This window comes from Klebsiella sp. AqSCr, from assembly GCF_008452795.1.
Taxonomy (GTDB): Bacteria; Pseudomonadota; Gammaproteobacteria; order Enterobacterales; family Enterobacteriaceae; genus Klebsiella; species Klebsiella pneumoniae.
Genome location: NZ_MJDM01000005.1, coordinates 3242916 through 3299809, shown reverse-complemented (window position 1 = coordinate 3299809; position 56894 = coordinate 3242916). Strand labels below are relative to the sequence as shown.

The 56894-nt window shown below is 59.4% G+C and carries 54 protein-coding genes and 1 riboswitch (2 of these 55 cut by a window edge); of the genes, 25 read left to right on the top strand and 29 right to left on the bottom strand.

What is annotated here, in order from left to right:
- Positions 1 to 1879: the 3' portion of a mechanosensitive channel protein gene (gene ybiO, locus BHE81_RS20165; protein ID WP_004142041.1), read on the top strand. Its footprint begins 317 nt before the window's first position; the window shows 1879 of its 2196 coding nt (coding positions 318-2196); the start codon falls outside the window, past its left edge; it ends in the stop codon at positions 1877 to 1879.
- A 2-nt stretch (positions 1880 to 1881) separates the two neighbouring features.
- Here the strand turns inward: ybiO and rlmF are convergent, their stop codons facing one another.
- Positions 1882 to 2796: a 23S rRNA (adenine(1618)-N(6))-methyltransferase RlmF gene (gene rlmF / locus BHE81_RS20160; protein WP_002895831.1), complete on the bottom strand. Its 915-nt coding sequence runs from the start codon at positions 2794 to 2796 to the stop codon at positions 1882 to 1884.
- A 96-nt stretch (positions 2797 to 2892) separates the two neighbouring features.
- Between rlmF and BHE81_RS20155 the strand changes: the two genes are divergently transcribed.
- From BHE81_RS20155 to ybiJ, 4 genes are all read left to right on the top strand, one after another.
- Positions 2893 to 3507, top strand: coding sequence for a flavin reductase family protein (locus BHE81_RS20155; protein ID WP_002895828.1), 615 nt, complete (start codon positions 2893 to 2895; stop codon positions 3505 to 3507).
- 139 nt (positions 3508 to 3646) lie between these two features.
- Positions 3647 to 3907 (top strand): YdgH/BhsA/McbA-like domain containing protein, encoded by a 261-nt coding sequence (locus tag BHE81_RS20150; protein WP_023302141.1) that lies wholly within the window; start codon positions 3647 to 3649, stop codon positions 3905 to 3907.
- Between the two features lie 20 nt (positions 3908 to 3927).
- Complete coding sequence (locus BHE81_RS20145; protein WP_002895824.1) at positions 3928 to 4194, top strand: DksA/TraR family C4-type zinc finger protein; 267 nt, start codon at positions 3928 to 3930, stop codon at positions 4192 to 4194.
- A gap of 285 nt (positions 4195 to 4479) precedes the next feature.
- Complete coding sequence (ybiJ, locus tag BHE81_RS20140; RefSeq protein WP_004176772.1) at positions 4480 to 4740, top strand: DUF1471 family protein YbiJ; 261 nt, start codon at positions 4480 to 4482, stop codon at positions 4738 to 4740.
- A gap of 109 nt (positions 4741 to 4849) precedes the next feature.
- Here the strand turns inward: ybiJ and ybiB are convergent, their stop codons facing one another.
- The 8 genes from ybiB to BHE81_RS28315 form a co-directional block, all read right to left on the bottom strand.
- On the bottom strand, positions 4850 to 5818 hold the full coding sequence (gene ybiB, locus BHE81_RS20135; RefSeq protein WP_004893276.1) for a DNA-binding protein YbiB: 969 nt from the start codon (positions 5816 to 5818) through the stop codon (positions 4850 to 4852).
- A gap of 29 nt (positions 5819 to 5847) precedes the next feature.
- Complete coding sequence (gene dinG, locus BHE81_RS20130; protein WP_004147693.1) at positions 5848 to 8004, bottom strand: ATP-dependent DNA helicase DinG; 2157 nt, start codon at positions 8002 to 8004, stop codon at positions 5848 to 5850.
- 187 nt (positions 8005 to 8191) lie between these two features.
- A complete protein-coding gene (gene rhlE, locus BHE81_RS20125; RefSeq protein WP_004151702.1) occupies positions 8192 to 9547 on the bottom strand; it encodes an ATP-dependent RNA helicase RhlE in 1356 nt (451 codons plus the stop codon).
- A 214-nt stretch (positions 9548 to 9761) separates the two neighbouring features.
- The gene (locus tag BHE81_RS20120; protein WP_002895757.1) at positions 9762 to 10754 is read right to left on the bottom strand and encodes a transketolase family protein; all 993 of its coding nucleotides are present in this window, start codon (positions 10752 to 10754) and stop codon (positions 9762 to 9764) included.
- The gene (locus tag BHE81_RS20115; RefSeq protein WP_002895753.1) at positions 10754 to 11599 is read right to left on the bottom strand and encodes a transketolase; all 846 of its coding nucleotides are present in this window, start codon (positions 11597 to 11599) and stop codon (positions 10754 to 10756) included. The genes BHE81_RS20120 and BHE81_RS20115 overlap by 1 nt, the downstream gene beginning before the upstream one ends.
- A 13-nt stretch (positions 11600 to 11612) precedes the next feature.
- Positions 11613 to 12362, bottom strand: a complete 750-nt coding sequence (locus BHE81_RS20110) for an SDR family NAD(P)-dependent oxidoreductase (RefSeq protein WP_002895750.1) — start codon at positions 12360 to 12362, stop codon at positions 11613 to 11615.
- A 50-nt stretch (positions 12363 to 12412) separates the two neighbouring features.
- Entirely contained in the window at positions 12413 to 13744 is a 1332-nt protein-coding gene (locus BHE81_RS20105; RefSeq protein ID WP_019705008.1) for an MFS transporter, read from the bottom strand.
- A gap of 287 nt (positions 13745 to 14031) precedes the next feature.
- On the bottom strand, positions 14032 to 14169 hold the full coding sequence (locus tag BHE81_RS28315; RefSeq protein ID WP_004142057.1) for a hypothetical protein: 138 nt from the start codon (positions 14167 to 14169) through the stop codon (positions 14032 to 14034).
- On the opposite strand from BHE81_RS28315, the gene BHE81_RS20100 reads away from it, so the two are divergent.
- From BHE81_RS20100 to BHE81_RS20075, 6 genes are all read left to right on the top strand, one after another.
- On the top strand, positions 14161 to 15084 hold the full coding sequence (locus BHE81_RS20100; protein WP_004179102.1) for a LysR substrate-binding domain-containing protein: 924 nt from the start codon (positions 14161 to 14163) through the stop codon (positions 15082 to 15084). The genes BHE81_RS28315 and BHE81_RS20100 overlap by 9 nt on opposite strands.
- 73 nt (positions 15085 to 15157) lie before the next feature.
- Positions 15158 to 15817, top strand: a complete 660-nt coding sequence (gene cecR, locus BHE81_RS20095) for a transcriptional regulator CecR (RefSeq protein WP_002895746.1) — start codon at positions 15158 to 15160, stop codon at positions 15815 to 15817.
- A complete protein-coding gene (gene hlyD, locus BHE81_RS20090; RefSeq protein WP_004183481.1) occupies positions 15817 to 16812 on the top strand; it encodes a secretion protein HlyD in 996 nt (331 codons plus the stop codon). Before cecR ends, hlyD begins: the two co-directional genes overlap by 1 nt.
- Positions 16805 to 18544, top strand: coding sequence for an ATP-binding cassette domain-containing protein (locus BHE81_RS20085; protein ID WP_002895741.1), 1740 nt, complete (start codon positions 16805 to 16807; stop codon positions 18542 to 18544). The genes hlyD and BHE81_RS20085 overlap by 8 nt, the downstream gene beginning before the upstream one ends.
- Entirely contained in the window at positions 18534 to 19667 is a 1134-nt protein-coding gene (locus tag BHE81_RS20080; RefSeq protein WP_002895739.1) for an ABC transporter permease, read from the top strand. The genes BHE81_RS20085 and BHE81_RS20080 overlap by 11 nt, the downstream gene beginning before the upstream one ends.
- A gap of 129 nt (positions 19668 to 19796) precedes the next feature.
- On the top strand, positions 19797 to 20903 hold the full coding sequence (locus BHE81_RS20075) for an ABC transporter permease (protein WP_004142068.1): 1107 nt from the start codon (positions 19797 to 19799) through the stop codon (positions 20901 to 20903).
- 60 nt (positions 20904 to 20963) lie between these two features.
- On the opposite strand, the gene BHE81_RS20070 is transcribed toward BHE81_RS20075, so the two are convergent.
- Positions 20964 to 21401: a YbhQ family protein gene (locus BHE81_RS20070; protein ID WP_004176793.1), complete on the bottom strand. Its 438-nt coding sequence runs from the start codon at positions 21399 to 21401 to the stop codon at positions 20964 to 20966.
- Between the two features lie 131 nt (positions 21402 to 21532).
- Here BHE81_RS20070 and BHE81_RS20065 point away from each other — a divergent pair, with 131 nt between their 5' ends.
- From BHE81_RS20065 to BHE81_RS20055, 3 genes are read left to right on the top strand one after another with little or no spacing between them, the layout of a single operon-like run.
- On the top strand, positions 21533 to 22294 hold the full coding sequence (locus tag BHE81_RS20065; protein ID WP_004179098.1) for an endonuclease/exonuclease/phosphatase family protein: 762 nt from the start codon (positions 21533 to 21535) through the stop codon (positions 22292 to 22294).
- Positions 22291 to 23535, top strand: a complete 1245-nt coding sequence (gene clsB, locus BHE81_RS20060; RefSeq protein ID WP_023302142.1) for a cardiolipin synthase ClsB — start codon at positions 22291 to 22293, stop codon at positions 23533 to 23535. The genes BHE81_RS20065 and clsB overlap by 4 nt, the downstream gene beginning before the upstream one ends.
- Positions 23532 to 24497, top strand: a complete 966-nt coding sequence (locus tag BHE81_RS20055; protein WP_002895728.1) for a lysylphosphatidylglycerol synthase domain-containing protein — start codon at positions 23532 to 23534, stop codon at positions 24495 to 24497. Before clsB ends, BHE81_RS20055 begins: the two co-directional genes overlap by 4 nt.
- A gap of 180 nt (positions 24498 to 24677) precedes the next feature.
- Here BHE81_RS20055 and BHE81_RS20050 read toward each other — a convergent pair whose 3' ends face one another.
- The 6 genes from BHE81_RS20050 to moaA form a co-directional block, all read right to left on the bottom strand.
- Complete coding sequence (locus tag BHE81_RS20050) at positions 24678 to 25382, bottom strand: Bax inhibitor-1 family protein (protein ID WP_004142079.1); 705 nt, start codon at positions 25380 to 25382, stop codon at positions 24678 to 24680.
- A 45-nt stretch (positions 25383 to 25427) separates the two neighbouring features.
- Complete coding sequence (moaE, locus tag BHE81_RS20045) at positions 25428 to 25880, bottom strand: molybdopterin synthase catalytic subunit MoaE (protein WP_002895674.1); 453 nt, start codon at positions 25878 to 25880, stop codon at positions 25428 to 25430.
- Between the two features lies 1 nt (position 25881).
- The gene (gene moaD, locus BHE81_RS20040) at positions 25882 to 26130 is read right to left on the bottom strand and encodes a molybdopterin synthase sulfur carrier subunit (RefSeq protein ID WP_023302143.1); all 249 of its coding nucleotides are present in this window, start codon (positions 26128 to 26130) and stop codon (positions 25882 to 25884) included.
- Positions 26123 to 26611 carry a cyclic pyranopterin monophosphate synthase MoaC gene (gene moaC / locus BHE81_RS20035; RefSeq protein ID WP_002895670.1) on the bottom strand — a complete coding sequence of 163 codons (489 nt, stop codon included), beginning with the start codon at positions 26609 to 26611 and terminating at the stop codon, positions 26123 to 26125. The genes moaD and moaC overlap by 8 nt, the downstream gene beginning before the upstream one ends.
- 3 nt (positions 26612 to 26614) lie before the next feature.
- Positions 26615 to 27127, bottom strand: coding sequence for a molybdenum cofactor biosynthesis protein B (moaB, locus tag BHE81_RS20030; protein WP_002895668.1), 513 nt, complete (start codon positions 27125 to 27127; stop codon positions 26615 to 26617).
- 23 nt (positions 27128 to 27150) lie between these two features.
- Positions 27151 to 28140, bottom strand: coding sequence for a GTP 3',8-cyclase MoaA (gene moaA, locus BHE81_RS20025; RefSeq protein WP_002895665.1), 990 nt, complete (start codon positions 28138 to 28140; stop codon positions 27151 to 27153).
- Positions 28128 to 28266, bottom strand: a riboswitch (molybdenum cofactor riboswitch). (Overlaps the previous gene by 13 nt.)
- 208 nt (positions 28267 to 28474) lie before the next feature.
- Between moaA and yvcK the strand changes: the two genes are divergently transcribed.
- The 4 genes from yvcK to pmrB all read left to right on the top strand — a co-directional run bounded on the left by yvcK (position 28475) and on the right by pmrB (position 32897).
- Entirely contained in the window at positions 28475 to 29380 is a 906-nt protein-coding gene (gene yvcK, locus BHE81_RS20015) for a uridine diphosphate-N-acetylglucosamine-binding protein YvcK (RefSeq protein WP_004142092.1), read from the top strand.
- A 104-nt stretch (positions 29381 to 29484) separates the two neighbouring features.
- On the top strand, positions 29485 to 31125 hold the full coding sequence (gene eptA, locus BHE81_RS20010; RefSeq protein WP_004176801.1) for a phosphoethanolamine transferase EptA: 1641 nt from the start codon (positions 29485 to 29487) through the stop codon (positions 31123 to 31125).
- On the top strand, positions 31125 to 31796 hold the full coding sequence (pmrA, locus tag BHE81_RS20005; RefSeq protein ID WP_023302144.1) for a two-component system response regulator PmrA: 672 nt from the start codon (positions 31125 to 31127) through the stop codon (positions 31794 to 31796). The genes eptA and pmrA overlap by 1 nt, the downstream gene beginning before the upstream one ends.
- Before the next feature lie 3 nt (positions 31797 to 31799).
- A complete protein-coding gene (gene pmrB, locus BHE81_RS20000) occupies positions 31800 to 32897 on the top strand; it encodes a two-component system sensor histidine kinase PmrB (protein WP_149888824.1) in 1098 nt (365 codons plus the stop codon).
- 248 nt (positions 32898 to 33145) lie between these two features.
- Here the strand turns inward: pmrB and uvrB are convergent, their stop codons facing one another.
- A complete protein-coding gene (gene uvrB, locus BHE81_RS19990; protein WP_002895655.1) occupies positions 33146 to 35167 on the bottom strand; it encodes an excinuclease ABC subunit UvrB in 2022 nt (673 codons plus the stop codon).
- 411 nt (positions 35168 to 35578) lie between these two features.
- Here uvrB and BHE81_RS19980 point away from each other — a divergent pair, with 411 nt between their 5' ends.
- Positions 35579 to 35791, top strand: coding sequence for a hypothetical protein (locus tag BHE81_RS19980; RefSeq protein ID WP_002895652.1), 213 nt, complete (start codon positions 35579 to 35581; stop codon positions 35789 to 35791).
- Positions 35792 to 35877: 86 nt separating this feature from the next.
- On the top strand, positions 35878 to 36600 hold the full coding sequence (locus BHE81_RS19975; RefSeq protein WP_004152853.1) for an ABC transporter ATP-binding protein: 723 nt from the start codon (positions 35878 to 35880) through the stop codon (positions 36598 to 36600).
- Here BHE81_RS19975 and bioD read toward each other — a convergent pair.
- The 4 genes from bioD to bioB are packed head-to-tail and all read right to left on the bottom strand — an operon-like array spanning position 36542 to position 40190.
- On the bottom strand, positions 36542 to 37264 hold the full coding sequence (bioD, locus tag BHE81_RS19970; protein WP_002895648.1) for a dethiobiotin synthase: 723 nt from the start codon (positions 37262 to 37264) through the stop codon (positions 36542 to 36544). The two genes, BHE81_RS19975 and bioD, sit on opposite strands and share 59 nt — an antisense overlap.
- Positions 37257 to 38012, bottom strand: coding sequence for a malonyl-ACP O-methyltransferase BioC (bioC, locus tag BHE81_RS19965; RefSeq protein WP_023302145.1), 756 nt, complete (start codon positions 38010 to 38012; stop codon positions 37257 to 37259). The genes bioD and bioC overlap by 8 nt, the downstream gene beginning before the upstream one ends.
- Positions 37996 to 39153 carry an 8-amino-7-oxononanoate synthase gene (bioF, locus tag BHE81_RS19960; RefSeq protein WP_004183475.1) on the bottom strand — a complete coding sequence of 386 codons (1158 nt, stop codon included), beginning with the start codon at positions 39151 to 39153 and terminating at the stop codon, positions 37996 to 37998. Before bioF ends, bioC begins: the two co-directional genes overlap by 17 nt.
- On the bottom strand, positions 39150 to 40190 hold the full coding sequence (gene bioB / locus BHE81_RS19955) for a biotin synthase BioB (protein ID WP_002895580.1): 1041 nt from the start codon (positions 40188 to 40190) through the stop codon (positions 39150 to 39152). The genes bioF and bioB overlap by 4 nt, the downstream gene beginning before the upstream one ends.
- 213 nt (positions 40191 to 40403) lie before the next feature.
- Here bioB and bioA point away from each other — a divergent pair, with 213 nt between their 5' ends.
- On the top strand, positions 40404 to 41693 hold the full coding sequence (bioA, locus tag BHE81_RS19950; RefSeq protein WP_004223758.1) for an adenosylmethionine--8-amino-7-oxononanoate transaminase: 1290 nt from the start codon (positions 40404 to 40406) through the stop codon (positions 41691 to 41693).
- 70 nt (positions 41694 to 41763) lie between these two features.
- Positions 41764 to 42240: a kinase inhibitor gene (locus tag BHE81_RS19945; protein ID WP_002895575.1), complete on the top strand. Its 477-nt coding sequence runs from the start codon at positions 41764 to 41766 to the stop codon at positions 42238 to 42240.
- 239 nt (positions 42241 to 42479) lie between these two features.
- On the opposite strand, the gene BHE81_RS19940 is transcribed toward BHE81_RS19945, so the two are convergent.
- The 6 genes from BHE81_RS19940 to hutI all read right to left on the bottom strand — a co-directional run bounded on the left by BHE81_RS19940 (position 42480) and on the right by hutI (position 50374).
- Positions 42480 to 43862, bottom strand: a complete 1383-nt coding sequence (locus BHE81_RS19940; RefSeq protein WP_004147672.1) for an amino acid permease — start codon at positions 43860 to 43862, stop codon at positions 42480 to 42482.
- Positions 43863 to 43960: 98 nt separating this feature from the next.
- On the bottom strand, positions 43961 to 45487 hold the full coding sequence (hutH, locus tag BHE81_RS19935) for a histidine ammonia-lyase (protein WP_004183472.1): 1527 nt from the start codon (positions 45485 to 45487) through the stop codon (positions 43961 to 43963).
- Positions 45484 to 47172 (bottom strand): urocanate hydratase, encoded by a 1689-nt coding sequence (hutU, locus tag BHE81_RS28835; protein ID WP_004151699.1) that lies wholly within the window; start codon positions 47170 to 47172, stop codon positions 45484 to 45486. The genes hutH and hutU overlap by 4 nt, the downstream gene beginning before the upstream one ends.
- A 142-nt stretch (positions 47173 to 47314) precedes the next feature.
- The gene (locus BHE81_RS19925; protein ID WP_002895358.1) at positions 47315 to 48040 is read right to left on the bottom strand and encodes a histidine utilization repressor; all 726 of its coding nucleotides are present in this window, start codon (positions 48038 to 48040) and stop codon (positions 47315 to 47317) included.
- A 61-nt stretch (positions 48041 to 48101) separates the two neighbouring features.
- Complete coding sequence (gene hutG / locus BHE81_RS19920; protein WP_023302146.1) at positions 48102 to 49058, bottom strand: formimidoylglutamase; 957 nt, start codon at positions 49056 to 49058, stop codon at positions 48102 to 48104.
- Positions 49055 to 50374, bottom strand: coding sequence for an imidazolonepropionase (gene hutI, locus BHE81_RS19915; RefSeq protein WP_072145324.1), 1320 nt, complete (start codon positions 50372 to 50374; stop codon positions 49055 to 49057). Before hutI ends, hutG begins: the two co-directional genes overlap by 4 nt.
- 154 nt (positions 50375 to 50528) lie before the next feature.
- On the opposite strand from hutI, the gene BHE81_RS19910 reads away from it, so the two are divergent.
- Positions 50529 to 51812, top strand: a complete 1284-nt coding sequence (locus BHE81_RS19910) for a putative acyl-CoA thioester hydrolase (RefSeq protein ID WP_004142122.1) — start codon at positions 50529 to 50531, stop codon at positions 51810 to 51812.
- A 273-nt stretch (positions 51813 to 52085) separates the two neighbouring features.
- Here BHE81_RS19910 and BHE81_RS19905 read toward each other — a convergent pair whose 3' ends face one another.
- Positions 52086 to 54773: a cation-transporting P-type ATPase gene (locus tag BHE81_RS19905; protein WP_023302148.1), complete on the bottom strand. Its 2688-nt coding sequence runs from the start codon at positions 54771 to 54773 to the stop codon at positions 52086 to 52088.
- 51 nt (positions 54774 to 54824) lie between these two features.
- A complete protein-coding gene (locus tag BHE81_RS19900) occupies positions 54825 to 55256 on the bottom strand; it encodes a universal stress protein (protein WP_110246612.1) in 432 nt (143 codons plus the stop codon).
- Between the two features lie 533 nt (positions 55257 to 55789).
- Between BHE81_RS19900 and BHE81_RS19895 the strand changes: the two genes are divergently transcribed.
- Both BHE81_RS19895 and BHE81_RS19890 read left to right on the top strand, forming a co-directional pair.
- The gene (locus BHE81_RS19895) at positions 55790 to 56875 is read left to right on the top strand and encodes an efflux RND transporter periplasmic adaptor subunit (RefSeq protein WP_004183463.1); all 1086 of its coding nucleotides are present in this window, start codon (positions 55790 to 55792) and stop codon (positions 56873 to 56875) included.
- Positions 56876 to 56894, top strand: the 5' portion of a protein-coding gene (locus BHE81_RS19890) for an efflux RND transporter permease subunit (protein WP_023342924.1). 3047 nt of this gene lie beyond the right edge of the window; only the first 19 of its 3066 coding nucleotides appear in the window; its start codon is at positions 56876 to 56878; its stop codon lies beyond the right edge, outside the window. It begins immediately after the preceding gene.

The following is a 56894-nucleotide window of genomic DNA, read 5'->3' as shown; positions in this document are numbered from 1 at the left end:
GCTCTCATCACGCTTTTCCCAGCTGTGGCGCAATATCACCGGCTCACCGCATAAGCCCTTTAATCCGCAAACCTTTACCAGCGCGGCCTGGCATTTTTTACTGCTGGCCGGGCTGGTGTTTGCCTTCTGGTGGCTGGTACGCCTCGCGGCGCTGCCGCTGTATCGCAAAATGGGCGAATGGGGACGGCATAAAAACCGCGATCGCGGTAACTGGCTCCAGCTGCCCCTGACCATCGCCGGGGCGTTTATCATCGACCTGCTGCTGCTGGCGCTAACCCTGTTTGTCGGTCAGCTGCTAAGCGATCGCCTGAATGGGAATAACCCTACCATCGCCTTCCAGCAGAGCCTTTTCCTCAACGCCTTCGCGCTGATCGAGTTTTTTAAAGCTATTCTGCGGCTCATTTTCTGCCCGCGCATTCCTGCCCTGCGGCCCTTTAACCTCAGCGACGAGGCCGCGTCATACTGGAGCCTGCGCCTGAGCGCGCTCAGCAGCCTGATTGGTTACGGTCTGATCGTCGCGGTGCCGATTATTTCCAATCAGGTGAATGTTCAGGTTGGCGCGCTGGCTAACGTCGTCATCATGCTGTGCATTACGCTGTGGGCGCTGTACCTGATTTTTCATAACAAAGCGGTGATTACTCAAGGGTTGATCCACCTGGCCGACCACTCACTCGCTTTCTTTAGCCTGTTTATCCGCGCCTTCGCGCTGGTCTGGCACTGGCTGGCCTGCGCCTACTTTGTGGTGCTTTTTTTCTTTTCCCTGTTCGACCCGGGCAACAGCCTGAAATTCATGATGGGCGCCACCCTGCAAAGCCTGGCGATTATCGGCGGCGCGGCGCTGGTGTCTGGCATCCTGTCGCGCTGGATAGCCAAAACCATCACCCTGTCGCCCGCCACTCAGCGCAACTACCCTGAACTGCAAAAGCGGCTAAATGGCTGGATCTCCGCCTCGCTGAAGGCGGCGCGCATTCTCACCGTCTGTGTCGCCATCATGCTGCTGTTGAGCGCCTGGGGCCTGTTTGACTTCCGGGAATGGCTGCACAACGATGCCGGGCAAAAAACGGTGGATGTGCTGATCCGCATCGCCCTGATCCTCTTCTTCTCCGCCATCGGCTGGACGGTTCTGGCCAGCCTGATTGAAAACCGGCTGGCATCGGATATTCATGGCCGTCCGCTGCCCAGCGCGCGGGCCCGGACGCTGCTGACGCTGTTTCGCAACGCGCTGGCGGTGGTGATCAGCACCATCACGGTGATGATCCTGCTCTCGGAAATTGGGGTAAACATTGCGCCGCTGCTGGCGGGCGCCGGGGCGTTAGGGCTGGCCATTTCGTTTGGTGCGCAAACCCTGGTCAAAGACATTATCACTGGCATATTTATCCAGTTTGAGAACGGGATGAACACCGGCGACCTGGTCACCATCGGTCCTTTGACCGGCACCGTGGAACGAATGTCGATTCGCTCCGTGGGGGTACGTCAGGATACCGGCGCCTATCACATAATTCCCTGGTCCTCGATCACCACCTTTGCCAACTTCGTGCGCGGCATTGGCTCGGTTGTGGCTAACTATGACGTTGACCGCCATGAGGATCTGGATAAAGCCAGCCAGGCGCTGAAGGCGGCGGTGGACGATCTGCTAGCCCAGGAGGAGATCCGCGGTCTGATCATTGGCGAACCGTCGTTCGCCGGGCTGGTGGGGCTGAGCAATACCGCCTTTACGCTACGCGTCAGCTTCACCACCCTGCCGCTGAAGCAGTGGACGGTGCGTTTTGCCCTCGACACTCAGGTGAAAAAGCACTTCGATCGCGCCGGGGTTCGCGCGCCGGTACAGACCTGGCAGCAGCTGCCGATGCCGGGCGCCGACAGCCCGGCCGCCGAGTAGCGTTAGAATGGACGACGGCGTTTGGCGTCGTCCATAAAGCTCCAGGCGATAAAGCGACTTTGCTTTTGCCCCTGGGCCATCTCCTTTTTCACCACTTTCACTGCGCCGACCTCGGTCAGCAGGCGGTAGAGCGGCGGCAGATTATCGCCGCGCGACACCAGCGAGGTAAACCATTTCACCTGGCGGGCGAAGGCCTGGCTTTCGCGGATCATCTGCGAGATAAAGGCTACTTCGCCCCCTTCGCACCACAGCTCCTGCTGCTGACCGCCAAAATTGAGGCCACTTTCGGCGCCAAGTCCGAGGTTGCGGCGCTTGCGCTCGCCCCCCGCCCGGGCGCTCTCTGCGGAGTCATGGAACGGCGGATTACACAGCGTGGCGTCGTAGGTCTCGTTTTTATGGATCACGCCGTGAAAGATAGCCTGGCTCTCTTTTTGCCGGCGCAGGCGGATCTGCCGGGTCAAGCCCGGGTTGCCATTGATAATCGCCTGCGCGCTGGCGAACGCCTGCGGGTTGATTTCACTGCCGGTAAAGCGCCAGCCATACTCGTGAGCGCCGATCAGGGGATAGATGAGGTTAGCGCCGGTGCCAATATCAAGGATCGTGGCATCCTTCGGCACCTCGCCGCTATCCCCGGCCAGCAGATCCGCCAGATGATGAATATAGTCGGCCCGCCCAGGCACTGGCGGACAGAGAAAGCCGTCAGGAATGTCCCAGTGTTTGACCGCGTAGAAATGCGCCAGCAGCGCTTTATTCAACGCCTTCACCGCCTGCGGATTGGCAAAATCAATGGTCTGCTCACCCAGCGGATTGAGCGTAATGTAGCCCTGCAGGTCAGGATGGGCCTGGCAGAGCGCGGGCAGGTCGTAGCGTTGATGGTGGCGGTTACGCGGGTGTAACCCCGGTTTCTGGGCTTTCATGACAATCTCCTTTGAACAGCCGCGTAAGATACCCGTTGACGGCGGCGCGGTAAATAAGGGAGTCTGGATATCTACATTATCCGTGACAGGTGCAGCATGTACTTTTATCAACCTTCGCAGGGCCACGGCCTGCCGCATGACCCGCTGAACGCGATAATCGGGCCTCGCCCGATAGGCTGGATCGCCTCGCAGGACGCCGAGGGCCAGCGTAATCTGGCGCCATACAGCTTTTTTAACTGCTTTAACTATCGGCCGCCGATCATTGGTTTCGCCAGCAGCGGCTGGAAAGACAGCGTGCGAAATATCGTCGAAACAAAGGAGTTCGTCTGGAACCTGGCGACGCGACCGCTGGCCATGGCGATGAATGAAACGTCAGCCTCGATTCCGCACCATGAGGACGAATTCGTGCGCGCCGGCCTCACCGCCGCCGCCAGCCGCCTGGTCAGCGCTCCCCGGGTCGCGGAGAGTCCGGTGAACTTTGAGTGCCGTCTGTCGCAGTGTATTCAACTCACCACCGCCGACGGCAACCCTGTCGATACGTGGCTGGTGCTCGGTGAAGTGGTCGCCGTGCATATCGATGAATCACTGCTGGACAACGGTATCTATCAAACCGCCCGGGCCCAGCCGATCCTGCGCGCCGGTGGCCCGAGCGCCTATTACGGTATTGATGACAGCCTGCGCTTTGACATGATCCGCCCTGACGCCCGCTAAATAATCTACCGGCCAGAGTAGCGCTACCCTGCGCCGGTAGCATGCAAAACGCACTGTTTTGCATTAAACATTCCCTGTCGCGCGGTCTGGAAAGACCTACACTTAAGCTATGTCCCATGCTGTTTATGAGGATATGCTGATGAAAATCACCTCGCTGCTGTTCGCCGCGGCGCTCACCGCTCATGCCACCGCGGCCTCTCCCCTGCCACCGCCACCCGTACTGCCCTTTGCCGGGCCGCTCCGCCCTGTCGGCACCGTCTCCGCCTTCGGCGCCAGCACCCTGGACGACCTGGCGGCCGCCCTCGCGGATAAGGCCCACCGTCATGGGGCGATAGCCTGGCGGATCAATGCCGCCAGCAGCGGTAACCGGCTGTACGGTTCAGCTATAATTTATCAATAACCTTTTACAGGAGGCAGACGATGGCATCAGGTTGGGCAGGCGACGGCGCCGTACAGGATCAGATCGACAGCACTATTGACGATGCGGTTGCTCGCGCCCGCCGCGAGCTTCCACGTGGCGAAAGCAACAAATTTTGTGATGAATGCGGAGAGCCGATTCCGGAGGCCCGGCGACAGGCCATCCCAGGGGTCAGATACTGCGTGAAGTGCCAGCAGGAGAAAGATTTACATAACAATACATTTTCAGGATATAATCGTCGCGGTTCCAAGGATAGCCAGCTACGCTGACTTTCCTTTACCGTTTATGACAGCCTTTCGCATTATCTTTTCGCGCACATTTTTTGGCGGAAAAAGTCGCAATATGTGCCCTTAAGCGCGCCGGTGTTCCTCGCTTCGCCGTCAGACGAAAAGAAGGAGAAATAATTTATTAATAATCAGTAAATTATTAATCATTCAAAAAATTCGATGAAGACTGTGAATTTCCTTCGATTTTATCTCCCGCAAAAAAGCGTGATACTTATCACATCGACGGAACATCGTCCCCTGAACAGAACAACCTGCGAGAGATTAACTATGAAAAACATCAAATATGCTGCCGCTGCCATCGCTCTGACCGCTCTTTCCTTCGGCGCCTTTGCCGCCGAACCGGTTACCCCCGCTCAGGCTGAAAGCATGAATAAGATCGGCGTGGTGTCTGCGCAAGGCGCAACCACTTTAGATGGTCTGGAAGCAAAACTGGCTGCTAAAGCCGAAGCCGCTGGCGCGACCGGCTACAGCATTACTTCCGCTAACACCAACAACAAACTGAGCGGTACTGCGGTTATCTATAAATAATCGCTGCACCCATCTGTAAGCCACTGAATTAACCCTGAAAAGACCTTTAATACCCTTGCCTTGCCCGTCCGAGCCACCGGACGGGCTTTTTTTTATCCTGCAGATCCGATCACCAGCAGTCGTTGACGCGGCTGAGGCCCTGCTCCAGCGAGGTGACTTCCCCGCAGGCCAGCAGACAGCAGGCAAGCTGGATCTTCAACGAGGTGGGCACCGGTTCGACGCCAGCGACGCAGCGTTCAATCCAGCGCGCGGTGACCTCAGGGTCTTTCGAGGTCGGCAGGACCACCGCCTCCGCTGCCATCTCAGTCTGGCGTTCGTACAGCACCCGCACGCCCTGCTCATCAATCAGGCTGATCTGCGGACAGCGCTGCGGGTTGGCGTACACTTCGCCCTCGGTACCATGCATCAGCAGCGCGCGGCCACCGGTCTCGCGAAAGAAGTTCGCCACCCGGGGAACATATTCCGGATGCGACACGCTGGAGAGGCGCAATGCCTCCCCTTCGCCAAACGGCGTGGCCAGCTTGGCCAGGGTATGGGCGCTGTTGCGTACGCCCATCCGCCAGCGCATCGCCAGCTGTTTCTCCAGCGGCGGACAGAAGGCCCCCACCGGGATATACACCGGTTCATGGCCCTCCAGCTGCGCCTGAGCCTGTCCGGCGTGCAGGGTGGCCGGAATGTCCAGCAGGGTAAAAATGGTTTCGGTCAGCACCCGGGTGGGATCGTGACTGACGCCGTGAACCACCACCGGAAATCCCAGCTTGTGCAGGAGCATCGCCAGCAGCGGCGTGAGGTTCGCCTGCTTGCGCGCGCCGTTGTAGCTGGGGATAACGATCGGCATCGGCTTGCCGGCCGGCGGGGTCAGGCGCAGCGTATGCTGCTGCATCGCGGCGTAAAAACCTTTCATCTCCGCTTCGCCTTCGCCTTTAATGCGCAGGGCGATTAATATTCCCCCCAGCTCCAGCTCCGGCACCTCGCCGTTCAGCATCCGCGCGTAGAGCGCACGAGCGGTCTCTTCATCGAGATCGCGGGCATGATTCTTACCGCGACCCACCTCTTTTATAATTTTGCTGTACTCCATGGCTCCCCCTGGTGCATCACGCGCCGGCGTCAGCGACGTTTGCGGCCCGTCTGTTTTGCTGTCTGTTTTGCTTTCCGTTTTACTATAACCTCCGGAACGCCCGGCTGCTCTATGGGAAAAACAGGTAACGCGTTCAGTAGACGCGCGCCGTAGTTTTTGGTCAACAGACGCTTATCGTAAATCACCACCTCTCCCCAGCAGTTATGGCTACGGATCAAACGCCCCACCTGCTGAATAAGATTAAAGGAGGCGCTGGGCAAACTCTGTACCTCGAAGGGATAACGATTGAGGCTTTTCAGCCATTCGCCTTCGGTGATCACTACCGGGCTGTCGATGGGCGGAAAAGCGATTTTATGGATATGCACCTGGCTTAGCAGATCGCCTTTTAAATCGAGACCTTCGGCAAAGGACTGCAGACCCACCAGCACGCTGCGCTCGCCGCTTTCCACCCGTTTGCGATGCAGCTCCACCAGCCGGTAGCGCGGCTGGTCGCCCTGCACCAACAGCATCAGGCGCAGATCGGTCACATGCTCGAGGAAGCGGTTCATCGCCCGCCCGCTGGCAAACAGCACCAGCATCCCGAGATGTTTTTTGCTCTCCACCTGCTGGCGAAAATATGCCGCCATCTCGGCAATGTGCTGCTCTTCGTTATCCATCAGCGGTTCATAACGCATTTGAGGAATAATAATTTTCCCCTGCTCCACGTGGTTGAACGGCGAATCCAGCGCCACGAAGCGGTCCCCCGCTTTCTCCTTCAGACCGCTCATCTCCTGCAGGCGCGAGAAGCTGTTTAGCGAGCGCAGCGTCGCTGACGTCACCACGATATGCGGCACGCTGCGCCACAGCAGCCGTTCAAGCTGATCGCTGACGCGGATCCCGACGCAGTGGAACCAGACGTGGATCTGGCCATCGCGCACCACCCGCGTCGCCCATTTGGTTACCGGCGCGCCTGAGGACTGCGCCAGCGACGCCAGGCGCCACAGCTTGCTTTGGCTTTCAAACATGCCAAGGGCGCGGTTCATCTGCAGCAGCACCCGATGCAGGCGCACCACGTCATGGCTGCCGGTCTTTTCGCTGAGATCGTTCAGGAACAGCTCCGCCAGGCCGCGCAGCAACTCGGTGAGCTTCGCCAGCCGCTGGCAGATCTCCATCACCTCCTGCGGCAGTTCGCCCATCGGGAAGCGATGCTCCGCTTCCTGACCGGCGGGCATATAGAGATTGAGAATATTATTCAACGAAGCAATCAGCTCGAAAAGCTCTTCGCAATGAGCGGTGAGCCGCTCCGGATTGGCCAGCGGCGGCGTGGTTTTCGGACGAAACTGCTCCATGCAGGTAGCCACCAGCTTGCAGAATAGATCCAGCTGCAGGCGAAACCAGGGGGCGGTGATCTCGGCGCTCATCTCCAGCGCGTCGCGGGCGACGTCCGGCAGATGATGGCCTTCATCGAGGACCAGCAGCAGGTTTTTCGGCTCCGGCAGCACCGCTTCGCTCTCCATCGCCGCCATAACCAGCGCATGGTTGGCCACCACCACTTCCGCCTCCTGAATTTCCCGCCGCGCCACAAAGAACGGGCACTCGCGATAGTAGTGGCAGTTGCGGTTCAGGCAGCTGGCCTTATCGGTGCTCAGCCGGCTCCATAGCCCATCGTCGATGGCTTTGTCGGTATGGTCGCGCAGGCCGTCCCAGCGGTAGCTGTCGAGATCCTGCTTCAGGGTCGCGCACAGCTTCTGCTCCGCCTGATTATTCGGGGTGAGATCGTCATCGAGAAAGGCCAGCAGATCCTGCTGCGACGGCTCGGTGCTGGCCAGCGCCGTCAGGTTGCGCGGACAGACGTAGCGTCCGCGGCCAAAGGCGGCGGTGAAGCGCAGGTCGGGAATGATTTTACGCAGCAGCGGCAGGTCCTTACTGTAGATTTGATCCTGCAGGGCGACGTTGGCGGTGCTGACCACCAGCGTTTTTTGTTCCTCGCGGGCGATGGCGATGCCCGGGATCAGATATGACAGCGTTTTGCCGACACCGGTCGGCGCTTCGATAGCCAGATGCCTGCCCTCTTCCCCGGCAAGGGTTTTCGCCACATCGGCGATCATCTGCCGCTGCGGGGGACGCGGAATAAAGTCCGGGATCTGTTCCTGAAGCGCCTTATACCAGGCGGCGATTTGCGCTTTCAGCGCAGCGGTCAAAGCCATGAGAAAACCTGAATACTGTATAAACAGCCACTATTGTGCCATTTTTGCCCGCCCGGAGGTATTGCTTTCTGCGGAGTGTGGAAGCCTGCTCGACAAATAGTGTAATGGAAAGAAAAAGGCCCGCCGCCGCGTAGCGGACAGACGGGCCTGAGCCGGGGCGCGTTATCGCGGCCCGGACATCAGCGTGTTATTCGCCAGCCGGTTTACGCGGGCGACGGCGGCGCGGCGGTTTGCCGTCCTGAGTGCGCGCTTTCGGCGCCTCGCCGTCCTGACGGCGCGGGGCATTATTCTGGCTGCGCGGCTGTCCGCTGCGTCCCTGACCCTGGCCGCCGCGTCCCTGACCTTGCCCACGACCGCCGCCGCGCTGCTGGCGACCGTTCTGGATAGGTTCGGCTTTAATGGACGGATCCGGCTCATAGCCGGCAATCGCGATGCGCGGGATCTCTTTTTTCAGCAGGCGCTCGATATCGCGCAGCAGCTTATGCTCATCCACGCACACCAGCGATAAGGCTTCGCCGGTGGCCGCCGCGCGACCGGTACGGCCGATACGGTGGACGTAATCTTCCGGTACGTTCGGCAGCTCGTAGTTCACCACGTGCGGCAGCTCTTCGATATCCAGACCGCGGGCGGCGATATCGGTCGCCACCAGCACGCGAATGCCGCCGGATTTAAAGTCGGCCAGCGCGCGGGTACGCGCTCCCTGGCTCTTGTTGCCATGGATCGCCGCGCTGCGGATGCCGTCTTTGTTGAGCTGTTCCGCGAGGTGGTTGGCGCCATGCTTGGTACGGGTAAACACCAGCACCTGCTGCCAGTTGCCTTCGCCGATAAGCTGCGACAGCAGTTCACGCTTGCGGTTCTTGTCAACGAAATGGACGTGCTGGGTGATCTGCTCGGACGCGGTGTTACGACGCGCCACTTCCACTTCCAGCGGGTTGTGCAGCAGTTTCTCGGCCAGGCCCTTGATCTCGTCGGAGAAGGTCGCCGAGAACAGCAAATTCTGTCGACGCGCCGGCAGTTTGGCCAGTACGCGACGGATGTCATGGATAAAGCCCATATCCAGCATGCGGTCCGCTTCGTCAAGCACGAGGATTTCTACTTTATCAAGACTGACGGCGTTCTGATGTTCAAGATCCAGCAGACGGCCCGGGGTGGCGACGAGGATGTCGACGCCGCCGCGCAGCTTCATCATCTGCGGGTTGATACTCACGCCGCCGAAGACCACCAGCGAGCGAATATTCAGGTATTTACTGTAATCGCGGACGTTCTCGCCCACCTGCGCCGCCAGCTCACGGGTCGGGGTCAGGATCAGCGCGCGCACCGGACGACGGCCCTTTGCGTGCGGCTCATTCTGGATCAGGCGCTGCAGCAGCGGCAGGGTAAAGCCCGCCGTTTTACCGGTGCCGGTCTGGGCGCTGGCCATCAGGTCACGGCCCTGCAGTACCGCCGGGATCGCCTGCTGCTGGATAGGGGTCGGCTCAACGTAGCCCTGCTCAGCGACAGCGCGCAGGATATCGGGATTCAGGCCAAGGGAATCAAAAGACATAACAACTCCGAACCGCCCCGGCCCGGTGAAGGGCGTAGTTTTCAGGGAGATTATTGCGATAAGAGATGGCAAAAACCACAATGCCATGAAGGGGCGCAGTCTAGCAGATTTTGTGACAGGCCGCATAAAATCTGCAAAAGAATGCCGCGCCTGGCTGGCGGGTATGAGAAGGCCGCTGAGCGCGCTCAGCGGCCAGTGGGTCATAGCAGCGCGGTTAACGCAGACGATACTTAATTTTTTCGACAATCTTCGCGGTGGAGATGCCGTAGCGATCGTGGAGGGTCGGCAGGGCGCCGGCTAACAGGAACGCGTCGGGCAGCCCCACGCTATCCAGCTCACAGCGTACGCCCTTACGCATCAGCAGCGCGGCCACCGCTTCCCCCAGGCCGCCGACCGCGGTGTGGTTCTCCGCAGTTACCACCAGGCGGCCCGGCTTCGACGCCTGTTCAATAATCGCTTTCTCATCCAGCGGTTTGATGGTCGGCACGTGCAGAACCGCCACGCCGATATTATCGGCCCGCAGCTTTTCAGCCGCCTCCAGCGCGCGCATGGTCATCAGCCCGGAGGAGATAATCAGCACATCGTTGCCGTCCTCCAGCAGCTTCGCCTTACCCAGTTCGAACTGATAGTCATATTTATCCAGCACCAGCGGCACCTTACCGCGCAGCAGACGCATATACACCGGCCCCTGGTGATCGGCAATGGCCGGTACCGCCTGCTCTATCTCCAGCGCATCGCAAGGATCGACGATAACCATCCCGGGGATACCGCGCATGATCGCCAGATCTTCGGTGGCCTGATGGCTGGGGCCATAGCCGGTCGTCAGGCCCGGCAGCGCCGCGCAGATCTTCACGTTCAGATGCTCTTCGGCGATGACCTGGTGAATAAAATCATAGGCGCGACGGGTTGCAAAGGCGGCATAGGTGGTGGCGAAAGGAATAAATCCCTCCTTCGCCATCCCCCCTGCCGCCGCCATCAGCAGCTGTTCGGCCATGCCCATCTGGAAAAAGCGATCCGGGAAGGCCTGGGCGAAAATATGCAGGTCGGTATATTTTGACAGGTCCGCGGTCATGCCGACGATTTCCGGGCGCTGCGCCGCCAGTTTTGACAGCGCGACGCCGAAGGGCGCAGGGACGGTCGCCTGGCCTTCATCGGCAATCGAGGCGATCATCGCCGACGTTTTTAAACGGGGTTGACTCTGGCTCATTACAGCACTCCTTCCGGTTTGTTAGCGTCCAGCACCGCGATCGCTTTTTGCCATTCGTCGGCATCGACGCGAATAAAATGGTTTTTATCGCGGGTTTCGAGGAACGGCACCCCTTTGCCCATCAGCGTGTCGCATAAAATGACCCGCGGCTGATTGCCGGAATAACTTTTCGCGTTGTCAAAGGCGGCCATCACCGCCGGCAGATCGTTACCGTCCACGCGCTGTACGTACCAGCCGAAGGCGGCCCATTTATCCTGCAGCGGCTCAAAGCCGAGGATTTTGCGTGAATCGCCGTCAGCCTGCTGTTTGTTGACATCGACAAGGTTAATCAGGTTGCTCAGGCCATAGTGAGCCGCCGACATCGCCGCCTCCCAGGTCGACCCTTCGTCCAGCTCCCCATCGGACATGGAGTTGTAGACCCAGGCCTTGCTCTGTTTCTGCCGCAGCCCGAGCGCCATGCCGACGGCGATAGACAGCCCCTGCCCCAGCGAGCCGCCGGACATCTCCATCCCCGGGGTGTAGGTCGCCATGCCGGACATCGGCAGGCGGCTGTCGTCGGAGCCGTAGGTTTCCAGTTCGGCTTCCGGGATAATGCCCGCCTCCAGCAGCGCGGCATAATAAGCGATAGCGTAATGGCCATGAGAGAGCAGGAAGCGATCGCGCCCCTCCCACTCGGGATCTTCCGGGCGATAGGTCATGGCATGGCTGAAGGCGGTGGCGAGCACATCGGCATAGCCCAGCGCCTGGCCGATATAGCCCTGCCCCTGCACTTCCCCCATTTGCAGGGCGTAACGGCGAATACGCCACGCCGCCGCGGCGACTTTTTGTGATTCGGTCATCTTCATCTGTTTGCCTCGCTTAGTGAATTAACATGCCGCCGTTAACGTCCAGGGTGATGCCGGTGGAGTAGGAGGAAAGATCGCTGCCGAGGAACAGCGCGGCGCGCGCGATGTCTATCGCGTCGCCAAGGCGGTTCATCGGAATGCCGGCAAGAATGTTGGCCGTCATGTCATCAGTCAGCTTGCCGGCGGTAATGTCGGTCTGAATCAGCCCCGGGGTGATGCAGTTAACGCGGACGTTATCCGGGCCAAGCTCGCGCGCCATCGCCCGCGCCAGACCCAGCACCCCGGCTTTTGCCGCGCTGTAGTGCGGTCCGCCAAAGATACCGCCGCCGCGCTGGGCGGAGACGGACGAGATGCAGACGATGCTGCCGGATTTTTGCGCCCGCATGGTGGGTATAACCGCCTGCGACATCAGCAGCGTACCGCGCAGGCTAACATCAAGCACCGCGTCATAGTTGGCGCGCTTGATATCCATCAGCTTCAGCGGCTGGGTAATCCCGGCGTTATTGACCAGTACATCAACCCGACCGTATTTCGCCAGGATCTGTTCGATGGCCGCCTGCACCTGCACTTCATCAGCGACGTTGGCTGCCAGGCCGAGATGGCCTTCGCCTAATGCCGCCGCGGCGGTTTTACTGGCTTCGCCATTGAGGTCGATAATGACCACTTTCGCGCCGTTTTCGGCGAATAATTTCGCAGTCGCGAAGCCCAAACCGCGTGCGGAGGCCGCGCCAGTAATAATGGCGACTTTATCTTTTAATAACATAGTTTCACTCCATGACATTACGTCATATTAATTAACAGGATATATTTCCGTTATTGTGGTTCATCGAGGAAAAGAATCACCACCAAACCAATGGCGGCGCAGATACCAAAATAGGTAAATACAGAATTAAAACTCCCGGTTTTATCAAGCAAGAAACCAGCCGCCATCGGCGCGACAAATCCACCGAGGTTGCCGCCGCTATTAATTATGGAAGAGGCGATTGGATAGGTTTTGCTATCCGAAACGGCCATACCGTACGCGGTAAAGGCTGGCCAGCCGATATTTAAACAAAAGCCGACAAAGAATAATCCAATACAAACTGCCAGGGTGCTGGCCGGGATATTCAGCATAATTAGCATCATGACCACCGTTGACACCGCAGTGAACATCATGGTGGGTTTACGCCGGCGGCCTAATAGCTTATCCGAAATCCATCCGCCGCCGATCGCGCCAATAAAGCCGCCGATGCACGGCATACTGGCCACGAAGCCCATACTCATTACATCGAAACCGCGCTCTTTCACTAAATACAGGGGGATCCAGGTTAATAATCCGTACAGCACGCTAACCATCATAAAATACGCCAGGCAGTCACCGAGAATATTTTTTGAGGTGAATAAGCCTTTCGCCGTATCAATTGGCGCCATTTTCTTTACCCGAATGATTTTATCCAGCCAGGTGAATCTTTCGGCAATTAAGATATTTTCGCGTACGCTATTATTATGACTTTCACGCCCGGCATTAATCTCTGCCAGTTCGCTTTGGGAAACAAATCCGCTCTCAGCAGGCTTGGATTTGACCAGCAGATACCACGCGATGGCCGCCACAATTCCGGGTATAGCAAAAGAGAAAAAGACCCACCGCCACCCCCAGGTCACCGCAATCCACACCGCCAGCGGCGGCACAATAATCGGCGCAAACATGGTCGCCGCGATGTAAACGCCGGTTGCCGTGGCTTTCTCTTTTGGTGGAAACCAGTTATTTATGGTGGAAGCCAGCCCCACCGGGCAAGGCCCTTCGCTCAGCCCCAGTCCCAGCCGCACCAGCTTCAGGCCAAACACGGAGCTCACCGTGCCCATCAGCCAGGTAAAGGCGGAGAAGCCGAAAATGGAGAGCGATACCAGCCCCCGGGTACCGCGTTTGGCGATGAAAAAGCCGGCCGGGATCTGGCTTACCGCATAGCCGAGGAAAAACATACTGGCGATGGCCCCGGCTTCAAAATTATTGATATGAAACTCATCAATGATGAAAGGCAGTACCGCGCCAATATTCGTTCGGTCGGCGTAATTGATGGCATACACCAGAAAAATCATCGTCAAAACCACGAAACGATATTTCGTTTTCCTGGCGTCAGTACAGACCAGCGTATCTATACGTGACATAGGGTTTCCTCGTTTTATACCTCATCCACTTCGCTGTAAGCTGCCGCTTCGGATCACCGCGTTTTACTATCCATACAGGAGCAAGAGATAAATGCTTTTCGCCAGCGAAACAGGTGGTTAGGTGTTTTATAATTGCGATGCAAGCACATCGCAGTTTGTTATCAGGCCTGTAAGAGGAATATAACAACCCCAAAATGAAACGGTATTCAAAAAACCTCAATTATGATTGAGAAAAATTGAGTTAGTGACTTCCCGCAAATTTTTAGCGTTTTCTGACCTGCGCGCTTTTAACAAGATAAATTGTTAAGCCCATCACAAATTAACGTTGTTTTTTCGCTTTTCCCTATGCTGTACATCCCGGCTGCGCCACGCTGTTCGCTATTTTCTTTTATTCGCGCCCCGCGCAGGATGCCGCCATGAGCCAACCGCTACCCAATAAAAATCTGCCGATGCCCTCTTTACGCAATATCCAGGCTTTTATTGAAGTCGCCGCTACCGGCAGCCTTAATCTGGCCGCAGAGAATCTCAATATTACCGCCTCGGCGGTCAGCCATCAGATAGCCAGCCTGGAGCACTTTCTGGGGAAAAAACTGTTCTCCCGCAGCAGCAAAGGCGTCACGTTAACGGCGGTGGGAGAAAAATATCTCAAAGAGGTCTCCGGGGCGCTGAATATGATTGGCCAGGCCACCAGCCAGGTGATCAACGATATCCATCAGGATTATTTACGCATTCATTCGGCGCCGAGCTTCGGCCTGCTATGGCTGATGCCCCGTCTGGATAAATTCCGCCAGGCGTGGCCGGCGTTAAAAATCAGCCTGACCTGTTCATACGAAAGCATCCAGTTCTCCCGGGATAATATTGATATCGATATTCGTCACGGGCTGTCACAGTGGCCGACGCTGCTGGTCAGAACCATTAAAAATGAGCGCGTCCTGCCCTACAGCGCAGCGTCTTATTTAGCCAGCCATCCTGTGCAGGCTGTGGAAGATCTGCTGGCCTGCGATCTGATTCACTCCGACAGCACCTTGATTAACTGGAGCAACTGGCTGTCGTGGCACAAGGTCCGCGGCTGGCATAAAAACTTCATTTTTAATTTCGACCGGTCATATATGAGCATCGAGGCGGCCAGAATGGGGATGGGCGTGATCCTCGAGAGCAATCTGCTGGCCGGCGGACACGTGCGCCAGGGGCAGCTGACGCCGGTATTTGCCGACGAGCGGAGCATGCCGGTCGGCGCGCACCACTTCGTCCTCCCCCACGCTAATGAACAGAAGGAGAAGGTCCAGCGCTTCTTCGCCTGGGTCGCCGGAGAGCTGAAAGAGGAAGGGTTCCATATTTGATCCCGGCTGGTGGACAAACCGCCAGTCGGCGCCTAAAGTTAATCAATCGATTGATTAATTTTTACCGAGCGCGATGACCAGTAAAGGCGAACAGGCAAAAAATCAGCTTATCGCGGCCGCTATCGCCCAGTTTGGCGAGTACGGCCAGCACGCCACCACCCGCGATATCGCCGCCCAGGCCGGGCAGAATATCGCCGCTATCACCTATTATTTTGGCTCGAAAGACGATCTGTATCTTGCCTGCGCCCAGTGGATCGCCGATTTTATCGGCGACAATTTTCGCCCGCAGGCCGAAGCGGCGGAGCACCTGCTTGCCGGGGAAGCGCCGGATCGCCAGGCGATCCGCGACCTCATCCTTAGCGCCTGCCACAACATGATCCTGCTGCTCACCCAGGACGATACGGTTAACTTAAGCAAATTCATTTCCCGTGAGCAGCTGGCGCCGACCGCCGCCTACCATCTGATCCACCAGCAGGTGATTGCCCCCCTGCACCATTATCTCACCCGGCTGATTGCCGCCTGGACCGGCTGCGAAGCCAGTGATACGCAAATGATCCTCCATACCCACGCCCTGCTGGGCGAGGTGCTCGCTTTCCGTCTCGGGCGTGAAACTATCCTGCTGCGCACCGGCTGGACGCAGTTTGACGCGCAAAAAACGGAACAGATTTTCGAAGTCATTACCTGTCATATCGATTTCATCCTGCATGGGTTATCGCAAAGGAGTTTGGGCTGATGAAAAAACCCGTCGTCGTCATTCTGCTGATCGTGATTCTTCTCGCCGCGCTGGGCGGCGGCTGGTGGTGGTACCAGAGCAGCCGGCAGCAGCCGCTGACCCTGTATGGCAATGTCGATATCCGCACCGTCAACATGAGCTTCCGCGTTGGCGGTAGGCTGGCCTCGCTGACCGTCGACGAAGGCGACAGCATCCGCGCCGGGCAAACTCTCGGCGAGCTTGACCGCACGCCGTATGAAAACGCCCTGCTGCAGGCGCAGGCCAACGTCTCCACCGCCCAGGCGCAGTATGACCTGATGATGGCCGGCTACCGCGCGGAAGAGATTGCCCAGGCCGCGGCGGCGGTGAAACAGGCGCAGGCCGCTTACGACTATGCGCAAAACTTCTATCAGCGCCAGCTCGGGCTGCGCGCCAGCAGCGCCATTTCCGCCAACGATCTGGAGAATGCCCGCTCCTCGCGCGATCAGGCGCAGGCAACGCTCAAATCGGCGCAGGATAAGCTGCGTCAGTATCGCGCCGGTAACCGCCCGCAGGAGATTGCCCAGGCCAAAGCCAGTCTGGAACAGGCGCAGGCGGCGCTGGCCCAGGCCAAACTGGACCTGCACGATACCGTGCTCACCGCCCCTTCTGACGGTACGCTGATGACCCGCGCCGTCGAGCCCGGCACTATGCTCAACGCCGGCGGTACCGTACTGACCCTGTCGTTAACGCATCCGGTGTGGGTCCGCGCCTATGTTGACGAGAAAAACCTCGGCCAGGCGCAGCCGGGACAAGAAGTGCTGCTCTATACCGACAGCCGGCCGGATAAGCCCTATCACGGCAAAATCGGTTTTGTCTCGCCGAGCGCTGAATTCACGCCGAAGACCGTCGAGACACCGGATCTGCGCACCGATCTGGTCTACCGTCTGCGCATTGTGGTGACTGATGCCGACGGCGCGCTGCGCCAGGGAATGCCGGTGACCATCTCCTTTAGCCACGGGAACGGACATGAGTGAGACCGTCATCGCCTTAAACGGCCTGAGCCGCCGTTTTCCCGGTATGGACAGGCCAGCGGTAGCGCCGCTCACCTGTACGATCCGCGCCGGCTACGTCACCGGGCTGGTGGGGCCCGACGGCGCGGGGAAAACCACCCTGATGCGAATGCTCGCCGGATTGCTCAAGCCTGATGAGGGTCGCGCCAGCGTGATAGGCTTCGACCCGCTAAAAGACGACAGCGCCCTGCACGCGGTGCTCGGCTATATGCCACAGAAGTTCGGCCTGTATGAAGATCTGACGGTGATGGAAAACCTGACCCTGTACGCCGACCTGCGCAGCGTCACCGGCGAGGCGCGGAAGAAAATTTTCGACCGCCTGCTGGAGTTCACCTCCCTTGGTCCATTCACCGAACGGCTGGCAGGCAAGCTTTCCGGCGGGATGAAGCAAAAGCTGGGCCTCGCCTGTACCCTGGTGGGCGATCCGAAAGTACTGCTGCTCGATGAGCCCGGCGTCGGCGTCGACCCTATCTCGCGCCGCGAGCTATGGCAGATGGTGCACGAGCTGGCCGGCGACGGCATGCTGATCCTGTGGAGCACCTCCTATCTCGATGAAGCCGAGCAGTGTCGCGACGTGCTGCTGATGAACGAAGGCAAACTACTCTACCAGGGTGAGCCGACGGCGCTGACGCAAACCATGGCCGGGCGCAGCTTTCTGGTTTCCAGCCCGCAGGAGAACAACCGCCGCCTGCTGCAGCGGGCGCTGAAGCTGCCGCAGGTTAGCGACGGGGTGATCCAGGGCAAATCGGTGCGTCTGATCCTGAAAAAGGACGCGCGCATTGAGGAAGTCCAGCAGCATGGCGACATGCCGCCGCTGCAGGTGGCCGACACCGCACCGCGCTTTGAAGATGCGTTTATCGACCTGCTCGGCGGCGCCGGGACCGCTGAATCGCCGTTGGGGGCAATTATCCATCGCGTTGACGGCAGCAAAGAGGAAACGGTCATTGAAGCCCAGTCGTTAACGAAAAAGTTTGGTGATTTCGCCGCTACCGACCATGTCGATTTCCAGGTTAAGCGCGGTGAAATTTTCGGCCTGCTCGGCCCCAACGGCGCCGGGAAATCCACCACCTTCAAAATGATGTGCGGCCTGCTGGTGCCCACCTCCGGCAAAGCGCTGGTGCTGGGAATGGATCTCAAGGTCAGCTCTGGCAAGGCGCGCCAGCATCTGGGCTATATGGCGCAAAAATTTTCGCTGTACGGCAACCTCAGCGTCGAGCAAAACCTGCGCTTTTTCTCCGGCGTCTATGGCCTGCGCGGCAGGGCGCAAAATGAAAAAATCGCCCGGATGAGCGATGCCTTTGGCCTGAAAAGTATCGCCCGCCACGCCGCCGACGAGCTGCCGCTCGGCTACAAGCAGCGGCTGGCGCTGGCCTGCTCCCTGATGCATGAACCCGATATTCTATTTCTCGATGAACCTACCTCCGGCGTCGACCCCCTCACCCGCCGCGAGTTCTGGCTACATATCAATAGCATGGTTGATAAAGGCGTGACGGTAATGGTCACCACCCACTTTATGGATGAGGCGGAATACTGCGACCGCATCGGGCTGGTCTATCACGGCAAGCTTATCGCCAGCGGGACCCCGGATGCGCTGAAGGCCCAGGCGGCGGACGACAGCCAGACGGACCCGACCATGGAGCAGGCGTTTATTACCCTGATTAACCGCTGGGACAAGGAGAATAGCCATGGGCAATAGCATTCTCTCCTGGCGGCGGGTCCGCGCCCTGTGCGTCAAAGAGACCCGGCAGATTGTGCGCGATCCCAGCAGTTGGCTGATCGCGGTGGTGATCCCCCTGCTGCTGCTGTTTATCTTCGGCTACGGCATTAACCTCGACTCCAGCAGGCTGCGGGTCGGCGTATTGCTTGAGCAGCAGAGCGAAGAGGCGCTGGATTTCGTCCATACCATGACCGGCTCGCCCTATATCGATGCCACCGTCAGCGACAGCCGCAGGCAGCTGATTGAGATGATGCAGGCCGGGCGCATCCGCGCCATGGTGGTCATTCCGGTGGATTTCGACCGCCAGATGGCCCGCCCCGGCGCCGACGCACCGCTGCAGCTCATCACCGACGGCAGCGAGCCCAATACCGCCAACTTCGCTCAGGGCTATGTGGAAGGTATTTGGCAAATCTGGCAGCAGCAGCGGGCGGAAGACCGCGGCGAAACCTTTGAACCGCTGATCGACGTGCAGATGCGCTACTGGTTTAACCCGGCGGCTATTAGCCAGCACTTTATTATCCCCGGGGCGATCACCATCATCATGACCGTGGTCGGCGCCATACTGACCTCGCTGGTGGTGGCCCGCGAATGGGAGCGCGGCACCATGGAGGCGCTGCTGTCGACGGAGATCACCCGCGCCGAACTGCTGCTGTGCAAGCTCATTCCCTACTATTTCCTCGGCATGCTGGCGATGCTGCTGTGTATGTTGGTGTCGGTATTTATTCTCGGCGTGCCCTATCGCGGCTCGCTGCCGATCCTGTTTGTCATCACCAGTCTGTTTTTGCTCAGCACCCTGGGGATGGGGCTGCTGATCTCAACCATTACCCGCAACCAGTTTAACGCCGCGCAGGTGGCGCTGAACGCCGCCTTTTTACCGTCGATTATGCTGTCCGGGTTTATTTTCCAGATAGACAGTATGCCGGCGGTGATCCGCGCGGTGACCTATGTGATCCCGGCGCGCTATTTCGTTAGTACTCTGCAAAGCCTGTTTCTGGCGGGCAATATTCCGGTGGTGCTGCTGGTTAACGTGCTGTTTTTGATTGCGTCGGCGGTGATGTTTATCGGTCTGACGTGGCTGAAAACCAAACGGCGTCTGGATTAGGTTTTGTCCGGTGGCGCTGCGCCGACCGGGCCTACGGTTTAACCAACATCGATTATACGGTTCGCCGATCCCGTAGGCCGGGCAAACGCAGTGCCGCCCGGCGTGGTTGAATGGGCCAAAGGAGCTATTATGTTTCACCGTTTATGGACATTAATCCGCAAAGAGCTGCAGTCGCTGCTGCGCGAGCCGCAGACACGGGCGATTTTAATCATGCCGGTGCTGATTCAGGTGCTGCTGTTTCCCTTTGCCGCGACGCTGGAGGTGACCAACGCCACCATCGCTATCTACAACGAGGACAGCGGTCGCCACGCGGTGGAACTCACTCAGCGCTTTGCCCGCGCCAAAGCCTTTACCCACGTCCTGCTGCTGCAAAGCCCGCAGGCGATCCAGCCGACCATCGATGAACAAAAAGCTCTGCTGGTGGTGCGCTTCCCGGCCGATTTCTCGCGCAATCTGGATAACTATCAAACCGCCCCGCTGCAGCTTCTGCTCGACGGACGCAACTCCAACAGCGCGCAAATCGCCGCCAACTATCTGCAACAGATTGTGAAAAACTATCAGCAGGAGCTGCTGGAGGGTAAAGCGAAGCCGAACAACAGCGAGCTGGTGGTGCGCAACTGGTACAACCCGAATCTCGACTATAAATGGTTCGTGGTGCCGTCGCTTATCGCCATGATCACTACCATCGGGGTGATGATCGTCACCTCGCTATCGGTGGCTCGCGAGCGCGAGCAGGGCACCCTTGACCAGCTGCTGGTCTCCCCCCTCGCCACCTGGCAAATTTTCGTCGGCAAGGCGGTGCCGGCGCTGATCGTCGCCACCCTGCAGGCAACTATCGTGCTGGCGATTGGTATCTGGGCCTATCAGATCCCGTTTGCCGGCTCGCTGCTGCTGTTCTATTTCACCATGGTGATTTACGGTCTATCGCTGGTGGGCTTTGGCTTATTGATTTCGTCGCTGTGCGCCACCCAGCAGCAGGCGTTTATCGGCGTGTTCGTCTTTATGATGCCGGCTATTCTCCTGTCGGGGTACGTCTCACCAGTGGAAAACATGCCGCAGTGGCTGCAGGATCTGACCTGGATAAATCCCATCCGCCACTTTACCGATATCACCAAGCAAATTTATCTGAAGGATGCGAGTCTGGAGATTGTGTGGGGAAGTTTGTGGCCGCTACTGGTCATAGCGGCCACCACCGGCTCAGCGGCGTATGCGATGTTCCGAAGGAAGATTGCGTAATACCCGTCATCGTTCAAACTACAACGGCGTTGGCTTTCCTTACTCACCCCAGTCGCATAGTTATCTATGCTTCTGGGGATTCGCTGCGTTGCCGCCTTGTTGTAGCCCGAACGCTTTAGGGTAACGGCTCTTATCTTTCGCCAGCAGCGAGACCACCGCCGGGCCTGCCAGTATCACCAGCCCGGCGAGGGCCAGCAGCAGGTTGTTGTGCAGCACGCGCGACAGCAGCCACAGCGCTATCATGGCCGCGCCGAAGTACCAGGTCGTGGTGAGCTCCTCAAGGAAGTCTCCCACATCGCGCCAGCGCGCCTCATGGTGACGCTGTAAAAACAGCATCGCCAGCAGCGTGACGCTGTAGAGGACGCACAGTCCCAATCCGACGCGCACCAGCGCGCCGCTCATCCAACCCATCACCAGTACTGCCACGACCAGTAGATGCAACATAATCTGCCAGCAACTAAGACCCGTTGCGACGCGTACACGTTGTTGCCACTTCATGGCTTCTCTCCTGAAGGATTTTTCTCTGCTACTCAGAGTACCGCACTTTACGGAAAATTCCGTAACACCGCATCTTTTTGTGACGTCTACTACACTATTTTATTCAGGAAAGTGACATTTACTGGAGAATTATGGCTGAGCCAACGGCGGGATTTTCGTTGAACGTGCTGACAATTAACACCCATAAAGGCTTTACGGCGTTTAATCGGCGTTTTATTTTGCCCGAACTGCGCGACGCCGTGCGCAGCGTTAGCGCGGATATTGTTTGCCTGCAGGAGGTGATGGGCGCTCATGAGGTACATCCGCTGCACATCGAAAACTGGCCGGATACGACCCATTATGAATTTCTCGCCGACACCATGTGGAGCGACTACGCCTACGGGCGCAATGCGGTTTATCCGGAAGGCCACCACGGCAACGCCGTGCTGTCGCGCTTTCCCATTGAATACTACGAAAATCGCGATATCTCGGTCGGCAACGGGGAGAAGCGCGGCCTGCTGTACTGCCGCATCGTGCCGCCGCGGAGCGGGATAACTATTCACGTGATTTGCGTCCATCTCGGTCTACGCGCCGACCAACGGCAGGCGCAGTTGACCATGCTGGCGGAGTGGGTCAATACCCTGCCCGCGGGCGAGCCGGTGGTGGTGGCTGGCGATTTTAACGACTGGCGTCAGCAGGCTAACCAGCCGTTAAAAGCCCAAGCCGGGCTGGAAGAGATCTTTACCCGCGCCCGCGGACGGCCGGCGCGCACCTTTCCGGTCAGTTTTCCGCTGCTGCGCCTCGACCGCATTTACGTCAAGAACGCCCACGCCAGTCGCCCGAAGGCGCTGGCCCTTAAACAATGGCGGCATCTGTCCGATCATGCACCCCTTAGCGTGGAGATACATTTGTGAAATGTCGTTGGCAGGAAGGCAACCGCATTACGCTACTGGAGAATGGCGACCAGTACTATCCGGCGCTGTTTGCGGCCATCGGTCGCGCCAGCCGGCGGGTGATCCTCGAATCCTTTATCTGGTTTGAAGATGAGGTAGGCCGGCGGCTGCACGCGGTCCTGCTCGAGGCTGCCCGCCGCGGCATCCAGGTGGAGGTGCTCCTCGACGGCTATGGTTCCCCGGATCTCAGCGATGAATTTGTCGGCGAGCTCACCGCCGCTGGTGTGATTTTCCGCTACTACGATCCGCGTCCTAAGCTGATGGGGATGCGCACCAATCTGTTCCGTCGCATGCACCGTAAAATCGTGGTAATCGACGACACCACCGCCTTTGTCGGCGGTATTAACTACTCCGCCGAACATATGAGCGACTACGGTCCGGAGGCGAAGCAGGATTATGCGGTGCAGGTCGAAGGGCCGGTGGTGCTCGACATCCTGCAGTTCGAGCTGGAAAACCTGCCCAACAGCGAAACCGCCCGCCGCTGGTGGCGACGTCCTCGCCACCAGCCGGAGATTAACCAGACCCCCGGCGAGGCGCAGGCGCTGTTCGTCTGGCGCGACAACCAGGATCACCGCGACGATATTGAACGCCACTACCTGAAGATGCTGACCAGCGCCCGCCGGGAAGTGATTATCGCTAACGCCTATTTTTTCCCCGGCTACCGCCTGCTGCATGCGATGCGCAATGCCGCGCGACGCGGAGTACGGGTTAAGCTGATCGTGCAGGGCGAACCGGATATTCCCATTGTGAAGTTTGGCGCCCATCTGCTCTATCACTATCTCGTTAAGGGCGGGGTGCAGATTTACGAATATCGCCGTCGCCCGCTGCATGGCAAGGTCGCTCTGGCAGACGACCACTGGGCCACCGTTGGGTCAAGCAACCTGGATCCGCTTAGCCTGTCGCTGAATCTGGAAGCCAATCTGATCATCCACGATCGGGTGTTTAACCAGACGCTGCGCGATAATCTCAACGGGCTTATCGCCCGGGATTGCCAGCGGATCGATAAAACGATGCTGCCGAAACGCAACTGGTGGCGGCTGGGCGTCAGCGTGATGGCTTTCCACTTTCTGCGCCACTTCCCGGCATGGGTCGGCTGGCTACCGGCTCATACCCCGCGGCTGGCCAGAGTCAGCCCGCCGGTCCAGCCGGAAATTGAAACTCAGGACCGCGTCGAGTCTCCAGCCAGGGATAATCCACTATGAGCAAATCACATCCCCGCTGGCGGATGGCGAAAAGAGTGCTGACCGTGCTCTTTTTTATCGCCGTCATCGTCCTGCTGGTGATCTACGCGCAAAAAGTCGACTGGCAGGACGTGTGGAAGGTGATCCGCGGCTACGATCGGCTGGCCTTGTTTAGCGCCATTGCGCTGGTTATCGTCAGCTACCTCATTTACGGCTGCTACGATCTGCTCGGTCGGGCCTATTGCGGGCACAAGCTGGCGAAACGCCAGGTCATGCTGGTGTCGTTTATCTGCTACGCCTTTAACCTGACACTCAGCACCTGGGTCGGCGGGATCGGTATGCGCTACCGGCTGTACTCGCGGCTGGGGCTGAACGGCAGCACCATCACCCGTATTTTTTCCTTAAGCATTACCACCAACTGGTTGGGCTATATTCTGCTGGGCGGGGTGATATTCACGGCAGATCTGGTGAAGCTGCCGCCGCACTGGTACATCAGCCAGACCACTCTGCGCATTATCGGCGGGGTGATGCTGATCCTTACGCTTTGCTATCTGTTCGGCTGCGCGTTCGCTAAACGCCGTCACCTGACGATTAAAGGCCAGCGGCTGGTGCTGCCCTCCTGGCGCTTCGCGCTGCTGCAGATGGGGCTCTCGGCGGCGAACTGGATGGCGATGGGGGCGATAATCTGGCTGCTGTTGGGCAGCGAGATTAACTATTTTCTGGTATTAGGGGTGCTGCTGGTGAGCAGTATCGCCGGGGTGATTATCCATATTCCGGCTGGGATCGGCGTGCTGGAGGCGGTGTTTATCGCCATGCTCTCCGGGGAAGATATTTCGAAGGGCGCGATCATTGCCGCCCTGCTCGCCTGGCGCGCGCTCTATTATTTCCTGCCATTGCTGCTGGCGACGGTGGCCTATCTGCTGCTGGAGAGCCGGGCGAAAAAGCTGCGGCAAAAGAACCAGCGCAAGCTGGCCCGCGAATGAAACGGCCTGGTCGCGCTGCGCTTGCGCGGGCCTACGGAGTGTGAGCCTGTGAGAGGATCCTGTAGGCCGGGTAAGGCGCAGCCGCCACCCGGCAAAATCAAGGGTACCGTGTCTGAAATCTCGCCCGGCGGCGCTGCGCTTGCCGGGCGTTCGGAGATGCAACCCCGTGATATAAAGAGGTTAGCGGCGGTTGCCCATAATACGCAGCAGCATCAGGAACAGGTTGATGAAGTCCAGATACAGCGTTAAGGCGCCGAGGATCGAGTATTTACGCAGCGTGGCGCTGTCGCGGGTATCAATCTGCTCGCCGATATTTTTCAGCTTCTGGGTGTCATACGCCGTCAGACCGACAAACAGCACCACCCCAATATAGGTCACGGCCCACATCAGCGCCTCGCTCTTCAGCCACAGGTTGACCAGCGACGCCAGCACGATGCCAATCAGCCCCATAAACAGCATGCTGCCGAAGCCGCTCAGATCGCGCTTCGTGGTGTAACCATACAGGCTCATCGCCCCAAACATCCCGCCGGTGACCACAAAGGTGCTGGCGATCGATGAATAGGTATAGGCGATAAAAATGCTCGATAGCGTCAGTCCGGTCAGCGCCGAATAGAGCATAAACAGCGTGGTGGCCATCCCGGCGCTCAGCCGCTGCACCATTCCCGACAGCACAAACACCAGCGCCAGCTGGGCAATAATCAGCCCGAAGAAAGTGATTTTGCTCGAAAAGACGAACATCATCACCGCCGGAGTATTCGCTGCAAACCACGCGATAAACGCCGTCAGCAGCAGGCCGACCGTCATCCAGCCGTACACCTGTGCCATGTAAGTCTGCAGGCCGGTACGGCCCTGCACTATTGAATCGGAACGCGGATATCTGTCCATGACTCTCTCCTGATTAACAAAGTTTCACCCTGTAAGCGTATCACACTACCAGCGCTCTGCCGCCTGGCGATCGCTGTCGCGGGCGTCGACCCAGCGTTCGCCATCCGGCGTCGCTTCACGCTTCCAGAACGGCGCGCGGGTTTTCAGGTAATCCATAATAAACTCGCCGGCGGCGAAGGCGCTGCCGCGGTGAGCGCTGGTGACGCCGACAAACACAATCTCTTCCCCCGGCCACATTTCGCCGATGCGATGGATAACCGTCACCCGGCCCAGCGGCCAGCGCTCGCGCGCCAGCTCGACAATTTCCGCCAGCGATTTTTCAGTCATCCCCGGATAGTGCTCGAGGGTCAGCGCCTTCACGCTGTCGCCGAGGTTGTGGTTACGCACTTTACCGGTGAAGGTGACCACCGCGCCGTCTTCATCGCGTTCCGCCAGCCAGGGATATTCCTCACTGACGCTAAAGCGCGCCGGGCTGACCACGATACGGGTTTGCGTCATGTCAGCCCCCCGTTACCGGTGGGAAGAACGCCACTTCGTCGCCGCTGGCCACTGGATGTTCGAAAGAGGTTAGCGTCTGGTTAACCGCCGCCAGAAGCTTGCCCTCCTCCAGGGCCAGCGCCCAGCGATCGCCGCAGGCGGCAAGCTGCTGACGAACCGCTTCGACAGTCGCCAGTTCGCTGGCATCAAGGGTCAGCGAATCGGTACCGACCAGCTCGCGCACCTGGGCAAAAAACAGAACCTTAATCATGGCATTCACCCACCTTAAAATCGCCGGACTTGCCGCCGCTTTTCGCCAGCAGGCGCACCGGGCCAATCACCATATCCTTCTGCACCGCTTTGCACATATCGTAAATGGTCAGCGCGGCAACCGAGGCGGCGGTCAATGCTTCCATCTCAACGCCGGTTTTACCGGTGAGTCGGCAGAGCGATTCAATGCGCACCCGGTTATGTTCCGGCTGCGCCTGCAGATTGACTTCCACTTTGCTGAGCATCAGCGGATGACACAGCGGGATCAGCTCCCAGGTGCGTTTGGCCGCCTGGATCCCGGCGATACGCGCGGTGGCAAACACGTCGCCTTTATGGTGGCTGCCGTCGATAATCATCGCCAGGGTCGTCGCCTGCATTTCGACATAAGCCTCGGCGCGCGCTTCGCGCACCGTTTCCGCTTTGCCGGAGACATCGACCATATGGGCTTCACCCGCGGCGTTAATATGGGTCAGTTGTGACATAGATTATTTCTTCAGGTGTGGAATGAAGTTACAGGGACGGGTGCGGGCATCAAGCTGCGGGGCGATGATGTTGTCCCACGCCGTACGGCAGGCTTTGGTTGAGCCCGGCATGGCGAAAATCAGCGTGCGGTTGGCGACGCCGGCCACGGCCCGGGACTGCAGCGTCGAGGTGCCGATCTCTTCGAACGACAGCATGCGGAACACTTCGCCAAAGCCTTCGACCTCACGATCAAACAGCGGCAGCAGCGCTTCCGGCGCCTGATCGCCGTCGGTAAAACCGGTGCCGCCGGTGATCAGCACCACCTGCACGTTATCGCTGGCTATCCACGCCGATACCTGAGCGCGGATGGCGTAGCGATTCTCTTTGACGATCGCCTTCTCGACGACTTGGTGCCCCGCCTCCTGCGCCGCCTCGCGCAGCCAGTGACCGGAAGTGTCGTCCTCTTCGCCGCGACGGCTGGAAACGGTAAGAATAGCAATACGGGTCGGAATAAACTCAGCGCTAGCCTGGCTCATCTGAATGCTCCTTTCGAAAAAGATTAACCGCCAATATAGGACAGGTTCTGCGTAATACCGGTGTTGCCCTGATGCAGGAAATGGGTCTGCTTTTTATGGGTTAAGGCTTCGGCGATCCGCGCCTCCAGCGCAGCCTGCTGCTGGTCTTCGGCCATCAGGTCGCGCAGGTCGACGCCGCCTTCGCCAAACAGGCACAGGTGCAATTTGCCAACGGACGAGACGCGCAGCCGATTGCAGGTGGCGCAGAAGTCTTTTTCATACGGCATGATGAGGCCGATCTCGCCGGCGTAGTCCGGGTGACAAAAGACCTGCGCCGGGCCATCGCTGCGCTGGCGGATCTGATGGATCCAGCCGCGGCGCAGCAGTTCATCGCGCAGCACCATGCCGGAGAGATGATGACGGCGGAACAGGTCGCTGCCTTCACCGGTTTCCATCAGCTCAATAAAGCGCAGCTGGATACGACGGGGTTGGATCCAGGCGAGGAAGGTATCGAGCTGGTGATGGTTAACATCACGCATCAGCACGGTATTCACCTTTACCTTGTCAAAGCCGGCGGCGAAGGCGGCGTCAATGCCGTCCATCACCTGGTGGAACTTGTCCTGGCCGGTGATGGCATGGAACTGGCGGGCGTCGAGGCTATCAACGCTGACGTTAATCGCCGTCAGGCCGGCATCGCGCCAGCGTTCGACATCGCGCGCCAGGCGGTAACCGTTGGTAGTGACCGCAATCTGACGGATCGCCGGGTTTTCACGCACGGCGGCAATGATCTCGGTGAAGTCGCGGCGCAGGGAGGGTTCCCCACCGGTGAGGCGAACTTTTTCGGTGCCCAGCGCGGAGAAAGCGCGCGTAACCCGGCGTACTTCGTCTACGCTGAGAAAGCCATTGTTATTGACGGCGCCGGGCTTGTAACCGTTCGGCAGGCAGTAGGTGCAACGGAAGTTGCACACATCGGTAATCGACAGACGCAGGTAATAAAACTTACGCGCGAATGCATCGGTAAGCTGTGAGGCCATATACACCTTTCCAAATACGGGAGACGCGGTCATTTCTTTCCACGCCCTGGCGACAACCGGCGGCGTCGCGGCCAAATCGCCATATCTTTTGACACAGGCGAAGAGGCTAGAGTGTTAACAGGTTATGTCGATAGTAGCGCGTTACAGGCAGTTTCGCCATTGGCGATTTCGCTATATAATCTTATATATATCGCTATCTTCGTGCATTTTCGCTACAGAATAGCCATAAATCATTTTTTTGCCTTGATGTCGGTCAGTTTGTCGGGCTCCTCCCATCGTCTTTTAGGGGTAGATCGGGTAGTGTGTGGCCGTTTATGTGAAATAAGGAATTTCTATGCGCAATCGTACATTCGCTGACCTCGATCGGGTGGTAGCGCTCGGCGGCGGGCATGGTTTGGGCCGGGTGATGTCCTCCCTCTCCTCGCTCGGCTCACGGCTGACCGGCATTGTCACCACCACCGATAACGGGGGTTCCACCGGGCGGATCCGTCGTTCGGAAGGTGGCATTGCCTGGGGCGATATGCGCAATTGCATCAATCAGTTAATTGCCGAGCCGAGCGTAGCGTCGGCGATGTTTGAGTATCGTTTTGGCGGTAACGGCGAGCTTTCCGGACATAACCTCGGAAATTTGATGTTAAAGGCGCTGGATCACCTGAGCGTGCGGCCGTTAGAGGCGATCAATTTGATCAGAAACCTGCTGAAAGTGGACGCTTTCCTGATCCCGATGTCAGAACAACCGGTGGATTTGATGGCGCTCGATCATGAAGGCCATGAAGTTTATGGCGAAGTGAATATTGATCAGCTTGATAATGTGCCGCAGGAGCTGATGCTCACCCCGCCGGTACCGGCCACCCGCGAGGCGGTGGAGGCTATTGCCGAAGCCGATTTGATCCTCATTGGGCCGGGCAGTTTTTACACCAGCCTGCTGCCGATCCTGTTGCTCGACGAGATGGCCCAGGCGTTGCGCCGCACCCCGGCGCCGATGGTTTTTATCGATAACCTCGGCAAAGAGCATAGCCCGGCCGCGAGGCTGTCGCTGGCGGAGCGCATCGCGATTATGGAGCGCTATGTAGGCAAACGGGTGGTGGATGCGGTGATCGCCGGTCCAAAAGCCGATATCAGCGGCATCGACGACCGGTTGGTGATCCAGACGCCGCTGGAGGCCAGCGACGTTCCCTATCGTCATGACCGGGCGCTGCTTCGCGGGGCGCTGGAGAAAGCGATCCAGCTGCCGGGCTGATCCTGCGCGCCGGAGGCGGCCCTCTTCGGCGCACCTTAAAATCTTAAGGTTGTCTTAAAATAGGGCTGGCACTATACCCTCATCTTTTTCTGTGGGTGTGCATTATGTCGTTATTGCCTCTGCGTCGGCCGGTGGTCAGCCGCACGACTTATCTGATTCTCTTTGCTTGCTATATCGGTATCTGTCTCAACCTGGCTTTTTATCGCCAGGTTTTCCCGTTACTGCCGGTAAATAGCCTGCATAACTGGCTGGTATTCCTCAGTATGCCGATCGTGGCCATTAGCGTGATGAATATCCTCACCACTCTCGCCTCGTTCCTGAAGCTGGACCGGCTGGTGATTAGCCTGTTCATTCTGCTCAGCGCCTCGGCGCAATACTTCATCTGGAACTTTGGCGTGGTGATCGACCGCAGCATGATCACCAATATCCTCGACACCACTCCGGCGGAAAGCTTTGCTCTACTCTCCGGCGAAATGATTGCCGTCCTCGGCCTTTCCGGGGTTTTGGCGGTATTCGTCGCCTGGTGGGTGAAAATCCGTAAGCCCGCCACGCGGTGGCGCGGCGCGGCGATGCGCCTGCTCAATATCGCCGTTTCGGCGCTGCTGATTATTCTGGTGGCCGCGCTGTTCTACAAAGATTACGCCTCGGTGTTCCGTAACAACAAAGAGCTGGTGAAATCCCTGAGCCCTTCCAACAGCATTGTGGCCGTGAACTCCTGGTATGCTCATCATCGGATGGACAACCTGCCGCTGGTGAAGATTGGCGAAGATGCCACGCAGAAAGCGGTGATGCATAACGCTCCCCGTAAGAACCTGACGATCGTCGTGCTCGGCGAGACTTCGCGAGCGGATAACTTCTCACTGGGCGGCTATTCGCGCGACACCAACCCGCTGATGCGGCAGGACGGCGTGATCTATTTTCCGCATACCACTTCCTGCGGCACGGCAACCGCAGTTTCCGTGCCGTGCATGTTCTCCAATATGCCGCGCGCGCATTATGACGAAGAGCTGGCGCACCATCAGGAAGGCGTCCTGGATATTCTACAACGCGCAGGGATCCAGGTGCTGTGGAACGATAATGACGGCGGCTGCAAAGGCGCCTGCGACCGGGTACCACACCAGAACGTCACCGACCTGAAGCTCACCGGGCAGTGCATCGATGGCGAGTGCTACGATGACGTCCTGTTCCATAATCTCGACAGCTATATCGATAACCTGCAACAGGATGGCATTATTGTGCTGCATACCATCGGCAGCCACGGTCCGACGTACTACAATCGCTATCCAGCGGCGTTTCGCAAATTCACGCCGACCTGCGACACCAATGAGATCCAGGGCTGTACCCGGGAGCAGTTGACCAATACCTATGACAACACCATCCTTTATGTCGACTATGTCGTTGATAAAGCGATAAAACTACTGCAATCTAAACAGGATAAATTTACCACTAGCCTGGTTTATTTGTCCGACCACGGCGAATCGCTGGGAGAAGATGGCGTCTATTTGCATGGTCTGCCGTATTCCATCGCGCCGGATACGCAGAAACATGTGCCGATGGCGCTGTGGCTCTCCGCCGACTACCAGCAGCGCTACGGCATTTCCGCGCACTGTCTGCAGCAGCGGGCGCAAAAAGAGAATTACTCGCAGGATAATCTGTTCTCCACCCTGCTCGGCCTGCTCGGCGTCAGCACCCGCGAGTACCAGGCGGCAGATGATATCTTAACGCCATGTAGAGAGGCTGGTTGATGAAAATCTTAGTCATTGAAGACGATGCGCTGCTGTTGCAGGGGTTAATTCTGGCGATGCAAAGTGAAGGATACGTGTGCGACGGCGTCTCCACCGCGCACGAAGCCGCGCTATCGCTGGCCAGCAATCATTACAGCCTGATCGTGCTGGATCTCGGCCTGCCGGATGGAGACGGGCTGCATTTTCTCTCCCGCATGCGGCGGGAGAAAATGACCCAGCCGGTGCTGATCCTCACCGCCCGCGATACGCTTGAGGATCGCATTAGCGGTCTCGATACCGGGGCGGATGACTACCTGGTAAAACCCTTTGCCCTGGAGGAACTCAATGCGCGCATTCGCGCCCTGCTCCGCCGGCATAACAACCAGGGCGATAATGAAATCAGCGTCGGCAATCTGCGCCTTAACGTCACTCGCCGCCTGGTGTGGCTGGGTGAAACGGCGCTGGATCTTACGCCGAAAGAGTATGCCCTGCTGTCGCGACTGATGATGAAAGCCGGTAGCCCGGTGCATCGCGAGATCCTCTACAACGACATTTACAGCTGGGACAACGAGCCGGCGACCAATACCCTGGAAGTGCATATTCACAACCTACGCGAAAAGATTGGCAAATCGCGGATCCGCACCGTCCGGGGCTTTGGCTATATGCTGGCTAACAACATCGACACGGAATAGACCATGGCTCTGTTTGCAACTGAAACCTGGACCATGCGCCACCGGCTGCTGCTGACCATCGGCGCCATCCTGGTGGTCTGCCAGCTGATAAGCGTCTTCTGGCTATGGCATGAGAGCAAAGAGCAGATCCAGCTGCTGGTGGCCAGCGCCATCGAAGGGCACAACAACCAGAAACATGTGGAGCATGAGGTACGGGAAGCGGTTGCCAGCCTGCTGGTGCCGAGCCTGCTGATCGTTGGCCTGGCGCTGTATATCAGCATGCTGGCGGTGCGCAAGATCACCCGCCCGCTTTCACGACTGCAAAGCGAACTGGAGAACCGCACGCCGGACAACCTCACTCCTATCGTACTCAGCGAATCGGTACCCGAAGTCACGGCGGTGACCACCGCCCTGAATCAGTTAGTTTCCCGCCTCAATCTGACCCTCGACCGCGAGCGGCTGTTTACCGCCGACGTGGCGCATGAGCTACGCACCCCGCTGGCCGGGCTGCGGCTGCACCTTGAGCTGCTGGCGAAAGTGCATGGCATGGGCGTCGACCCGCTGATCCAGCGTCTCGATCAGATGACCACCAGCATTTCCCAGCTGCTGCAGCTGGCGCGCGTCGGCCAGTCCTTCTCCGCCGGCAGCTACCAGCAGGTGCTGTTGCTGGATGACGTGGTAAAACCCCTGCAGGACGAACTGGAGGCTATGCTGGCGCAGCGTCAGCAGCGGCTGCTGCTGACGGATATCGAAAACGAGGCCGTCGTCTCTGGCGATGCGACGTTAATCCGCGTGATCCTGCGCAATCTGGTGGAGAATGCTCACCGCTACAGCCCTGAAGGGTCGACGATCCGCGTGTCGGTGAAAGCAGGCCTGATGCCGGTGATGGCGGTGGAAGATGAAGGGCCGGGGATCGATGAGGCGAAAAGCGGCGAACTCAGTAAAGCCTTCGTGCGCATGGACAGTCGCTACGGCAGCATTGGCCTCGGACTGAGCATCGTCACGCGCATCGCTCAGCTGCATGACGCCCAGTTTTTTTTGCATAACCGACAGCCAGGGCCAGGGGTCCGCGCGTGGGTGCTATTCCCGCAGCGCGGGGGTCAGAACGTCAGCACCCATTGATGGAAGAAGGCAACAATAATGACCAGGGCGGTGGCGACCGCCAGATATTCACGGAAGTTAATTTTTTGCATGGGCGCTATCCTCATCAGGTTGAAGATAGTGTCGCCTGGCGAGATTAAGCAAACATTAAGAAGGCCGCAACGCGGCCTTTTTTCTTCTCAAATGTTTGTTATCTGGCAAGCAGGACGATAAGAGAAGCGCGCCTTCACTATACCCCGCACGTCCACTCCGCCGGTCTGCGCCCAGAATCAGGAGGCGGCGATAAACAGCTCGCGCAGCTGATGCAGCTGGTCGCGTATTTGGGCCGCCTCCTCAAACTCGAGGTTCTGCGCGTGCTGCATCATCTGCCCTTCCAGCTCGTGGATTTTCTGCTGCAGCGCTTTTGGCGTCATATCCACAGCGCTAAGCCCGGCAGGCTCAACGGCCTTCGCTTTACCGCGCCCTTTGGCTTTGGTTTTCGCCAGGCCCTGGCCCAGCTGCAGGATATCCACCACTTTCTTATTGAGCCCCTGCGGCACGATGCCGTGCTCTTCGTTGTAGCGCTGCTGTTTCTCCCGTCGACGCTCGGTCTCGCCAATGGCTTTGGCCATGGAGGGGGTGATCTTATCGCCGTAGAGGATGGCCTTGCCGTTGACGTTGCGCGCCGCGCGGCCGATGGTCTGGATCAGCGAGCGTTCAGAACGCAGGAAGCCCTCTTTATCCGCATCCAGGATCGCCACCAACGACACCTCAGGCATATCCAGCCCCTCACGCAGCAGGTTGATCCCCACCAGCACGTCAAACTCGCCAAGACGCAGGTCGCGGATGATTTCCATGCGCTCGACGGTGTCGATATCCGAGTGCAGATAGCGCACGCGCTCGCCGTGCTCCTCAAGGTACTCGGTTAAGTCCTCCGCCATCCGCTTGGTGAGAGTGGTGACCAGCACGCGCTCGTTGATGGCCGTGCGCAGGCGGATCTCTGACAGCAGATCGTCGACCTGAGTCGCCACCGGGCGCACTTCGATGATTGGGTCAAGCAGACCGGTCGGCCGCACCACCTGATCCACAACCTCGCCGCCGGATTTATCCAGCTCATAGGCGCCCGGGGTCGCCGACACATAGATGGTTTGCGGCGCCAGCGCTTCGAATTCTTCAAACTTCATCGGCCGGTTATCCAGCGCCGACGGCAGGCGGAAACCGTATTCCACCAGCGTCTCTTTGCGCGCCCGGTCGCCCCGGTACATACCGCCGATCTGCGGCACCGTGACGTGGGATTCGTCAATCACCAGCAGGCCATCCGCCGGCAGATAGTCGAACAGGGTCGGCGGCGGCTCGCCGGGCCCGCGCCCGGAGAGAAAGCGCGAGTAGTTTTCAATGCCCGAGCAGTAACCCAGCTCGTTCATCATTTCGAGGTCAAACTGGGTACGCTGGGTTAAGCGCTGCTCTTCCAGCAGCTTGTTGTTGGCCAGCAGCACCTTGCGCCGCTCCGCCAGCTCCAGCTTGATCTCTTCCATCGCCTGGACGATGCGCTCCCGCGGCGTTACGTAGTGGGTCTTGGGATAAATGGTATAGCGCGGCACCGTCCCTTCGACGTGGCCGGTGAGCGGGTCGAACAGCGACAGACGCTCGACCTCTTCGTCAAACAGCTCAATGCGCAGGGCGATATCGTCGGATTCCGCCGGGAAGACGTCGATCACCTCGCCGCGCACGCGAAAAGTGCCGCGCTGGAAGGCCTGATCGTTGCGGGTATACTGCAGTTCGGCCAGACGACGCAGGATCGCCCGCTGGTCAATCAGCATACCGACCGTCAGATGCAACATCATTTTCAGATACAGGTCCGGGTCGCCGAGGCCGTAGATCGCCGAGACTGACGCCACCACCACTACGTCGCGCCGCTCGAGCAGCGCTTTGGTGGCCGACAGACGCATCTGCTCAATATGTTCGTTTACCGAGGCGTCCTTCTCAATGAAGGTATCTGAGCTGGGAACGTAGGCTTCCGGCTGATAGTAATCGTAGTAGGAGACGAAATACTCGACGGCATTCTCCGGGAAAAACTCTTTCATCTCGCCGTAGAGCTGAGCCGCCAGGGTTTTGTTTGGCGCCAGCACCATCGTCGGCCGCTGCAGGTCGGCAATCACGTTGGCGATGGTAAAGGTTTTACCGGAGCCGGTAACCCCCAGTAGCGTCTGATGCGCAAGCCCATCCTCCAGCCCCTCTTCCAGGCGGCGGATGGCTTCCGGTTGGTCTCCGGAGGGGCGAAAGGCGGAATGCAGTACAAACGATTTACTCATCAATCAGAACCTGAAAAAAGAATTAGCGGCCGGTGTTTAATTCTACCCCCCGGGCCGTTTTTTGCCAATAAATTATACTGGATATTTAAACAGTGCGTACTTATGATAACGCCACAAAAGGGTCTTATTGGCCGGCAAGCTGGGTGCAAAATGCGCGTCAGACGGAATAATCCTCCGGCCGCCAGGGTTATCCCCAGAAAATTTTACCTTTTAACATTTGTCAAGCGGACGGATGAAACTTTTATGGCAGCAGATGACGCTTTTCTTACACCCATTGATTTTATCTAACAAGCTGATATTAAAGTGCTTTAACGAAAAGACGCCTTTCGCGCCAATTCAGCCGCAAGCCGCGTACGCTCTAGCTTACCGCAGGTTTTCTAACTCTAATACACAAGGTTATCCACAGGAATAGTGGATAACTGTCCGCAGCCCAAGACCACCGCCGCCCGGCGCCTGTCGCCTTTTGCGGTCAACCGCGTGGCGAAAAATTTTTATCGAACTATTTTTGATAACTATCCGCTTAAAGCCGCTCGATTTTTGCTGCTTTTTGCACCACCCTTTAGCGTCGGGCACCGGAAAAGTGCAGCCCCGGCGCTGACGAGGCCCGATGGTATCGGCGTTTAGCGCTTTTTTCCGAGCGTTCTTTTTCCTGGCAAGAGTTTTGCAGCATCTTTCTGTCGCCCTGACGCCAGGATAAGGAGAAAACGTCCATGTTGAATTTACAGGCAGTAAATCACTTTTACGGCAACCAGCATTCGCTGTGGAATGTCGATCTTGTACTACGCCCGGGAGAGTGCATTGGCGTACTGGGACGCGAGGGCATGGGAAAAACCACCCTGGTTAACTGCATTGCTGGCCACCTGCCGGTGGCCAGCGGCCGGATGACCTGGCATGACATTGGCGCCCCGCCGCAGGATCTCACCCCCCTGTCCGCTCAATCGCGCAGCGCCATTGGTATCGGCTACGTGCCACAAGATAAACGCATTTTTTCCCAACTCAGCGTGGAAGAGAACCTGCACATCGCCTTGGCGGCCGGGAAACCCGGGGCTAACGCCAGCGGCGGCGAGATTTATGAGCATTTTCCCGAGCTCTATGCCCTACGGCAGCGCAAAGGCGCCTCGCTGAGCGACGACGATCAGTACCAGCTGGCGCTGGCCAGGGCGCTGATCGTCCAGCCGCGGCTGCTGATCCTTGATGAACCCTCGCGCGGCAGAGGGCCGCGCTGCCTGCAAAAGCTGGCGGATCTGCTGTTGCGGTTAAATCGCGATATCGGCCTGACGGTGCTGCTCGCCGAGCAGCACCTGCCCTTTATCCGCCGGGTGGCGGATCGCTTCTGTGTCTTGCACCGGGGCCGTAACGTCGCCGAAGGCGATATTATGGCGCTGGATGAGCCGCTGCTGGCGCAGTGGATAACGCCGGATCCAGCGCCCTGAGGTCCAGATACTGGCCGAGATCGTCGCGCTGCGCGATATCGGCAAGCCACGGTATTTCGCCGAGGAACGGCGCGGCCAGTCGGTTTTTCAGCGTCGCCAGATATTCGGCGTGGCGCTTGCCCGGCGGCTGTACGTCATTGGCGATCCACCCCGCCAGCGGTAGTCCCGCCTGGCGTACCGCCTGAGCGGTAAGCATTGCGTGGTTGATACAGCCGAGCTTAACGCCCACCACCAGAATGACCGGCAGCTGTTCCGCCTGCGCCCAGTCGGCGAAGGTCAGGGAATCCGAGAGCGGCGTAAACCAGCCGCCGGCGCCTTCCACCAACACCCAGTCGGCGAGACCTTCCAGCTCACGCAGCCCGCTGGAGAGCCTGGCCGCGGCGATCGGCCGCCCTTCGTCGGCGCTGATGATGTGCGGGGAGGTCGGCTCGGCGAAGGTATAGGGGTTCACCTGGTCGTAACGCAACGCGACCCGACTATGACGCTGCAGCGCCAGCGCATCTTCATTACGCAGCCCATCGCCGGTAAGCTCGCTACCGGAGGCCACAGGCTTATAGCCGGCAGTGTGAAAACCCAGCAGATTCGCCGCCTGCAGCAGGGCGCTGCTGGCGATGGTTTTACCGACTTCAGTATCGGTCCCGGTGACAAAAAAACGTTTAGTCACGCTCAATGACTCCTGTAAAAAGAGAATACGTCAGCGGGCAGATGCCCTGCCGCTGCGGCCAGGCCAGCTGCAGCTCGCGCAGTTTGCCGCGGCCAAGCGGGGCGGCGGTCCGCCCCTGGTGCAAATGGGTGGCGCCGATGCCCTTCAGCGAGCGCATAGCGCTCAGCGCATCGGCGAACGGCAGGCTAATCTGATGAACCTCGCCGGTCGCGCGCAGGCCGCTAAGCGCCGCGCGCACCGCCGCTTCGCTAAGGAAACGGTTGGCATGCGGCCGGTCGTCGATGGCCTGCCACGCCTGATTGAGCTCCGGCAGCGAGTCGGCGAGCAGCGTGCTAAACGCCACTCTGCCGCCGGGACGCGCCACCCGGTACAGCTCGCTAATTGCCGCCCGTAGATCGTCGCACCACTGCACCGCCAGATTGCTCCACGCCAGATCGACGCAGGCGTCCGGCAGCGGCAGCGCCTCAATATCCCCCAGCAGATAATGCTGCGCGGCGTCGTTACGCTGCGCCTGGGCGAGCATCCCGGCGGAGAGATCCAGCGCGGTCACCACGCTGCCCGCCTCACGCCAATAGCGACTCATACTGCCGGGGCCGCAGCCGGCATCCAGCACCTGCGCAAAATCGCGGCGCGCCAGCTGGCGCAGCAGTAGATCGGCGCAGCGCCGCTGCAGTTCATCATGTTGCGTATAGCCGCTGGCCGCCCGGCCAAACGCCGCAGCCACCGCCTGCTTATTCACTGTGGCCATGCAGCACCTCCAGTAAACGGTTAATGTCTTCAGTATGATGGGCGGCTGTCAGGGTCAGGCGCAAACGCGCGCTGCCGACCGGCACCGTCGGTGGACGGATCGCCGTTGCCCAGCAGCCCGCGTCGCGTAGACGGCAGGCCAGGTTCAGCGCCCGGGCGTTGTCGCCGACGATCAGCGGCTGGATCGCGCTGACGGAGTCGGTCAACCCCAGCGACACCTCGCCCATCCCCTCACGGAACTGACGGATGCGGGCGGCCAGGATGTCGCGACGCTGCTGCCCTTCATCGCTGCGAATGATCCCCAGGGCAGCGCTCAGCGCCACCGCCTGGGCGGGCGGCATCGCGGTGCTGTAGATCAGATGACGGGCAAACTGCAGCAGATAATCGGCCATTGCTTCGTCGCACAGCACCGCCGCGCCGCTGACGCCGAAGGCCTTGCCGAAGGTAACCACCAGCAGCTCAGGGCGCACCGCCTGCGCGGCGCAGCTCCCGCGTCCTTCGTCGCCGACCACGCCAACACCGTGGGCGTCATCCACCAGCAACACTGCCCCTGCGGCCTGCGTCGCGGCGTGAATGGCCGCCAGCGGCGCGCTGTCGCCGTCCATGCTGAAAATGCCTTCAGTGACCGCCAACTGTTCGCCCGCCAGCGGCTTAGCCAGCAGTTGCGCGAGCTGCTGCGGATCGTTGTGGGTAAAGCGCCGCAGCTGCGCCGGGCTGAGGCTCGCCGCCTCCAGCAGAGAGGCGTGGCTCAGACGGTCGGCGACAATCCGATCGTCTTTCTCCACCAGGGCAGCGATCAGCGCCTGATTCGCGGCAAAGCCGGAGATAAACAGCAATGCGCGCGGATAGCCCAGCCAGTCGGCGAGCGCCTCTTCCAGCGCGCGGTGGGCTTCGCTATAGCCGCTCACGTGGCCCGAGCCGCCGGCACCGACGCCATAGCGCGTGGCCCCCTGTTGCCAGGCGGCGATAATCGCCGGATGCTGACTCAGGCCCAGATAGTCATTGCTGGAGAAGTTAAGCCAGCGCTCCCCTTCCCGCTCCAGCCAGCGCCCGGCGCCGTGCGTCACCGGCAGGCGGCGGCGAAAAGCTTCCGCCGCCCGCCGCTCGTCCAGCGCCCGATCGATTCGCTGCTGCCAGCTCATAGCGCCGCCGCGTTGTAATATTCCTCAGTGTCCGGGGTGAGTAAGGCCTGCTCCAGACGCTGCTGCTGCTCATTGTCGCCTTCCAGCACCGCCGTCTGCTGCGGGTTGATCCCCAGCTTGCGGAACAGCTGCAGGTCTTTGTCCTCTTCCGGGTTCGGCGTGGTCAGCAGCTTGCAGCCGTAGAAAATCGAGTTCGCCCCGGCCATAAAGCACATCGCCTGGGTCTGCTCGTTCATCTGCTCGCGGCCGGCGGAGAGACGCACGTAGGAGGTGGGCATCATGATGCGCGCGATGGCGATAGTGCGGATGAAATCGAAAGCGTCGACGTCGTCGTTATCCGCCAGCGGCGTGCCCTTGACCTTCACCAACATGTTGATCGGTACGCTTTCCGGCGGCGTTGGCAGATTAGCCAGTTGCAGCAGCAGTCCGGCGCGATCTTTTACGCTCTCTCCCAGCCCGACGATGCCGCCGGAGCAGACTTTGATCCCAGCATCACGCACTTTATCCAGCGTATCCAGGCGCTCCTGGTAGGTGCGGGTGGTGATGATGTTGCCGTAAAATTCCGGCGAGGTATCAAGGTTGTGGTTGTAGTAATCGAGGCCCGCTTCGGCCAGGCGCTGCGCCTGACTGTCGGTCAGGGTGCCGAGCGTCATACAGGACTCCAGCCCCAGCGCCTTCACCCCTTTCACCATCTGCTCCAGATAAGGCATATCGCGGTCATTGGGGTTTTTCCACGCCGCGCCCATACAGAAGCGGGTGGAGCCGGCGTTTTTCGCCTGGCGCGCTGATTCCAGCACCTGCTCAACCTCCATCAGGCGCTCGGCTTCGAGGCCGGTTTTGTAGCGTGCGCTCTGCGGGCAATATTTACAATCTTCCGGGCAGGCGCCGGTTTTGATCGACAGCAGGGTGCTGACCTGCACCTGGCGCGGATCAAAGTGTTGACGATGGATTTGCTGTGCTTCGAATAGCAGATCGATCAGCGGTTTATTAAATAATTCCGTTACTTGCGACATTGTCCAGCGAGGTTGGTGAGCCATTTTCCTCTCCAAAAGGTCGTACACTTCCTATTTCACACAGCCTCTTTGTTGGCTGCACTCGCGCCTCCCAGTCACATAGTGAACTATGCTCCTGGGGATGTTCTCGCTTGCCGCCTCGATGCTGCGCGAAATATTTTGTGTACGTTTCATTGTAAGTAAGTTCAGTGTAGACTTGTAAACCTAAATGTTTTCAAAATGGTTTACAAGTCGCTTATGACACTGGACGATCTCGCTTTCGATCGGCGCCACATCTGGCACCCCTACACCTCTATGACTTCCCCCCTGCCGGTCTACCCGGTGGTGTCCGCCCACGGTTGCGAGCTGTCCCTCGCCGGCGGCGAACAGTTGGTTGACGGTATGTCTTCCTGGTGGGCGGCGATCCACGGCTACAATCACCCACGCCTCAATGCGGCGCTGAAGGGGCAAATTGACCAAATGTCGCACGTGATGTTCGGCGGGATCACCCATCCGCCGGCAGTTGCGCTATGCCGTCAGCTGGTGGCGATGACCCCGGCCTCGCTGGAGTGCGTTTTCCTCGCCGACTCCGGTTCGGTGGCGGTAGAGGTGGCGATGAAAATGGCGCTGCAGTACTGGCAGGCTAAAGGCGAACCACGTCGTCGTTTTCTGACCTTCCGCAACGGCTATCACGGGGATACCTTCGGAGCGATGTCGGTCTGCGATCCGCAGAACTCGATGCACAGCCTGTGGCAGGGCTACCTGCCGGATAACCTGTTCGCCCCCGCGCCGCAAAGCCGCTTCGACGGCGAGTGGGACGAGATGGATATGGTGCCGTTTGCCCGCCTGATGGCCGCGCATCGTCATGAAATCGCCGCGGTGATCCTCGAACCTATCGTCCAGGGGGCAGGCGGCATGCGGATGTACCATCCGGAGTGGCTGAAGCGGGTGCGTAAAATGTGCGACCGGGAAGGGATACTGCTGATCGCCGATGAGATTGCCACCGGCTTTGGCCGCACCGGCAAGCTGTTCGCTTGTGAACACGCCGGGATTACCGCCGACATTCTGTGTCTGGGCAAAGCGCTGACCGGCGGCACCATGACCCTTTCCGCCGCCATCACTACCCGAACGGTTGCTGAAACCATTAGCAATGGCGAAGCCGGTTGCTTTATGCACGGCCCCACCTTTATGGGCAATCCGCTGGCCTGCGCGGTGGCCAGCGAAAGCCTGCGCCTGCTGGAGAGCGGCGAATGGCAGCCGCAGGTGGCGGCGATTGAAGCCCAGCTGCAGGCCGAGCTGGCCCCGGCGCGGGGATCTGCGCTGGTCGCGGACGTCCGCGTGCTGGGCGCTATTGGCGTGGTTGAAACCCGTCGCCCGGTCAACATGGCCACCCTGCAGCGCTTTTTCGTCGAGCAGGGAGTCTGGATCCGTCCGTTTGGCCGGCTGATTTATCTGATGCCGCCGTACATCATCACGCCCGAGCAGCTGACCCGCCTGACCCGTGCGGTCAACCAGGCAGTGCAGGACGAAACATTTTTTAGCGAATAAATAGCGGAATTGCGTCGTCGGGAAGGCTACACTTCTTTGTTAATCAGCGCATTATCAATGAGGATGAAGCATGAAACTGATCAGTCACGATCTCCAGGACGGCGGTAAGCTGCCTAATCGTCACGTCTTCAACGGCATGGGCTACGATGGCGACAATATTTCGCCGCATCTGATGTGGGATGATGTGCCCGCGGGAACCAAAAGCTTTGTGGTGACCTGCTACGATCCGGATGCGCCGACCGGCTCCGGCTGGTGGCACTGGGTGGTCGCTAACCTGCCGGCCGATACCCGCGTCCTGCCGCAAGGGGCCGGTTCCGGTCAGGCGGAGCTGCCGGAAGAGGCCGTTCAGACCCGCACCGATTTTGGTAAGGCAGGCTACGGCGGCGCGGCGCCGCCGAAGGGCGAAACCCACCGCTATATCTTCACCGTCCACGCCCTGGACGTCGAGAAAATTGAGGTGGATGCTGAGGCCAGCGGCGCGATGGTCGGCTTTAACGTCCATTTCCATTCCCTCGCCAGCGCCTCCATCACCGCCCTGTTCAGTTAATCTTCCCCCCGGATAGCGGCTTGCGCCTTATCCGGGGTACCCGCGGCGCCATTTGTTTTTCGGGTGGCGCTGCGCTTACCCGACCTACACTACCCCCACGCCCATGCTAGCGCAGCGCCGCCGGGCGATTGCCGCGGGCACGGAGCCGCTTTTATGCCGGGCGGCGGCTGACGCCTTGCCCGGCCTACGGTCCGTGCCATTTGTAGCCCCGGTAAGCGCAGCGCCACCGGAAATTGGCCTTACTGTTCAGTGGCTACCTGCAGCGCCGTTTTACGCACCCGCGCATACCACACCACCGTCAGCAGCCCGAGCCAGACCAGGCCGGCGATCAGCGCCATCCGCGTTTCGGCAAACATCCCTAGTACGGCGATGACCAGCCCCATAAACAGCAGCGTCAACAGCGGCGCCACCGGCCAGAACGGAATGGGAAAGGCGATCTGGCTGCGCTCTTCGGCAGACAAACCGCGGCGCATGGCAAAATGGGATAGCAGAATCATCAGCCACACCCATACCGTGGCGAATGCCGCCAGCGAAGCAATTAGCACAAATACCTGCTCGGGGATCAGATAGTTCAATACCACCGCCGCCAGCAGCGCGCCGCCCATGACCACCACCGTCATCCATGGCACACCGTTGCTGGCGATGCGCTGGAAGCTTTTCGGCGCCAGCCCCTCTTTCGACATGCCGTACATCATGCGTCCGGCGCCAAAAATATCGCTGTTAATCGCCGAGATGCTGGCGCTGATCACGATGATGTTAAGGATGGTCGCCGCCGCCGGGATCCCCAGACCGTCGAAAATAAGCACAAACGGACTCCCCTGTTCGCCAAAGCTGTTCCACGGGAAGATCGCCATCAGTACCGCCAGGGTGCAGACGTAGAACAGGATAATGCGCAGCGGAATGGTATTGATGGCCTGCGGGATCACCTTCTTAGGATCCTTCGCTTCCGCGGCAGTGACGCCGATAATCTCCACCCCGCCGAAGGCGAACATCACGATGCCAAGCGAGGCGATAACGCCCTGCCAGCCGTTAGGGGCAAAGCCGCCGTGGCTCCAGAGGTTTTCCAGCCCGGTGGCCGGGAAGCTGTGGCCAAAGCCAAAGAAGATGATCCCCGCCCCCGCCAGCATCATGGCGATAATCGCCACCACCTTCACCAGAGACAGCCAGAACTCCATCTCGCCAAATACCCGCACGTTGCACAGGTTCATCGCGCCGATAAAGAAGATGATGCTGAGGATCCAGATCCAGCGCGGCACATCGGGGTACCACAACCCCATATAGATACCGAAGGCGGTGACGTCGGCCAGGGCGACGATCACCATTTCAAAGGTGTAGGTCCAGCCGGTAATAAACCCGGCCAGCGGCCCGAGATACTGGCGGGCATAGCTGCCGAAGGAGCCGGAAACCGGGTTGCGCACCGCCATCTCGCCCAGCGCGCGCATGACGATAAACACCGCCGCGCCGCCAATCAGATAGGCCAGCAGCACCGCCGGGCCCGCCGCTTTGATGGCTGAGGCCGAGCCATAGAACAGCCCGGTGCCGATAGCGGAGCCGAGCGCAATAAACCGAATGTGTCGGGCATTGAGCCCGCGGAGCAGATGTGGCTTGTGTTGTTGTTGCATATACAGGTGTCCTGATTTTTTTATATGACGACAAATATGCGATGTAGGGCGGTCGGGGGAATGACTTCCCCCGACGCGGGTACAGAGAACAACGGTGATTAATGCAGTACGGCAGGCAGCAGACGCGTCAGGTGACGGGCCGCCAGAAGCGCAATGGCGTTATCGATATCCGGGGCGAAGTAGCGATCCTGCGTATAGTGCGGCACGCGTTCGCGCAGCAAGTGACGCGCCTCTTCCAGCAGCGGACTGGTGGTCAGTCCTTCGCGCATATCCAGCCCCTGCGCCGCCGCCAGCCACTCAACGGCCAGCACCCCGCGGGTGTTCTCGGCCATCGCCCACAGGCGGCGACCGGCCGCCGGCGCCATCGAGACGTGGTCTTCCTGGTTGGCAGAGGTGGGCAGGCTGTCAACGCTATGCGGGTGCGACAGCGCTTTGTTTTCACTGGCTAAGGCCGCCGCCGTGACCTGGGCAATCATAAACCCGGAGTTGACGCCGCCATTTTTGACGAGGAACGGCGGCAGCTGCGACATATGGCTGTCCATCATCAGCGCGATGCGGCGCTCGGAGAGCGAGCCGATTTCGGCGATCGCCAGCGCGATATTATCCGCGGCCATCGCCACCGGTTCGGCATGGAAGTTACCGCCGGAGATGACGTCATTTTCGGCGGCAAAGACCAGCGGGTTATCGGAGACCGCGTTGGCTTCAGCCAGCAGCACCTCAGCCGCCTGGCGGATCTGCGTCAGGCAGGCGCCCATCACCTGCGGCTGGCAGCGCAGGGAGTACGGGTCCTGCACCTTGCTGCAGTTATGGTGCGACTGCGAGATCGCGCTATCGTCGGTCAGCAGGTGGCGATACAGCGCCGCCGCATCAATCTGCCCGCGCTGGCCGCGCACTTCATGGATGCGCGCATCAAACGGACGACGTGAGCCCAGCGCCGCTTCGGTGGTTAACGCCCCGCAGACGACCGCGGAGGCGAACAGATCCTCGGCTTCGAACAGACCGCGCAGGGCAAAAGCGGTCGAGGCCTGGGTGCCGTTGAGTAGCGCCAGCCCCTCTTTCGCCGCCAGGGTAATCGGCTCCAGCCCCACCTGACGCAGCGCTTCGGTGGCCGGCAGCCAGTCGCCGCCGCGTACCCGCGCTTTACCTTCTCCGATCAGGGTCAGCGACATATGCGCCAGCGGCGCGAGGTCGCCGGAGGCGCCGACGGAGCCTTTGGCCGGGATCCACGGCGTCACACCGGCATTCACCAGGCCAATCAGCGCCTGGATCACGCTCAGGCGGATCCCGGAGAAACCGCGGGACAGGCTGTTAATCTTCAGCACCATAATCAGCCGCGCCAGATCATCGTCCAGCGGCTCGCCAACGCCCGCCGCGTGGGATAGCACCAGCGAACGCTGCAGGTTCTCCAGATCTTCCGTCGAGATACGGGTTTGCGCCAGCAGGCCAAAACCGGTGTTGATGCCGTAGGCGGTCCGCCCTTCGGCAAGGATGGCGTTGACGCAGGCCACGCTCTCGTCAATGGCGGCAAACGCACCGCTGTCGAGGGTAATATTTACCGGGTGGCTGTAAACGTCGCGGAGCTGCGACAGGCTGAGTTGACCCGGGATCAAAGTTAAAGATTTCATTTAGCGTTCCCCTGCGTTGCCGCCACCATCGGAAGATTCAGACCCTGTTCTGCTGCGCATTCAATGGCAATCTCATACCCCGCGTCGGCATGACGCATCACGCCGGTGGCCGGGTCGTTGTGCAGGACGCGGGCGATACGCGCCGCCGCTTCATCGGTACCATCGCAGACGATAACCATCCCGGAGTGTTGCGAGAAGCCCATGCCTACCCCGCCGCCGTGGTGCAGCGACACCCAGGTCGCGCCGCTGGCGGTGTTAAGCAGGGCGTTGAGCAGCGGCCAGTCGGAGACCGCATCAGAACCATCGCGCATCGCTTCGGTTTCGCGGTTCGGGCTGGCGACGGAGCCGGAGTCAAGGTGATCCCGGCCAATGACGATCGGCGCGGAGACTTCGCCGCTGCGCACCATTTCGTTAAACGCCAGACCGAGCTTTTGCCGCCACTCCAGACCGACCCAGCAGATACGCGCCGGCAGTCCCTGGAAGCTGATGCGCTCGCGCGCCATATCCAGCCAGTGGTGCAGATGCTGATCATCTTTAATGATCTCTTTCACTTTCGCGTCGGTTTTGTAGATATCCTGCGGATCGCCGGACAGCGCTACCCAGCGGAACGGGCCGATACCGCGGCAAAACAGCGGGCGGATATAGGCCGGCACGAAGCCCGGGAAATCGAAGGCGTTGCTGACGCCCACTTCCTGCGCCATCTGGCGGATGTTGTTGCCGTAGTCGAAGGTTGGGACCCCCATCTCATGGAAGGCCAGCATCGCCTGCACGTGATCGGCCATCGAGCGTTTCGCCGCCAGAATAGTGCCCTGCGGGTCGGATTCGGCTTTCTGCTGATACTCTTCCCAGCTCCAGCCTTTCGGCAGATAGCCATGCAGCGGGTCGTGGGCGCTGGTCTGGTCGGTGACCATATCCGGGCGCACGCCGCGCTTCACCAGCTCCGGTACGATCTCCGCGGCGTTGCCGCACAGCGCGATAGAGATGGCCCGCCCTTCGGCGGTGTATTTTTTGATGCGCGCCAGGGCGTCATCCAGCGAGGTGGCTTGCTCATCCACGTAGCGGGTACGCAGACGGAAATCGATGCGGCTCTGCTGACATTCGATGTTCAGCGAGCAGGCGCCGGCCAGCGTCGCGGCCAGCGGCTGCGCGCCGCCCATGCCGCCCAGACCGGCGGTTAATACCCAGCGGCCTTTCAGGCTGCCCTGGTAGTGCTGGCGACCGGCTTCGACGAAGGTTTCGTAGGTACCCTGCACGATGCCCTGGCTGCCGATGTAGATCCAGCTGCCGGCTGTCATCTGGCCGTACATCGCCAGCCCTTTGGCATCCAGCTCGTTAAAGTGTTCCCAGGTGGCCCAGTGCGGGACCAGGTTGGAGTTGGCGATCAGCACACGCGGTGAGTTTTCATGGGTTTTGAATACGCCCACCGGCTTCCCGGACTGCACCAGCAGGGTTTCATCGCTTTCCAGGTTCTTCAGCGCCTTCACGATAGCGTCATAGCATTCCCAGTTGCGCGCTGCGCGACCAATACCGCCATAGACCACCAGCTCGTGCGGGTTTTCGGCGACATCGGGATCAAGGTTATTCATTAACATACGCAGCGGGGCTTCGGTCAGCCAGCTCTTCGCGGTCAGCGTCGTGCCTCTTGGCGCACGGACGTCCAGCTGGCGATATTTGCTTTGCGACATCGGGGTTTCTCCTGACAATGAACGTTGTTTACGTAGATACATATACTTGTCTATACAAGCATGCGCAAGCCAGGATTTAACAGAAATGATACAATTTTGTTATATTGCGTCAGCAATCACGTTTTGCTGACGCTAGCGTGGATCAGGAGCCAAAGCGCCCCTGCAGACGATATCGGCTACCGGGGAACAGCAGGCGCGCGTGGGAGACGATGTGGGTTGTCGACCAGGTGCGGCGACGGATCAGCAGGCACGGATCGTGGGCGTGAATATGCAGCAGCGCGCACTCTTCCGCCGTGGCCTGCACCGCTTCAACAATATGTTCACCTTCAGTTAACGGCGCGATCAGCGACAGGTAATCATGGGGCGTGGTGGCGGTGTAGTCCTGATGCAGATAGTCCGGGACCACTGCGGCATTGACGCAGCGATCTTCGATTTGCACCGGCACCTCGTTTTCGTAATGCACCATCAGCGAGTGAAAGATGCGGGTGCCTTCCGGGACGCTGAGCGCCGTCGCCTGAATATGATCCGCCCGGGTCTCCTCAAGCAGGAGTACCTCACAGCGGTGCTGATGGTGACGGGCGACAATTTCTGCGGCAATACTGCGCACCTCGAACAGCGCCGACTGCCCTTTCGGCTCGGCGACAAAGGTTCCCACCCCTTGTAACCTGACCAGCAGGCCTTCGTCCGTCAGCTCGCGCAGCGCGCGATTGATGGTCATTCGGCTGAAGCCGAACTGGGCCACCAGCTCAGCTTCCGACGGGATACGGTCATGCGGTCGCCAGACGCCGCTGTGGATCTTTTCGCTGATCGCCTGCTTCACCTTTTCATAGAAAGGCGCGGGCGCGGAACGAGGTTGTTGTGCAAACATGGCCTGGCTTTCCTTATGCGTAATAAGCGGAGCGGCGAAACGAAAATAATAGCGCGGATCGCTAGCGCCACCAATGGGCGATTTGCCATGCCACACGGGCCGCCGCGCGAGCGCCCTGACCGTCAATGTCAAACAGCGGGTTAAACTCCACCAGATCCACCGCCTGCAGCTTACCGCTGCGGCACAGCGGCTCAACGATGCGCAGCAGCCTGGCCAGCGGCACGCCCAGCGCCGCCGGGGCCGACACCGCCGGCATTTCTCGCGCCGGCAGCACGTCGAGATCGATAGTCAGATACAGACGGTCGAATTGCGCGATATTGCGCTCAAGCTCCGGCAACACGCGAGTTTCGAAGGCTGTCAGCACCTCCAGATCTTCAACGATAGCCACCTGGCGGCGCGCCGCTTCATCCCATAGCGCCTGGGTGTTCGCCGCCCGGCTAACCCCGATGCAGGTATAGTGAAAACCGCGCTGCTGCGCGTCACACTCCAGCGCCAACTGGCGGAACGGCGTCCCGGAGCTGGCGCAGTCGGCAAAGCGCAGATCCAGATGCGCATCGAGATTAATAATGCCCACTTTTTCGCCCGGGAAGGCGTCCAGTACCCCAGCGCCGTGGCCGAAGGCCGTCTCGTGGCCGCCGCCCAGCACCAGCGTGCGTTTACCCGCCCGCTGACAGTCGGCCACCGCCTCGCGCAGCGCCTGATGCGCGACTTCTAACTGCTCGCCGTCGACGCTGATGGTGCCCATATCCACGCAGCGGTCATGACCCTGATGGCTGGCCATATTGGCCAACGCCCGGCGCAGGGTCGCCGGGCCGTCCGCTGCCCCGGTACGCCCCTTGTTACGCCGGACCCCTTCGTCACAGGCGAAGCCGAGCAGCGCGATATCGCCGGGCATCTCCTGCGGCGCGAAGCGTTCCGCGCGGGCGATGGTCTGGAACAGGCGCAGCGCATTGGGCGCTTCCGCGCTGTCGTCGCGTCCCTGCCAGAGACTGGCTGGCGTAGCTTGCCACAGCATCATTGCAATTCTCCTTGAACAACGCGATGCCAGAGCGGACTGCGCCCCGGCTCATACACCATCTCGACGGGATGCTCAGCATCCCAGATGGCGAAGTTAGCGACAAAGCCCGGCGCCAGCTGGCCGTGGCTGGCCTGGCGCCCCAGCGCCCGCGCGGCATGGCGCGTCACCCCGGCCCACGCCTCCTCCGGCGTCAGGCCAAACTTGACGCAGGCCATGTTCATCGCCAGATGCATGCTGGCGAAGGGGCTGGTGCCGGGGTTGAAATCGGTCGCCACCGCCATCGGCACCTGGTACTTGCGCAGCAGCTCGACCGGCGGTTTACGGGTTTCATTAAGGAAGTAGAACGCGCCGGGGAGCAGGGCTGCCACGGTGCCGCTTTCGCGCATCGCCGCCACGCCCTCTTCCGTCAGATACTCGATATGGTCGGCGGAAAGCCCATGATAGCGGCTCACCAGCTGCGCGCCGCCCAGCGACGAGAGCTGCTCAACGTGGCCTTTTACCGGAATGCCCAGCGCCTGCGCCGCCTGAAAGACGCGCTCAGTTTGCTGCGGGCTGAAGCCGACGTTTTCGCAGAAGACGTCAACGCTTTCAAACAGTCCCTCCTGCCACAGCGTCGGCAAAATGGTCTCGCAGACCAGCGTAATATAGCCGTTAGCATCGCCTTGATATTCCGGCGGCGTGGCGTGGGCGGAGAGCAGCGTCGCCGACAGTTCCACGCCATTATGATCGGCCAGTTGTCGGGCGACCCGCAGCATTTTGCGTTCGTTTGGCAGGTCGAGGCCGTAGCCGGATTTGATCTCCAGGGTGGTCACCCCTTCACGCAGCAGGCGTTCCAGACGCGGCTGGGCCAGCGCCAGTAGTTCAGCTTCGCTGCTGTCGCGCGTGGCGCGCACGGTGGAGTTAATGCCGCCGCCGCTGGCGCTGATGGTTTGATACGACACGCCGTTCAGCCGCTGCTCCCACTCCTGGGCCCGGCTGCCGCCGAAGACGAGATGGGTGTGGCAGTCGATTAATCCCGGCGTTACCAACCGGCCTTCAAGATCGATACTGCGCCCGCTGGGGACGTCATCTTCGGCGACAATCGCCGCGATGCGGCCGTCGCGCACCAGCAGCGCATGGCGCTCCAGCAGGCCGTAAGGTTGAGCGTGATCGGGGTTCAGGGTGGCGAGACGCCCGTTTCGCCAGATAACGAGTTCGGAAGTGGCTTCAGTCATAGCGCTTAACTTGTCATGGGTTGTATAGACATTTATTTTCATAACGCCGGTAAAGTCAACAATAGCGCAGGGAAATGTTATTTTTTTGTGACTAAAGACCATCCGGCAGGGCTGCGCGTTGCGTAAAGACGGTAAGTTTTTCCGTCCACGTCTTCCCGTTTCGTTCAAGTTAGTATAAAACAGCAGGTTTTAAAGGACTTATACCCTGGCGTCTCAGCCGGGGTATTTCACTACGCTTAATTTTGCCCGGAGCAACATGAACACATATTCCGTTTCCCGTCTGGCGCTGGCGCTGGCCTTCGGCGTGACGCTGTCCGCCTGTAGCTCGACGCCTGCCGATCAACAGCCCTCAACGCAGACTGCACCGGGCACTACCGCGCGTCCCATACTCAACGCCGAAGAAGCGAAAAACTTCACGCCGGCGGCCTATTTCCAGTCGCTGGCTCCCAACGCCGCCGCCTGGACGCCGTCTGCTATCAGCCTGCCGGCGCAGCCTGACTTTATCGTCGGCCCTGCGGGAACCCAGGGCGTAACCCATACCACCATTCAGGCGGCGGTGGATGCGGCAATTGCCCGTCACTCTAACCGTCGTCTGTATATCGCGATTATGCCGGGCGAGTACCCGGGAACCGTCTACGTTCCGGCGGCGCCGGGCGCCCTGACCCTGTATGGTACTGGCGATAAGCCAATCGACGTGAAAATCAGCGAAGCCATTGATTCCGAGATGGATCGCAACACCTGGCGTCGTCTGGTCAATCCAGGCGGTAAATATATGCCGGGTAAACCGGCGTGGTATATGTTCGACAGTTGCCAAAGCAAATCCGCGGCGACCGTCGGCGTAATGTGTTCCGCAGTCTTCTGGTCACAGAATAATGGTCTGCAGCTGCAGAACCTGACCATCGCCAACAACCTCGGCGACAGCGTTGACGCCGGTACCCACCAGGCGGTGGCATTGCGCAGCGATGGCGACCAGGTGCAGATCAATAAGGTCAATATTCTTGGCCGTCAAAACACCTTCTTCGTGACCAACAGCGGCGTGCAAAACCGTCTGCAGGACAACCGTCAGACCCGCACCCTGGTGACCAACAGCTACATTGAAGGCGATGTGGATATCGTTTCCGGCCGCGGCGCGGTGGTGTTTGATAACACCGATTTCCGCGTGGTGAATTCCCGTACCCAGAAAGAGGCCTACGTCTTCGCGCCGGCTACTCTGAAGAGCGTGACCTACGGCTTCCTGGCGACCAACAGCCGCTTCACCGCCTCCGGGGATAACGTCGCGCAGCTCGGCCGCGCGCTGGACGTCGATGGCAACAGCAACGGCCAGGTGGTGATCCGCGACAGCGCTATCAATGAAGGCTTTAATATTGCCCAGCCGTGGGCGGCGGCGGTAGGCTCCGGCCGCCCGTTCAGCGGCAACACCGGCAGCGCCGATGACAAAGGCAATCTGCAGCGCAACCTCAACGACAACGGCTTCAACCGCATGTGGGAGTACAATAACCGCGGCGTGGGAAGCACCGTGGTCGCCGAGCCGAAACAGTAAAGCGCAACAAGCGTGAACCATAATAAAAGAGAGGGCGATGCCCTCTCTCAAACTGCTGACAACGTGCAATCTTCAGGAATTGCCCGGCGGCGCTGCGCTTGCGCGGCCCTACAGATAACTGCATAACGGTTTGATATTGAAGTCTTTCGTAGGCCGGGTAAGGCGAAAGTCGCCACCCGGCAGAAATGCGAGCACAATGACGAAACAGGTTTGTCGTCAGCCAGAGAGGGGGCGATGCCCCCTCTTTTCTTTTTCGTTCAGCGCTTCACGCCGTCAGGCGGAACGCCATTTGCGGGTCAGCGGTTTTTCCAGTTCCACGATCAGGAACATGGCGAAGCCGATGATAAAGGTGATCACCCAGTAGCGGAACGGCAGCCCGGTGGTGCCGAACAGCATCTGCATAAAAGGCGCGTAGATAATCAGCAGCTGCAGCAGCAGCAGTACGCCGCTGACGATCCAGATCCCTTTGTTGGCCAGCAGACCTTTGGTTAACGAGAATCCATCCGATACGCGGCAGTTCAGCATATAGAACCACTGGGCGGTGACCAGAGTCTGCAACAGCACGGTACGGATAAACTCCGGCGAATAGCCGCGCGGCTGCAGCCAGGCTTCGAGAATAAAGGCGCTGACCGCAATCATTGACCCCACAAACGCTACGCGCCAGATGGCAAAGCCGTCCATCACGTGAATTTTCGGATCGCGCGGCGGCCGCCGCATAATATTTTTCTCACCGGCTTCAAACGCCAGGCCAAACGACAGCGTGGCGGAGGTGGCCATGTTCATCCACAGGATCAACACCGGCGTGAGCGGCAGTACGTTGCCCGCCAGCAGCGCGATCACGATCAGTAACCCCTGGGCAAGGTTGGTCGGCATGACGAAGAGAATGGTTTTCTTCAGGTTGTCATACACCCGGCGCCCCTCGCGGACTGCGCTGGCGATGGTGGCGAAGTTATCATCGGTCAGCACCATATCGGCGGCCTCCTTGGTCACCTCGGTCCCCTTGATCCCCATCGCCACGCCGACGTCAGCCTGCTTCAACGCCGGGGCATCGTTCACCCCATCGCCGGTCATTCCGACAATTTCTTTCTTACTCTGCAGAGCCTGCACCAGGCGGAACTTATCTTCCGGGCTGGTGCGGGCGAAGATATCAAACTGCTGCGCGGCTACGCTCAGCTGCGCGTCGTCCATCACCTCCAGCTCGCGTCCGGTAATGGCATTTCCCGCATTGCCAATCCCCAGCATCTTGCCGATGCTCATCGCCGTTTGCGGGTGGTCGCCGGTGATCATCTTCACGCGGATCCCGGCCTGCAGGCAGTCGGCAATCGCCGTGATGGCCTCCGGACGCGGCGGATCCATCATCCCGGCGACCCCTAGCAAAATCACCCCTTGCTGCAGATCCTGATGGGTCAGTTCGGTCTGGCCTGCGGCAGCCGGCTTCCAGGCTGCGGCCACCATCCGTAGCCCTTCCCGGGCGTACTCTTCAATTTTGCCTTCCCAGTACGGGAGATCCAGCGGCTGCAATCCGCTGTCGCTCTGCTGATACTGGCACAGGCGGAACAGGACATCCGGCGCGCCAGTGACCAGCACTACCTCCTCTTCACCCAGCCGGTAGAGGGTCGACATGTATTTATATTGCGAATCAAAAGGAATTTTACTGCGCAGTTCGCTGGTCAGCGGCGGCAGAGTGACCTTCGCCGCCAGCACCTTCAGCGCCCCCTCGGTCGGGCCGCCGGTGATTTTCCACAGCCCGCTCTCCTCTTTGATAAGCTGGCTGTCGTTACACAGATCGATGGTGCGCAGATAGCGCTCGAACAGCGAGCCGGGCGCGATCGTGACCGGCGTCGGATCGTCAATGGCGTAGATCTTACCGACCGGCTCATAGCTATCCCCTTCCACCCGATAGACGCTGTCGGCAGTGATCACCGCCTTCACCGTCATTTCGTTCATGGTCAGGGTCCCGGTTTTATCCGAGCAGATAACCGTCATCGCGCCGAGGGTTTCCACCGTCGGCAGCTTGCGGATAATCGCTTTCTGACGGGCCATTGCCTGTACGCCGAGCGACAGAATAATCGAGATAATCGCCGGCAACCCTTCCGGGACCGATGCCACCGCGAGGCTAATCAACGACAGCATCAGTTCGGAGACCGGCATATCGCGGAACAGCAGGCTAAAGACGAACAGCGCCGCCATCATCACCAGAATAAGGATAAAGATGGCTTTGCCCAGCTTGTCCATTTGCACCAGCAGCGGCGTGCGGTGTTTCTCAATGCCCGCCATCATTTGGTTGATATGGCCCAGCTCGGTATCGCCGCCGGTGGCCACCACGATCCCTTTTCCCGCCCCTGAGCTAACGGTGGTCCCGGAAAACAACAGGTTGCTGCGATCGCCGAGCGGTAAATCGCCGCTTAGCGGCTCGGTGGTTTTTTCCACCACCGTCGACTCGCCGGTGAGGATCGCCTCTTCCACCCGCAGGTTGTGCGCCTCAATCACCCGTAGATCGGCGGGGATACGGTCGCCGGCGCGGATCACCACGATATCGCCAGGTACCAGCGAGGTGGTGGGGATGGTTTCATGGTTGCCCTGACGGATCGCCACCGCCTCGCTGGACAGCATATTGCGGATACTCTGCAGCGATTTTTCCGCATTACTCTCCTGAATGAAGCCGATCAGCGCATTGACCACCGCCACGGCGAGGATCACCGCCATGTCGATCCAATGGCCCATCACCGCCTTGAGCAACGCTGCCGCCAGCAGGACGTAGATCAGCACATCGTTAAAATGCGCAATAAAACGCAGCCAGGCGGGTTTACCCGGCTTCTGCGGCAGGGCGTTTTCGCCATACTGCTGCAGGCGCGTAGCCGCCTCTGTTCCGCTAATCCCTTCCGGCGAACTCTGCACGCTGGCGAGAGTCTCCTCGACGGAGCGCTGATAATAGGGCGCCCCCGGTTTATCTGTATTCATACTCTTTCCCTCGATTTCTGAAGCGGAAGTCAGGGCGACATCCCGCCATCATCAGCGCACAACGAACACTGGTACATGGGCATAGCGCACGATATTGGCCGCTTCCGAGCCCAGCAGATGAGTCTGGATACCCGGATTGCGCGAACCGACAATCACCACATCCGCTTTCAGCTCATCGGTCAGGGCAATCACTTGATCGCGAACATTGCCACTGCGCACATAAAGATGGCTGGCGTCTTCCGCAAGCCCATTTTTCTTCACCAGCTCGCTCAGCTTTTCCTTAGCGGTATTAAGCAAATGGTCTTCCATCTTTCGGGCATCAGTGATAAATCCGCGGGTTAATACAGGAGAAAAGGCCGGAATAACATGGATAAGATGAATTTGCCCGGCAGAATGTTGGGCGAGGAATTTCGCATGAGAGAGCGCTTTGTCGGCCAGGCCCGCATCAAACACGTCAACGGGAACAACGATATTTTTATACATGAGATAATCCTTTTATTACCAATACAATGCGTAGTGATGAATAGCCCCTTACTTGGGGAGGAACGAAATCTCAACAACAGAAGCGGCGAGCGGAATAGATGTTATTAAACGTAGCTCAGGAAAATTAACATTAGAAAATGGCGGATTAATAGACTGAAAAATATTATAAAAACCGCATATTCCCTGCGGATCTCCTGCGCTTTCCCCTCAATGCCGCCAACGCTCGCGGCATTCTCTTTTTTAACACTTCATATTTTCTCCGACTATGCTGATTACAAGCAGGCATGCCGCTCCGAATGTCCGGTGGTCACAGTGGGGGCCGAATTAAATGACATTCACGGTTCGGATGGGAGTAAAGGGAGGAAATTATGTTGGGTTATAGCCTGTTACGCCTGGGTTTGTTTGTCGCGCTGGCCATTGTCGCCTGCACAGCGGTGGGGCTCTTCACTTATCTGGTCGTCGCCGCTCTCGCAGAATAAGCAGGCGCCATGTAATAAAAATGTAAAATAAATCCTGAATCTGAGGGGAATATTGTGAACCGTTATTTTTCTCTCATCCCGGTTGTTATTATATTTACAACCGCTTGCGATCAGAAAGCACCCACCGTCGAGTCCGCCCCGCGCATGGTTAAAGTGGCGCAGGTGACCGCCGTGGGCAATACCCAGCAGCGAACGTTTCCGGCACGCATTGAGTCTGGCGATTCCACCGAACTGTCGTTTAAGCGGGGTGGCCAGGTGGAGTCGCTAGATATTCGTCAGGGGGCAAGCGTCGCCCAGGGGCAAACGCTGGCGCGCCTGAATGCCCGCGAGGCCCAGCAACGGGTCAATGAGCGGCAAACGGCGGCCACTCTCGCCCAGCGTCAGTTCGACCGCTTCCAGACTCTGGCCGGGCGCCAGGCGATTTCCCAGGCGGAGATGGACGTGCAGCGCGCCAATCGCGATGCCGCCAATGCGGCCTTAAAAATCGCTCGCGAAGAGCTGGCGCAAATGAGCCTCATCGCGCCCTTTAGCGGGATTGCCGCCGGCGTGCATATCCGCAACCATCAGGTGGTCGCCGCCGGCCAACCGGTGATCACCCTGACGCGGACCGACCTGCTGGATGTGGTCTTCAGCATTCCCGAAAATCTGTTCACCTCCCTGGATATCCGCAATACCGCCTACCGTCCCGTCGTCAGGATCAATACCCTGCCGGGCCGCGAGTTTACCGCGGAATACAAAGAGCATACCGGCAGCAGCGACAATAGCACCCTCACCTGGCAGATCGTGTTAACCATGCCGCGGCCAGATGATTTTCCCGCCGTCGGCGGGGTCAGCGGCACCGTGACGGTCAATCTCGGCAATTTACCGGCCAGCGCCGGACGGGAAACCCTCATTGTGCCAGCGGAGGCGGTGTTTAACCCCGATAACCGGCCAAAGAACGAGCCGGTAGTCTGGGTGGTGAAAGGCGATAACGCGCATCGATATCTTGAGGAGCGTAAGGTCGCCGTCGGCGAGGTGACTTCGCAGGGAGTGGCGATCACCGACGGTCTCCGCGCGGGTGAACAGGTGGTTGCGGCGGGCGTGAGCGAGCTGCATGCCGGGCAGCCGGTGCGGGTCTGGACGCGTGAACGAGGATTATAAATGGATATTTCCCGTCAGT

Coding starts and splice junctions, on each gene's coding strand:
- rlmF (WP_002895831.1), bottom strand. CDS start 2,796: ATGAAAGCCCAGAAACCGGGGTTACACCCGCGTAACCGCCACCATCAA.
- BHE81_RS20155 (WP_002895828.1), top strand. CDS start 2,893: ATGTACTTTTATCAACCTTCGCAGGGCCACGGCCTGCCGCATGACCCG.
- BHE81_RS20150 (WP_023302141.1), top strand. CDS start 3,647: ATGAAAATCACCTCGCTGCTGTTCGCCGCGGCGCTCACCGCTCATGCC.
- BHE81_RS20145 (WP_002895824.1), top strand. CDS start 3,928: ATGGCATCAGGTTGGGCAGGCGACGGCGCCGTACAGGATCAGATCGAC.
- ybiJ (WP_004176772.1), top strand. CDS start 4,480: ATGAAAAACATCAAATATGCTGCCGCTGCCATCGCTCTGACCGCTCTT.
- ybiB (WP_004893276.1), bottom strand. CDS start 5,818: ATGGAGTACAGCAAAATTATAAAAGAGGTGGGTCGCGGTAAGAATCAT.
- dinG (WP_004147693.1), bottom strand. CDS start 8,004: ATGGCTTTGACCGCTGCGCTGAAAGCGCAAATCGCCGCCTGGTATAAG.
- rhlE (WP_004151702.1), bottom strand. CDS start 9,547: ATGTCTTTTGATTCCCTTGGCCTGAATCCCGATATCCTGCGCGCTGTC.
- BHE81_RS20120 (WP_002895757.1), bottom strand. CDS start 10,754: ATGAGCCAGAGTCAACCCCGTTTAAAAACGTCGGCGATGATCGCCTCG.
- BHE81_RS20115 (WP_002895753.1), bottom strand. CDS start 11,599: ATGAAGATGACCGAATCACAAAAAGTCGCCGCGGCGGCGTGGCGTATT.
- BHE81_RS20110 (WP_002895750.1), bottom strand. CDS start 12,362: ATGTTATTAAAAGATAAAGTCGCCATTATTACTGGCGCGGCCTCCGCA.
- BHE81_RS20105 (WP_019705008.1), bottom strand. CDS start 13,744: ATGTCACGTATAGATACGCTGGTCTGTACTGACGCCAGGAAAACGAAA.
- BHE81_RS20100 (WP_004179102.1), top strand. CDS start 14,161: ATGAGCCAACCGCTACCCAATAAAAATCTGCCGATGCCCTCTTTACGC.
- cecR (WP_002895746.1), top strand. CDS start 15,158: ATGACCAGTAAAGGCGAACAGGCAAAAAATCAGCTTATCGCGGCCGCT.
- hlyD (WP_004183481.1), top strand. CDS start 15,817: ATGAAAAAACCCGTCGTCGTCATTCTGCTGATCGTGATTCTTCTCGCC.
- BHE81_RS20085 (WP_002895741.1), top strand. CDS start 16,805: ATGAGTGAGACCGTCATCGCCTTAAACGGCCTGAGCCGCCGTTTTCCC.
- BHE81_RS20080 (WP_002895739.1), top strand. CDS start 18,534: ATGGGCAATAGCATTCTCTCCTGGCGGCGGGTCCGCGCCCTGTGCGTC.
- BHE81_RS20075 (WP_004142068.1), top strand. CDS start 19,797: ATGTTTCACCGTTTATGGACATTAATCCGCAAAGAGCTGCAGTCGCTG.
- BHE81_RS20070 (WP_004176793.1), bottom strand. CDS start 21,401: ATGAAGTGGCAACAACGTGTACGCGTCGCAACGGGTCTTAGTTGCTGG.
- BHE81_RS20065 (WP_004179098.1), top strand. CDS start 21,533: ATGGCTGAGCCAACGGCGGGATTTTCGTTGAACGTGCTGACAATTAAC.
- BHE81_RS20055 (WP_002895728.1), top strand. CDS start 23,532: ATGAGCAAATCACATCCCCGCTGGCGGATGGCGAAAAGAGTGCTGACC.
- BHE81_RS20050 (WP_004142079.1), bottom strand. CDS start 25,382: ATGGACAGATATCCGCGTTCCGATTCAATAGTGCAGGGCCGTACCGGC.
- moaE (WP_002895674.1), bottom strand. CDS start 25,880: ATGACGCAAACCCGTATCGTGGTCAGCCCGGCGCGCTTTAGCGTCAGT.
- moaD (WP_023302143.1), bottom strand. CDS start 26,130: ATGATTAAGGTTCTGTTTTTTGCCCAGGTGCGCGAGCTGGTCGGTACC.
- moaC (WP_002895670.1), bottom strand. CDS start 26,611: ATGTCACAACTGACCCATATTAACGCCGCGGGTGAAGCCCATATGGTC.
- moaB (WP_002895668.1), bottom strand. CDS start 27,127: ATGAGCCAGGCTAGCGCTGAGTTTATTCCGACCCGTATTGCTATTCTT.
- moaA (WP_002895665.1), bottom strand. CDS start 28,140: ATGGCCTCACAGCTTACCGATGCATTCGCGCGTAAGTTTTATTACCTG.
- yvcK (WP_004142092.1), top strand. CDS start 28,475: ATGCGCAATCGTACATTCGCTGACCTCGATCGGGTGGTAGCGCTCGGC.
- eptA (WP_004176801.1), top strand. CDS start 29,485: ATGTCGTTATTGCCTCTGCGTCGGCCGGTGGTCAGCCGCACGACTTAT.
- pmrA (WP_023302144.1), top strand. CDS start 31,125: ATGAAAATCTTAGTCATTGAAGACGATGCGCTGCTGTTGCAGGGGTTA.
- pmrB (WP_149888824.1), top strand. CDS start 31,800: ATGGCTCTGTTTGCAACTGAAACCTGGACCATGCGCCACCGGCTGCTG.
- uvrB (WP_002895655.1), bottom strand. CDS start 35,167: ATGAGTAAATCGTTTGTACTGCATTCCGCCTTTCGCCCCTCCGGAGAC.
- BHE81_RS19975 (WP_004152853.1), top strand. CDS start 35,878: ATGTTGAATTTACAGGCAGTAAATCACTTTTACGGCAACCAGCATTCG.
- bioC (WP_023302145.1), bottom strand. CDS start 38,012: ATGGCCACAGTGAATAAGCAGGCGGTGGCTGCGGCGTTTGGCCGGGCG.
- bioF (WP_004183475.1), bottom strand. CDS start 39,153: ATGAGCTGGCAGCAGCGAATCGATCGGGCGCTGGACGAGCGGCGGGCG.
- bioB (WP_002895580.1), bottom strand. CDS start 40,190: ATGGCTCACCAACCTCGCTGGACAATGTCGCAAGTAACGGAATTATTT.
- bioA (WP_004223758.1), top strand. CDS start 40,404: ATGACACTGGACGATCTCGCTTTCGATCGGCGCCACATCTGGCACCCC.
- BHE81_RS19945 (WP_002895575.1), top strand. CDS start 41,764: ATGAAACTGATCAGTCACGATCTCCAGGACGGCGGTAAGCTGCCTAAT.
- BHE81_RS19940 (WP_004147672.1), bottom strand. CDS start 43,862: ATGCAACAACAACACAAGCCACATCTGCTCCGCGGGCTCAATGCCCGA.
- hutH (WP_004183472.1), bottom strand. CDS start 45,487: ATGAAATCTTTAACTTTGATCCCGGGTCAACTCAGCCTGTCGCAGCTC.
- hutU (WP_004151699.1), bottom strand. CDS start 47,172: ATGTCGCAAAGCAAATATCGCCAGCTGGACGTCCGTGCGCCAAGAGGC.
- BHE81_RS19925 (WP_002895358.1), bottom strand. CDS start 48,040: ATGTTTGCACAACAACCTCGTTCCGCGCCCGCGCCTTTCTATGAAAAG.
- hutG (WP_023302146.1), bottom strand. CDS start 49,058: ATGATGCTGTGGCAAGCTACGCCAGCCAGTCTCTGGCAGGGACGCGAC.
- hutI (WP_072145324.1), bottom strand. CDS start 50,374: ATGGTCTTTAGTCACAAAAAAATAACATTTCCCTGCGCTATTGTTGAC.
- BHE81_RS19910 (WP_004142122.1), top strand. CDS start 50,529: ATGAACACATATTCCGTTTCCCGTCTGGCGCTGGCGCTGGCCTTCGGC.
- BHE81_RS19905 (WP_023302148.1), bottom strand. CDS start 54,773: ATGAATACAGATAAACCGGGGGCGCCCTATTATCAGCGCTCCGTCGAG.
- BHE81_RS19900 (WP_110246612.1), bottom strand. CDS start 55,256: ATGTATAAAAATATCGTTGTTCCCGTTGACGTGTTTGATGCGGGCCTG.